Origin of the sequence: Mucilaginibacter sp. MD40 (genome assembly GCF_002288635.1) — a bacterium.
GTDB lineage: Bacteria > Bacteroidota > Bacteroidia > Sphingobacteriales > Sphingobacteriaceae > Mucilaginibacter.
The window spans coordinates 2561852-2619522 of the sequence record NZ_NRSW01000001.1; the positions used below are offsets into that span (position 1 = coordinate 2561852).

Annotated in this window: 49 protein-coding genes (1 of these 49 cut by a window edge); 18 read left to right on the forward strand and 31 right to left on the reverse strand. The window is 42.4% G+C overall.

Features of this window, described 5'->3' with window-relative positions; genetic code table 11:
- Positions 1 to 49: 49 nt before the first annotated feature.
- From CKK33_RS11565 to CKK33_RS11580, 4 genes are read right to left on the reverse strand one after another with little or no spacing between them, the layout of a single operon-like run.
- Positions 50 to 550: a pyridoxamine 5'-phosphate oxidase family protein gene (locus tag CKK33_RS11565; protein ID WP_095704258.1), complete on the reverse strand. Its 501-nt coding sequence runs from the start codon at positions 548 to 550 to the stop codon at positions 50 to 52.
- Positions 551 to 592: 42 nt separating this feature from the next.
- On the reverse strand, positions 593 to 1195 hold the full coding sequence (locus CKK33_RS11570; RefSeq protein ID WP_095704259.1) for a DNA-3-methyladenine glycosylase: 603 nt from the start codon (positions 1193 to 1195) through the stop codon (positions 593 to 595).
- Complete coding sequence (locus tag CKK33_RS11575) at positions 1192 to 1842, reverse strand: alpha/beta hydrolase (RefSeq protein WP_095704260.1); 651 nt, start codon at positions 1840 to 1842, stop codon at positions 1192 to 1194. Before CKK33_RS11575 ends, CKK33_RS11570 begins: the two co-directional genes overlap by 4 nt.
- On the reverse strand, positions 1835 to 2317 hold the full coding sequence (locus tag CKK33_RS11580; protein WP_095704261.1) for a GAF domain-containing protein: 483 nt from the start codon (positions 2315 to 2317) through the stop codon (positions 1835 to 1837). Before CKK33_RS11580 ends, CKK33_RS11575 begins: the two co-directional genes overlap by 8 nt.
- Positions 2318 to 2391: 74 nt before the next feature.
- Between CKK33_RS11580 and CKK33_RS11585 the strand changes: the two genes are divergently transcribed.
- The gene (locus CKK33_RS11585) at positions 2392 to 3087 is read left to right on the forward strand and encodes a DUF3291 domain-containing protein (protein ID WP_095704262.1); all 696 of its coding nucleotides are present in this window, start codon (positions 2392 to 2394) and stop codon (positions 3085 to 3087) included.
- Position 3088: 1 nt separating this feature from the next.
- Here CKK33_RS11585 and CKK33_RS11590 read toward each other — a convergent pair whose 3' ends face one another.
- Positions 3089 to 4123 carry a glycosyltransferase family 2 protein gene (locus CKK33_RS11590; protein WP_095704263.1) on the reverse strand — a complete coding sequence of 345 codons (1035 nt, stop codon included), beginning with the start codon at positions 4121 to 4123 and terminating at the stop codon, positions 3089 to 3091.
- Positions 4124 to 4259: 136 nt separating this feature from the next.
- Here CKK33_RS11590 and CKK33_RS11595 point away from each other — a divergent pair, with 136 nt between their 5' ends.
- A complete protein-coding gene (locus CKK33_RS11595; RefSeq protein WP_233138197.1) occupies positions 4260 to 4844 on the forward strand; it encodes a WbqC family protein in 585 nt (194 codons plus the stop codon).
- 7 nt (positions 4845 to 4851) lie between these two features.
- Entirely contained in the window at positions 4852 to 5973 is a 1122-nt protein-coding gene (gene corA / locus CKK33_RS11600; RefSeq protein WP_095704265.1) for a magnesium/cobalt transporter CorA, read from the forward strand.
- Here corA and CKK33_RS11605 read toward each other — a convergent pair.
- The 10 genes from CKK33_RS11605 to CKK33_RS11650 form a co-directional block, all read right to left on the reverse strand.
- Positions 5968 to 6222, reverse strand: coding sequence for a DUF3820 family protein (locus CKK33_RS11605; protein ID WP_095704266.1), 255 nt, complete (start codon positions 6220 to 6222; stop codon positions 5968 to 5970). The two genes, corA and CKK33_RS11605, sit on opposite strands and share 6 nt — an antisense overlap.
- 25 nt (positions 6223 to 6247) lie before the next feature.
- On the reverse strand, positions 6248 to 7168 hold the full coding sequence (locus tag CKK33_RS11610; RefSeq protein ID WP_095704267.1) for an MBL fold metallo-hydrolase: 921 nt from the start codon (positions 7166 to 7168) through the stop codon (positions 6248 to 6250).
- A gap of 170 nt (positions 7169 to 7338) precedes the next feature.
- Positions 7339 to 9813, reverse strand: coding sequence for a glutaminase family protein (locus CKK33_RS11615; RefSeq protein WP_095704268.1), 2475 nt, complete (start codon positions 9811 to 9813; stop codon positions 7339 to 7341).
- A gap of 47 nt (positions 9814 to 9860) precedes the next feature.
- Positions 9861 to 11279 carry a glycoside hydrolase family 125 protein gene (locus CKK33_RS11620; RefSeq protein ID WP_095704269.1) on the reverse strand — a complete coding sequence of 473 codons (1419 nt, stop codon included), beginning with the start codon at positions 11277 to 11279 and terminating at the stop codon, positions 9861 to 9863.
- A 214-nt stretch (positions 11280 to 11493) separates the two neighbouring features.
- Positions 11494 to 13899, reverse strand: coding sequence for an ABC transporter permease (locus tag CKK33_RS11625; RefSeq protein WP_095704270.1), 2406 nt, complete (start codon positions 13897 to 13899; stop codon positions 11494 to 11496).
- Positions 13900 to 13948: 49 nt separating this feature from the next.
- A complete protein-coding gene (locus CKK33_RS11630) occupies positions 13949 to 16342 on the reverse strand; it encodes an ABC transporter permease (RefSeq protein ID WP_095704271.1) in 2394 nt (797 codons plus the stop codon).
- Between the two features lie 58 nt (positions 16343 to 16400).
- Complete coding sequence (locus CKK33_RS11635) at positions 16401 to 18758, reverse strand: ABC transporter permease (RefSeq protein ID WP_095704272.1); 2358 nt, start codon at positions 18756 to 18758, stop codon at positions 16401 to 16403.
- Positions 18759 to 18785: 27 nt separating this feature from the next.
- Positions 18786 to 21215, reverse strand: coding sequence for an ABC transporter permease (locus CKK33_RS11640; RefSeq protein WP_095704273.1), 2430 nt, complete (start codon positions 21213 to 21215; stop codon positions 18786 to 18788).
- A gap of 152 nt (positions 21216 to 21367) precedes the next feature.
- A complete protein-coding gene (locus CKK33_RS11645) occupies positions 21368 to 22045 on the reverse strand; it encodes an ABC transporter ATP-binding protein (RefSeq protein ID WP_095704274.1) in 678 nt (225 codons plus the stop codon).
- 127 nt (positions 22046 to 22172) lie between these two features.
- Entirely contained in the window at positions 22173 to 23426 is a 1254-nt protein-coding gene (locus CKK33_RS11650) for an efflux RND transporter periplasmic adaptor subunit (RefSeq protein WP_095705834.1), read from the reverse strand.
- A gap of 293 nt (positions 23427 to 23719) precedes the next feature.
- On the opposite strand from CKK33_RS11650, the gene CKK33_RS11655 reads away from it, so the two are divergent.
- From CKK33_RS11655 to CKK33_RS11675, 5 genes are all read left to right on the forward strand, one after another.
- Positions 23720 to 25075, forward strand: a complete 1356-nt coding sequence (locus CKK33_RS11655; RefSeq protein ID WP_095705835.1) for a sigma-54 dependent transcriptional regulator — start codon at positions 23720 to 23722, stop codon at positions 25073 to 25075.
- Positions 25065 to 26414, forward strand: coding sequence for a PAS domain-containing sensor histidine kinase (locus tag CKK33_RS11660; protein WP_095704275.1), 1350 nt, complete (start codon positions 25065 to 25067; stop codon positions 26412 to 26414). The genes CKK33_RS11655 and CKK33_RS11660 overlap by 11 nt, the downstream gene beginning before the upstream one ends.
- A 103-nt stretch (positions 26415 to 26517) precedes the next feature.
- Positions 26518 to 28401 (forward strand): molecular chaperone HtpG, encoded by a 1884-nt coding sequence (gene htpG / locus CKK33_RS11665; protein ID WP_095704276.1) that lies wholly within the window; start codon positions 26518 to 26520, stop codon positions 28399 to 28401.
- 174 nt (positions 28402 to 28575) lie between these two features.
- Positions 28576 to 29088 (forward strand): DUF4251 domain-containing protein, encoded by a 513-nt coding sequence (locus CKK33_RS11670; protein ID WP_095704277.1) that lies wholly within the window; start codon positions 28576 to 28578, stop codon positions 29086 to 29088.
- 33 nt (positions 29089 to 29121) lie between these two features.
- Positions 29122 to 29397, forward strand: coding sequence for a hypothetical protein (locus CKK33_RS11675; protein WP_095704278.1), 276 nt, complete (start codon positions 29122 to 29124; stop codon positions 29395 to 29397).
- 18 nt (positions 29398 to 29415) lie between these two features.
- Here the strand turns inward: CKK33_RS11675 and CKK33_RS11680 are convergent, their stop codons facing one another.
- The 11 genes from CKK33_RS11680 to CKK33_RS11730 form a co-directional block, all read right to left on the reverse strand.
- The gene (locus CKK33_RS11680) at positions 29416 to 30339 is read right to left on the reverse strand and encodes a sugar phosphate isomerase/epimerase (protein ID WP_198952465.1); all 924 of its coding nucleotides are present in this window, start codon (positions 30337 to 30339) and stop codon (positions 29416 to 29418) included.
- A gap of 88 nt (positions 30340 to 30427) precedes the next feature.
- On the reverse strand, positions 30428 to 33028 hold the full coding sequence (locus CKK33_RS11685) for a glucosidase (protein WP_095704280.1): 2601 nt from the start codon (positions 33026 to 33028) through the stop codon (positions 30428 to 30430).
- A gap of 8 nt (positions 33029 to 33036) precedes the next feature.
- Positions 33037 to 34107, reverse strand: coding sequence for a dipeptidase (locus tag CKK33_RS11690; RefSeq protein WP_095704281.1), 1071 nt, complete (start codon positions 34105 to 34107; stop codon positions 33037 to 33039).
- A gap of 20 nt (positions 34108 to 34127) precedes the next feature.
- The gene (locus tag CKK33_RS11695; RefSeq protein ID WP_095704282.1) at positions 34128 to 35240 is read right to left on the reverse strand and encodes a D-TA family PLP-dependent enzyme; all 1113 of its coding nucleotides are present in this window, start codon (positions 35238 to 35240) and stop codon (positions 34128 to 34130) included.
- A gap of 11 nt (positions 35241 to 35251) precedes the next feature.
- Entirely contained in the window at positions 35252 to 35716 is a 465-nt protein-coding gene (locus CKK33_RS11700; RefSeq protein ID WP_095704283.1) for a RidA family protein, read from the reverse strand.
- A gap of 93 nt (positions 35717 to 35809) precedes the next feature.
- Positions 35810 to 36913 carry a hypothetical protein gene (locus tag CKK33_RS11705; protein WP_095704284.1) on the reverse strand — a complete coding sequence of 368 codons (1104 nt, stop codon included), beginning with the start codon at positions 36911 to 36913 and terminating at the stop codon, positions 35810 to 35812.
- A 93-nt stretch (positions 36914 to 37006) separates the two neighbouring features.
- Positions 37007 to 37795, reverse strand: a complete 789-nt coding sequence (locus CKK33_RS11710; protein ID WP_143822952.1) for a DoxX-like family protein — start codon at positions 37793 to 37795, stop codon at positions 37007 to 37009.
- A gap of 16 nt (positions 37796 to 37811) precedes the next feature.
- A complete protein-coding gene (locus CKK33_RS11715; RefSeq protein WP_095705836.1) occupies positions 37812 to 39362 on the reverse strand; it encodes a phosphatase PAP2 family protein in 1551 nt (516 codons plus the stop codon).
- A gap of 11 nt (positions 39363 to 39373) precedes the next feature.
- Entirely contained in the window at positions 39374 to 40309 is a 936-nt protein-coding gene (locus CKK33_RS11720; RefSeq protein WP_095704286.1) for a hypothetical protein, read from the reverse strand.
- A gap of 164 nt (positions 40310 to 40473) precedes the next feature.
- Positions 40474 to 41034 (reverse strand): hypothetical protein, encoded by a 561-nt coding sequence (locus CKK33_RS11725; protein ID WP_233138198.1) that lies wholly within the window; start codon positions 41032 to 41034, stop codon positions 40474 to 40476.
- 107 nt (positions 41035 to 41141) lie between these two features.
- Positions 41142 to 41831 carry a bifunctional 2-polyprenyl-6-hydroxyphenol methylase/3-demethylubiquinol 3-O-methyltransferase UbiG gene (locus tag CKK33_RS11730; protein WP_095704288.1) on the reverse strand — a complete coding sequence of 230 codons (690 nt, stop codon included), beginning with the start codon at positions 41829 to 41831 and terminating at the stop codon, positions 41142 to 41144.
- A gap of 90 nt (positions 41832 to 41921) precedes the next feature.
- On the opposite strand from CKK33_RS11730, the gene CKK33_RS11735 reads away from it, so the two are divergent.
- The 6 genes from CKK33_RS11735 to smc all read left to right on the forward strand — a co-directional run bounded on the left by CKK33_RS11735 (position 41922) and on the right by smc (position 49982).
- On the forward strand, positions 41922 to 42761 hold the full coding sequence (locus tag CKK33_RS11735; RefSeq protein WP_095705837.1) for an MBL fold metallo-hydrolase: 840 nt from the start codon (positions 41922 to 41924) through the stop codon (positions 42759 to 42761).
- A 193-nt stretch (positions 42762 to 42954) separates the two neighbouring features.
- Positions 42955 to 43815, forward strand: a complete 861-nt coding sequence (locus tag CKK33_RS11740) for an RNA polymerase sigma factor RpoD/SigA (RefSeq protein WP_090466905.1) — start codon at positions 42955 to 42957, stop codon at positions 43813 to 43815.
- Positions 43816 to 43869: 54 nt separating this feature from the next.
- The gene (gene nfi / locus CKK33_RS11745) at positions 43870 to 44577 is read left to right on the forward strand and encodes a deoxyribonuclease V (protein ID WP_095704289.1); all 708 of its coding nucleotides are present in this window, start codon (positions 43870 to 43872) and stop codon (positions 44575 to 44577) included.
- 316 nt (positions 44578 to 44893) lie between these two features.
- Positions 44894 to 45562 carry an ATP-binding cassette domain-containing protein gene (locus tag CKK33_RS11755; RefSeq protein ID WP_095704291.1) on the forward strand — a complete coding sequence of 223 codons (669 nt, stop codon included), beginning with the start codon at positions 44894 to 44896 and terminating at the stop codon, positions 45560 to 45562.
- A gap of 5 nt (positions 45563 to 45567) precedes the next feature.
- The gene (locus tag CKK33_RS11760) at positions 45568 to 46353 is read left to right on the forward strand and encodes a PhzF family phenazine biosynthesis protein (protein WP_095704292.1); all 786 of its coding nucleotides are present in this window, start codon (positions 45568 to 45570) and stop codon (positions 46351 to 46353) included.
- Between the two features lie 83 nt (positions 46354 to 46436).
- Positions 46437 to 49982, forward strand: coding sequence for a chromosome segregation protein SMC (smc, locus tag CKK33_RS11765; RefSeq protein WP_095704293.1), 3546 nt, complete (start codon positions 46437 to 46439; stop codon positions 49980 to 49982).
- Between the two features lie 160 nt (positions 49983 to 50142).
- Here smc and CKK33_RS11770 read toward each other — a convergent pair whose 3' ends face one another.
- From CKK33_RS11770 to CKK33_RS11785, 4 genes are read right to left on the reverse strand one after another with little or no spacing between them, the layout of a single operon-like run.
- Complete coding sequence (locus tag CKK33_RS11770; RefSeq protein ID WP_095704294.1) at positions 50143 to 51729, reverse strand: S41 family peptidase; 1587 nt, start codon at positions 51727 to 51729, stop codon at positions 50143 to 50145.
- Between the two features lie 53 nt (positions 51730 to 51782).
- Positions 51783 to 52400, reverse strand: a complete 618-nt coding sequence (locus CKK33_RS11775) for an HAD family hydrolase (RefSeq protein ID WP_095704295.1) — start codon at positions 52398 to 52400, stop codon at positions 51783 to 51785.
- Entirely contained in the window at positions 52384 to 52677 is a 294-nt protein-coding gene (locus CKK33_RS11780; protein WP_095704296.1) for a hypothetical protein, read from the reverse strand. The genes CKK33_RS11775 and CKK33_RS11780 overlap by 17 nt, the downstream gene beginning before the upstream one ends.
- Positions 52677 to 53333 carry an ABC transporter ATP-binding protein gene (locus CKK33_RS11785; RefSeq protein ID WP_095704297.1) on the reverse strand — a complete coding sequence of 219 codons (657 nt, stop codon included), beginning with the start codon at positions 53331 to 53333 and terminating at the stop codon, positions 52677 to 52679. Before CKK33_RS11785 ends, CKK33_RS11780 begins: the two co-directional genes overlap by 1 nt.
- Positions 53334 to 53510: 177 nt before the next feature.
- Here CKK33_RS11785 and sucC point away from each other — a divergent pair, with 177 nt between their 5' ends.
- The 3 genes from sucC (at position 53511) to CKK33_RS11800 (ending at position 56185) form a co-directional block, all read left to right on the forward strand.
- A complete protein-coding gene (sucC, locus tag CKK33_RS11790) occupies positions 53511 to 54704 on the forward strand; it encodes an ADP-forming succinate--CoA ligase subunit beta (protein WP_095704298.1) in 1194 nt (397 codons plus the stop codon).
- A gap of 211 nt (positions 54705 to 54915) precedes the next feature.
- Positions 54916 to 55446: a YceI family protein gene (locus tag CKK33_RS11795; RefSeq protein ID WP_095704299.1), complete on the forward strand. Its 531-nt coding sequence runs from the start codon at positions 54916 to 54918 to the stop codon at positions 55444 to 55446.
- A gap of 118 nt (positions 55447 to 55564) precedes the next feature.
- Positions 55565 to 56185 (forward strand): L-threonylcarbamoyladenylate synthase, encoded by a 621-nt coding sequence (locus CKK33_RS11800; protein ID WP_095705838.1) that lies wholly within the window; start codon positions 55565 to 55567, stop codon positions 56183 to 56185.
- Here the strand turns inward: CKK33_RS11800 and trpA are convergent.
- Positions 56180 to 56956: a tryptophan synthase subunit alpha gene (trpA, locus tag CKK33_RS11805; protein ID WP_095704300.1), complete on the reverse strand. Its 777-nt coding sequence runs from the start codon at positions 56954 to 56956 to the stop codon at positions 56180 to 56182. The genes CKK33_RS11800 and trpA overlap by 6 nt on opposite strands.
- Positions 56957 to 57080: 124 nt before the next feature.
- Between trpA and CKK33_RS11810 the strand changes: the two genes are divergently transcribed.
- Positions 57081 to 57671, forward strand: partial view of a sodium:solute symporter gene (locus CKK33_RS11810; RefSeq protein WP_095704301.1) — the start only. It continues 906 nt past the right edge of the window; the window shows 591 of its 1497 coding nt (coding positions 1-591); the start codon lies at positions 57081 to 57083; its stop codon lies beyond the right edge, outside the window.

Below are 57671 nucleotides of genomic sequence, written 5' to 3' on the forward strand. Positions count from 1 at the left end.
GACTCCCTCATTGGTTGATGAGGGGCTCGCTTTTTTATACGAATATATTTTAAAGTGCAACTTTGCCGTGTTTGCCTTCGTCGTATTGTTTGCCGGTTAGCGTAGCCTTTAGCATATTAAATAGCACTACCATCCGGCTGCTGCTGCTATCCCAATATTCGGCATCGTTAGGGATAACCTTTAGCAAGGTAAGTTTCGGATCATCTAATCCTTGCGGGAAAAAAGCCTGGATAAACGGATTCCATAATTCTTTCATCTTTTCCCTGTCTTCAACCACTTGCGCGGTAGCGACAATACTTAAATAGGTATGGTTTTTTACGTCTGAATACGTGAGCGAAACCGTGTTCTCCATGGATATCTCACTTACTTTTGGCGAGTACTCATTAGTAAAGAACCAAATATTACCCTCACTATCAATATCCGCGGTGCCCATTGGGCGGCTATGAAAACCCTTTTCTTCCGTATAAGTGGTTAGCATAGCTGTTTTAATTTCCTTAACCTTGTCCTTTAAATATTCAAGGCCTTCTGTTCTTGACCAATCGCTGCTCATATTGTTTTCTATATATAATCATGAAAACAACCATGTAAACAATTATTTGTTGGGTTTACTTACATAAATATTTTCACGTACATAAAAACGATAAGGCAATAACGCGTCATCGCCGGCGTAATCAACACCTATACGTGGTACAGCGGCTATTTGCTCATCTGCAAACGTTAATCCCCTGTCTTCTATCCAAATCGTTTTACTTTGCAGGCTTTCGGCGTTTATTTTGCGCGAAATGCCGAGTGCTTTAGCTACGGATCCCGGGCCACGCGTAAGGTTAGGCTTTATTGAATCCACGTTTCGCCTGCGCAACATAACTTCCAATCCATCAGTAGGTTGTATAGCTCTAATTAAAATAGCATGCGGTACATCCTTTGCAGAAACCACTACATTAAGCATTTCATGTATACCGTAACAAAGGTAAACATAAATGATACCGCCCTGCATATACATGGTTTGTGTACGGGGTGTAAAACACCCCCCAAAAGCATGTGAGGCTTTGTCAATAATACCGGCGTAAGCTTCTGTTTCAACTATGTAACCTCCGGTAAGCTCACCATCAATGCGGGTAAAAAGATATTTACCCAAAAGGTCGCGACTAAGCGCTACCACATCCTGGCTTTCATAATACTCTTCAGGTAGTTTCATTTTAATATTTGATGGATGATCTTATTGATCTCATCGGCGTGGTCAAACACCATCATATGCGTCCCCCCTTTAATGACAGCAGTGGGTGCTTTTATGTTTTTGTAAGGAAAAACCAGGTCATGGTCGCCAATTATGTGATAAACATTTTTTGGTACGGTTTGATTACGCCAGGCAAGCACCGCGCCCATAGCCCATTTTAAAAAATTAGGCGAAGAACCTGTAAGCATATTTTTAAATAACATCTTATCCTGCATAGGCATAGCGCCAAAAATATACTCTACCAAAAAGCTCATTCTGTTAAACACCTTACCCGGGATAATTTTGTATAGGGGCAATTTGCGAAAGACCTTAAAATATATGGGAGCTTCCGCATCTGTTTTTATGCTGGAGATTAGGATTGCGCAACGGAGACAAATAGATTTTGCTATTTCGGTAGATATAATACCGCCAAGCGACACACCTATCACCACATCACCAGTTAATATATTATATTGGCTTATAAGACTTTGAGCATAACTAACTAAAGTATCATCCTCATTTGGAAGCAGCCAGTCTGCATATACCACTTCATATCCATCGGGAATAAGAATATGTTTATAAAGCCGTTTATCGGCACCTAAGCCGGATATAAGTATGGCCTTAGGCATTAAATTTAATTAGCTGAGTTACTTGTTTCAGATATCGGGCATCCACTTCGTCAAAGGTGTCCAGTTCTTCACTGTCTACATCTAATACGCCTATTACCTCTCCATGTGAAAATAGCGGCAGTACAATTTCTGACTTTGACAGCGAACTACAGGCTATATGCCCCGGAAAAGCTTCCACGTCAGGCACAATTAAAGTTTCGGCTTTATCCCAGGCTGTACCACAAACACCCCTGCCCTTCGCTATACGCGTACATGCCACAGGCCCCTGGAAAGGCCCTAAAACCAGCTCATTGTTTTTAACCAGATAAAAACCTACCCAAAACCATTTAAATTGCTCCTTTAAAGCAGCTGCAATATTAGCCAGGTTAGCGACCAGATCGGTCTCGCCATCAAGCAGTCCTTGTATTTGCGGTAACAATGACTGGTATTGCTCTTCCTTATTGGTTGAATGGGTTATTTTGAGATCTTCTGCCATGCAGCAAAAGTAATTACACTATCCTGAAAGTAAATAAGCTAAATATCATATTTAATATTTTAATTCGCATTTAAATGATTGTTAGCCTCACCATTGTACGTTACCCAAAAGCGATGATACCTTTTGCGCTTATTTCTATGGCTTTACACCGGCTGCCTTTAATGCTGCAGAGTGGTTGCAGTTTCTGGAAATTGTTGGGCACAGGCCGCAATGGCACGTTTGATCTGCAGCCCGATTGGCAACAATGGGGTTTACTTGCAGTTTGGAATACGACGGATGATTATGAGCAATTCGCGCAAAGATCATTTGTGAGTAAATGGTGGAAAGTATTTGCTAAAGAACAATGGACTATTATTTGCCGCCCCCTACAAAGCCACGGAAAATGGGATGGCAAAGAACCCTTTGGCAAATCTGATACTAAAGAAACCGATGGCCCTATAGCCGTACTTACCCGCGCTACCATAAAAATGAGCCGATTGAAGAACTTCTGGTCGCATGTGGATGAAGTGGCTGATATTATGTCCAAAGCTCCCGGATATATTACTTCTGTTGGTGTAGGCGAAGCGCCTGTTTACAGGCAGGCTACTTTCTCTATATGGCAAAGCTTTGATCAAATGAAGGCTTTTGCTTACAAGAGTAAGGAGCATGCCGAGGTGATCAAAAAAACACGTAGCGAAGGCTGGTATAGTGAGGAGCTTTTTGCAAGGTTCCAAATATTAGAGAGCAATGGCACCATTAACGGACATGATCCATTAAACGGATTATTGTAACCTATCTTAACTTCAGGGGATTTAGCTTATCGAACGTATGCGTTTTGTTTACAAAAAACTCCCATACCATACTACCGTTGTACATACCGGTAAGCAGCGAGCCATTTTTAATTTTAGTGGTTTTACCTTTTTTGCTGCTAAATAACCTTCGTACAAAATTCTGATGGGCACGGCTAACGGCCCAGGCATCCTTACGTTTGCCTTCCATTAGGAAACGGAATAAAGCCAACAGATCCATCCAGAAACGCAGCCCGATTATCCAGAATGCACGCCATACAGGCAGGTTATTCTTTAACAGCAACAGGTTGTTGCGAAAGTTAAGGTAGGTTTTAAACGGGTTTTCGGAATTGAGCGTGCCACCCCCAACGTGGTAAACGGTTGATTCGGCACAATACATTACTTTATACCCCATGTTTTTTAGCCGCCAGCAAAGATCAATTTCTTCCATATGGGCAAAAAAACTCTCATCAAACCCACCTGCTTCGTCCCAGTATTTCTTTTTTACAAACATGGCGGCGCCTGTAGCCCAAAATACCTCTCCGGTAATGTCATACTGGCCCCTGTCCTCTTCTATTTCGTAAAATATACGACCACGGCAAAACGGATAACCAAACTTATCTATAAAGCCCCCGGCTGCGCCGGCATGTTCAAAATGTGTTTTTTGATGATAAGCCTTAACCTTCGGCGCGGCAGCGGCTATAGTAGCATCGCTTTCCATCAATGCGATAACAGGTTCGATCCATCCTGGTTGTACTTCCACATCCGAATTGAGCAGTATGTAATAATCGGCGTCCACCTGCGCGAGCACGCGATTATAGCCACCGGTAAAACCGTAGTTAGCTTTATTTTCTATGATCCTGATTTGGGGATAGGCACTTTTTAAAAATTCTACCGATCCATCAGTAGAACCGTTATCGCCCACTACAATATCCAGGCCCGGCCAGGTGGAGGCAACAACGTAGGGTAAAAAATCGCGTAGGTATTTGATGCCATTCCAGTTCAGTATCACCACGGCAACCCTTGGTGTGTTCGTCATAATTTACTCAAATGGACCATAGCATAACCCGGCATAAAAAATATACCGGCGCCCCAAGCCGCTTTTCTTGACATTTTTCCCAATTTTGCCACAAACATAAAAAATATATATGATTGCTAACGGTGCTGTTTTACCTATGTTTTACTTGCCCCCTGTTGAATACTTTACCCAACTGATGGCTTTTAAGCCTAATGTGGTGTTTGAAGCGCAGGAACACTTCCCTAAACAAACCTACCGCAACCGGGCTAATGTTTATTCGCCCGATGGTTTGCTGAATCTGGTTGTGCCGGTTATAAAAGGTTCTAAAAACCACACCAAAACCTGTGATGTAAAGATAAGCTACGATTTTAGGTGGCAGCGTTTACACTGGATGAGCCTGCAGGCCTGCTACCGCAGATCAGCATATTTTGAATATTATGAGAATGACTTTGCCCCGTTTTATGAAAAGCGATATGAATACCTGCTGGATTATAACCGGGAATTATTTGAGCTGATACTTCGACTAATGAAAATAAAGCTCGAAGTAAAATTTACGGAGGACTACGAGCCCACTTACAACGGATTAACAGACCTGCGCGGCGCCTTTAACGCCAAAAGCCAAAAAGTAACAGAACAAAAGCCGTATTTTCAAGTTTTTGAGGAACGAAAGGGCTTCTTGCCCAATCTGAGTATTGTGGACCTGTTATTTAACCAGGGCCCTCAGGCTATAAACTATTTATAGGATTTAAATGAGCTACAACGGCAGGGTAAAATATAAACATAAACGCGGGAAGTATGAGGTTGGCTCACAACCGGGCACCATAAACATCCCTGAGGATGCATTAAAGCCCCGCATACATGTTTACTCATTTAATGAGCATGAATTGCTGAGCAGCAAAGGTTCGGATATGGAAACCATAACCCGCCAAATTGATAAGTGCAAAGAGCATACCCATTGGATCAAGATCAATGGCCTTGGTGATGCTGCTTTAATAGAAGACATTGGTACGTTTTTAGGCATTAACAGGCTGGTACTTGAAGATATTGTGAACACGCATCAAAGGGCTAAGTTTGACGAGTACGATGGTTATGTTTTTGGCACCAGCAGGATATTGTATTTTAATGATGAACAGGAGCTTGTAAACTGCCAGTTTAGCAGCATAGTAAAAGATAACATCATTATTAGTTTTGAACAAGATTACAGTGACTACTTCGAGGCTGTAAAAACGCGTTTAAAAGCAGGAAAAGGTGTTATTCGCACAGCTGGTGCAGGTTATATATTTTACGCTCTCACAGATACTATCCTTGATAATTATTTTGTTTTGCTGGCCCAGATCGGTGACCGTGTAGATACCACTGAAGACCGATTATACAAATCGGCCGATAAGAGCATCATGTTTGATGCCCAGCAACTGAAACGCACTTTGATTATTATACGCAGGGCATGCTGGCCCGAACGCGATAAGATCAATGATATGATCCGCAGCGAAAGCCCCGAAATAAGCAAGGAAATTAAAATTTACCTGCGCGACGCGTATGACCACTGCATACAGGCTATGGATATGGTTGAAAGCTATAAGGAGGTAACCAGCAGCATTATTGATCTGTATCTGAGCATGGTAAGTAACCGTATGAACGAGATCATGAAGGTGCTCACCATTATCTCGGTTATATTTATCCCTCTAACTTTTATTGCAGGAGTATACGGTATGAACTTTAGCCGCCAGGATGCGAAAGGCCGGCTTATACCCGATAATATGCCCGAACTTTACGCGCACCATGGCTACGTGTATACACTAATTGGGATGTTTGTGCTGGCGGTAATACAGTTGGTTGTATTCTGGAAAAAAGGCTGGTTCAACAAATTATAAGCGGGGAGTATTTCGCCCGTATTTTGTTTTTATTTCCACCAAAAGTTTATCAACACCATTAGTTTTTATCTCAAAAACGGTGCTCAACATCATACCCAGCTTACCTGGTTGGAAGCCTCCCCTGCTATGCATCCACTCCAGGTAATACACCGGAAGGTCGCACAACAAGGTATTCTTATATTTACCAAAAGGCATGCGCGTGTTTACAATATCAATTAAAATGCGGGGATCGGGCGTAATACTTTCCACGCCGTAAACATACAACAATTAAGGCTTACCACAGGCTGCGGACTAACAGAAACGCAGCTACAGACGCTGCAGCCGCAAAGCCTATGGTTTGCTTGGCCCCGACTTTTACCGGTGGCACATAGCGTACACCACGCTCATCGGCTATAGCAGCACGCTTTACGTACCGGCCGTTTTCCGGTAATGCCAAAGTTTTAAAATCTTCTGATAGTTGGTTTAATGCCGTTGTAAGCTCCCTGCCACGCATTACAGGGCCATGGCCTGTAGCTGCGATACGTGGCTGTAATTCGGCAAGTTCACGAACCGAGTGCTCTGCAGCCTTCCAATCTGTAGTAATGTATTTAGGCGGGCCGCTGATATGCTTGATATTACCCAATAAATAAGTTGCTGATTCAGTAACCGTTGTTGTAAATGCATCACCTGCTATAAGCGTAGTGTTCAAAGGTAAAAAAAGCGAGATATGCCCTGGCGTATGCCCCGGCGTATGGATCACTTTCCATTCCGGTAATTCGGGGATACCCTCATACATATCTATCTCACGCAGGTTTCGGCTAATATTAATAGGCTTCACCGGCCAAATCCATGACAACATGGTCATTAGCCCTCCTCCAACACCGGGATCAGCAGGTGGATAAGATGAAAGCCCTGTTAAATAAGGTATTTCGAGTTTATGAGCATAAACAGGCACATTCCAATGTTTCAACAACTCTTTTATAGAACCCGAATGATCTGCATGGCCATGGGTAAGTACTATGGCAGCAGGCCTTGTGCCGGGGCCAAAAAGTTTTTCGGCCGCTGCTATAATATCTTTTTCAGAACCCTTTATCCCCGTATCTACCAGTACCCAGCCCTTTCCCGCGCTTCTGCGGTTAGCTATCATGTACACATTTACAAAATACTGTTTCAACCCCCACACGCCTTGCGCCACCTGAAAATACTTAGCACTCATTACCTGATATTAATCTAAATTGGTTATTAAATTAACATGTAGCTAATAACAAAAGTTTTGGGATTGGCTTGAGTTGTTAGTAAGATAAGGAATGTTAATAATTGAAATGCAAGGTATTATTTATGAAAAAAGGCAATCAATAGATCGCCTTTTTAGTGTTTATTCATTGGTTACTTTTTTAGCCATTTGTCTTCAAGCACCTTCATGAAATATCCGCCGACAACACTTCGGGCCTGAAACCCCACCTGTTTTCCATCGGTAGTTTCGTGCCAGTCGCTGAGCGGTACCCTTGTAGGGGTTTCTGTAGCGTATTTGTAGATAGGATTTATCAGCGCTTTAAAATCATCCTGGTTATTGGTTAATGAAGCTGTCCAGATGATCCAGTCTGATTTTGTATAAGTTCTACGGCTGTCTAACGGTAAGCCAAAGTCGTTCTGTTTAGACAAGTAATACTTGATCTCCTTGTTATAGATCTCCTGCGGAAAAATATGTATGTTGAGCAGCTTATCCCAAACCAGGTTATACTTCTGGCTCCAGGTATCCGGCTTGCCAAAAACCAATGAATAGTGGTCGCCTGCATCAGCCATTTGCATCCACCGGCCTACATAATCTTTAGCAGTTGCATGATATTTTTGATAAGTCGCGTTATCTCCAAGCATCTGCGCCATCATAGCGTATGCGGATATACCATTTATGGCCTTTAAGGATAAATTGGCGTTACGTGCAAGGTGGCCCGCAAAGTCATCGGTACAAAGTTGGTTAGTTGGGTCGAGGCCATCTTTTACCAAAAAGTTTACCCATTGTGTAAGCGTTTTCCAATGCTTTTTAGCATAGGCGGCGTTGCCTTCTGCCCGTGCAATAGCCGCGGTCAACAGCACCATATTACCCGATTCTTCCACAGGCATGTCCTCGCCATAAGTCTGCCCGTTGGCTATGGGATAAGTACCCAGGTCATGAGCTGCCCAGGGCTTTTTAAATTTACCGCTCTCGCTGTAATAGAATATGCCATTTAACATCCCCTTCAATAAGTCGGGGTTATATACCAGGTACAATGGAGCGGATGGATAGGTAACGTCTACTGTGTTAATGGAACCATTGCTAAAGTTTTCTTTTGACAGGAACAATATCTCACCCTGAGGGCTTTTTACCAGCGCGTGCGCGGAGATAGATTGCCTGTACGCCATGGCGCATAGTTTAGCGTAGTCATCCCCACCTGCCGCTAATGCCTTTGCATAAAGCTGTTTATCAAAAGCCACACATTTGGCCATAATAGCTTTATAGTTTGCAGCGGCCTGCGTTAGTTCACCTGTAATAGTTTTATTATTATTCCTGTTCCACCATGGGCGCAGGTTTTTACCAAAATATTGCACGGAATAAATATCATCGTAGCCTATCTCAATAAATTTTTCTACCGATGCCGCGCCAACTTTATCAAACGGAATAACAGTATTCAGTACGATATCCGTACCTTTTGAAATACCGGTAATCGGCTTATTATTGATGAATGATGGAACAGATTGTTCGGTGTTACTAACGTATTGCGCTACACGACCCTGGGCAACTGGTGCTGCTATGTATACATACCCCCAATCAATACGCAGGTCATCCCCTCGCTTTTTAAGTATAGGTTGTTCCGTTGTGCCGGCTTTAAGCATCTGTAAGCCATTATTGCTATTAACTTGAGCAACCACCTGTTGTACAGGTGCAGTGCGGGCCAGATCTGCCGATGCACCTAAATAAACCTTTAGCTTGTGATTTTTACCATCAGTAGCGGAAACTTTGAAATGCACATAGGTAACCGGCCGTGACAACAGATCGAGATTGTCCATTAACAATGGCGAAGTAAAAGTAAGTTCAAGGTTAGCTTTACCAGCCTTGAACTTATAAATGGTACGAGTTGCTGTTAGGATACGCTCTGTCTGTTCGGCTATTTTAATATCCTGGCCTTCCTGGGGTTTTTGCTCATCCGCTAAACCGGCATCAAGCCAGGCACCCCCACCTGTGTTGGTGCAATGGAGGGCCAGCACATTTTCACCATCCTTTAATTTATCCAGCACATTTTTGCTGAGTAGAATCGGTTGTAATTCGCCGTTTGCACCATCGCTAATATTTATCTTTTCGCCATTAAGGTATACCTCGGCCTGGTCGTCATGGCGCAAACGCAAGATCAGTTTATTAACATCCGTTTTACGATATTTAAAAGTACGCCTTACCCACAAGTCCCGGCTTTTCCATACGGTTTTTACCTGGGCGGGATCATCTCCTAAGGGCGCCATTCCGCTTTTCCAGCCACTGGCATTAAAACCCGGCTCCTCCCAGCCCGCAGCCGGTGCTGTTTCGGTATATTTAACTGCATAAGGAGCCTCTTCACCAGAAGACAATAGCGTACGATAAGTAACCGGCTGCTTCCCCATAAAACGATAAACCTCACCATCCACTTTTATCAGGCCGATCATCGACTGGTTCTTACCGGTCCAGTGGCGCGTGGTTGACTCGTTCAGCTTGTCGGTAAAAGACCATACACTAAAATATGGGTTATGCGTAATTAATGGATAGGCCGGCGCCTTGGTTGCCTGGGCATATACCATTTCATTACCCAGCAGACCTATAATGGCCGTGCAAAATAACTTAATAGATTTTCTCATAGAAACGCATTTATTCAATTGGTAGATAACTATTTATCAATTATCAATTAAGCTAATAATTGAGGTTTTTGTGTGTAAGTTTCCCACAGGAGCTCGCCAAACAATGTATTGGCCCATGCAAACCACTTACGCGTGAATTTGGTAGGATCATTCTTATGGAACGACTCATGCATAAAGCCTGTACCACCGTGCGTTTTACGCAGCATCTCTATACATTCTTTTATTTCCGCGTCGTTGTTACTGGTAAGCGCCCTGATGATGATACTGATTGGCCATATCATATCCTTACCAATGTGCGGGCCGCCGATACCTTCGCCAGCTGTTCCTTTAAAGAAGAAAGGGTTATTTAATGACAGCAGCATTTTACGGGTATTAAGGTAAACAGGATCGGTATTTTTAACAGCATCCAGATATGGCAGGCCCAGTAAGCTCGGTACATTTGCATCGTCCATAAGGTTAAAGCTGCCAAACCCGTTTACTTCATAAGCATATATTTTACCATAATCAGGATGATCAATAACGGCATGTTTTTGCAGAGCGGCATCAACCTCGGCAGCCAGCGCGTTTAGTTGCGCGGCAAGGTCTGTATCTTTAGTAATTGCCGTTACCATTTCTGCCGCTTGTTTAAGGCTTATTACCGCGAAAAAGTTAGATGGTATTAAAAATGAATAAATGGTAGCATCATCGCTCGGGCGGAAAGCCGAACAAATAAGGCCTACCGGTTTAACCGGGTACCCAAAACCATTCATAGGTACACCGTCTGTAGCCCAAGAGGTTTTGCGCTGGAAAGAGTATGGGCCGTCATTTTCTTTGCGCTGCTGCTCACGGAATGTTTTTAATATATTTTCAATAGCCGATTTCCAGCGGGCATCGAACGGCGTGGTATCGCCCGTTAGTTTCCAGTATTTATAGGCCAGGCGTATAGGATAACATAAAGAATCTATCTCCCATTTACGCTCATGAAGACCTGGTTTCATGTCTGTAACATCGTCCTTCCACTCACCTACCTTGTTGGGGTCATCGTAAAAGGCATTTGCATAAGGGTCACGCAAAATACAGGTGACCTGACGGTTAATTACACCGGCCACCAGCTTTTTCAATTCAGCATCCTTATTAATAAAAGCGATATAAGGCCAAACTTGAGCACTACTGTCGCGCAACCACATAGCATCAATATCACCTGTAATTACGTAAGTATCGGGCTTGCCGTCGATTAGTTTATAGGTAACGGTAGTATCCAGCGTGTTAGGGAAACAGTTTTCAAAAAGCCAGCCCAGTTCAGGGTTTTTTACTTTTGACTTAAACTCGCTTATAGCCTTTTCAACGGATGTACTTTTAAACCTGCGTTGAGCCGGTGCAATCCTTACTACCGGGAAAGCAGCATTTGGTGACGCAAGTGAAATCTTGTTTAAAAAAACACCCGCCCCCAGCAAGGTGGTGCTGCCGATAAATTGCCTTCTCTTCATTTTTATTTAGGTGTGATTATTAGAAAAACCTGTATTGATTTGGTTTCCCGCATAATTACAAATTAAATTTAATATGGAAAAGTTATTATATTATGTTTTTACATTAAACTATAAGTTTGTACATAAACAAAAAATCATTTTGTTCACGTACTTAATTCATAAAAAAAGCTCCTCATGTTTTCACACGGGAGCTTTTTAACATACGTACTTTACCTTATTCGCTACGTAAACTTTTAACCGGGTTTGCCATAGCTGCTTTTATAGTTTGTAAACCAACCGTTGCAAACGCTATCAGTACGGCAACAAAACCGGCGGCTATAAATATCCACCATTGTAGTGATATGCGGTAGGCGAAATTTTGCAACCACAGATTCATTAGCCAATACGCTAATGGCGCAGCAATAATTAAAGCAATTATTACCAATACAACAAACTCAACGGAAAGCAACGATACAAGACCCGCGATTGAAGCACCCAACACTTTGCGTATTCCTATTTCTTTACCTCTTTGCTCGGCCGTAAATGCTGCCAAACCGAATAGCCCAAGGCAAGATATAATGATGGCAACTATTGCAAAGCCAGACATCAGCGTTGAAGCCTTCGCATCCTCACGGTAAATCTTATCAAACTCCTGATCTAAAAACTGGTAAGAGAATGGTTGGCCAGGAAAGTTTTGCTTCCAGATACTTTCTATCCTGGCGATAGCCTGTGCCTGTTTATGCGGCGCGACTTTAACAAGGTAATTTGAGTTCCATTGCTGATTTAATTTAAACACAACCGGCGTTATCTTAGCATGCATAGATTGGAAGTTGAAATCCTTTACTACACCTATCACAACTCCGGTATCGCCCTGAGCTACAAAACGCTGGCCAACATAAGGTTTATGAATATTAAATTGCCTGGCAGCGGTCTCGTTAATAATTACGTTACGCTTATCAGCACTGCCCGGCAAAAACCACCGTCCTGAAGCAAATTTAATGTTTACCAGTTTGGTATAATCGCCATCTACGTTAAAGTAAGTGATACTTGGGTTAAAATCTTTAGGCCGGCCTTCCCAATCGGCACTGCCTGATGAAAAGCTACCGTTTGATTGTATAGATTCCATACCAACCAACGAAGCAGCATTTACAGTTGGTTCCTGCAAGATCGCTTGCTTTAAGGTTGATTTAATAGCAGCCTTTTGCTGGTCATTCATACCCTTTAGTAACTTCCATGAAAGATTGAAAGACATGACCTGAGAACGATCATACCCCGGATTTTGAGATTGCACAAAAGACAATTGCTTGTAAATGGTAATAACCCCGATGATAAGGAAGATAGAGAACGTGAATTGCACTATTACTAATCCTTTCCTCAGTGATGTATCTTTTATCTTCATCACGCTTCCGCCCCTGAATGCACTTAGGGGCTTAAAAGACGATAGCAGCATTGCCGGATATATACTGTTGAGCACGATAGTAATCATCAAAGTACCTGTTATGATCAACCATAGATAACCTGAACCTGTTGTTAAGGAGAAGTTACGATCAGTAAAGCTATTGAAAGAAGGCAAAGCCGCACTTATAATAATTATTGTTAGAATAAGGGCTAACAAACTGATTACTGCCGACTCTGTCACAAATTGTTTAAACAAATGCCCCCTGCCTGCTCCAACGATCTTCTTAACGCTTACCTCTTTTGACCTGAGGCTTGCCCGGGCAGTAGTTAGATTTACGTAATTGATACAGGCTATAATTAGCAGCAATGCACCTAAAATAACAAATATGTAAACCACTTTTTTATCGGCATGCACTAAGCCCGAACCCTGAAGGTCGTCTTCAAAATGCATCTCCTTTAAATTTCTCAGAGTGAGGCTGAGATTATCATTCTTATCCCGGTGTGGCTTAATAATGCCTTTTAGATTTTCAAGAGCGTGTTTTAAATTAGTTCCGGGTTTAAATTTGACGAACGTGATATAAGAAAAATTTCCCCATCCCATATCGTTCTTTTTTTCCTGCGGTACAGTTTGCCTTGCTGCAATGGGAATGAACAAATCAAATTTAAAGCTCGAGTTTGCAGGAGCGTCTTTTACCACTGCCTGCACCTGGTAATTAGCAGAATCGATACGTATAGTTTTACCTATTGGATCCTGGTTGGCGAAATACTTTTTAGCCGTACTTTCTGAAAGGATAATGCTGAATGGATTTTTATTGAACGCTATAGCATTCCCAATTACAAAATTAGCGTTAAAAACATCAAACCAGGATTGATCAACGTAAGCAGCATTTTCTTCTTTGAAAAACTCACTGTTGATATCAAGGTATAACGGCACGCCCTTCATTGGAAGCACTCTGGTAACTGCAGTAACTTCGGGCATGGTCTTTTTTGCTTCTAATCCCAACTGGTATGGAGAGCTTTCCCATACCCAAGTTTCGTTCTTGTCAATAGCAAGGTGACTGGTTATCCGGTAAATGTTTTCAGCGTTGGGTTGGTCGTTGTCAAACGTAAACTCGTTGTGTACCCAAATAAATATGAGTACGGCAGCGGCCATGCCAACAGATAAACCTGCAATATTGATAAAGCCTGTTGAGCGGTGTTTCCAAAAAGTTCTCCAGGCGGTTTTAAAGTAGTTTTTTAACATCTCTCAAGCAATAAAATTATATTAAATAAAGCCGTTTGCTAAACGGCCCCTAATCGTTATTCTTTAAGCTTTTAACAGGATTTGCGAGTGCGGCCTTTACCGATTGAACACTAATAGTGGCCAAAGCTATGGCAGTAGCAGCAAACGCCGAGAACACAAATACCGACCAACCAATGCTGGTTTTGTAAGCAAAGTCCTGCAGCCATCTGTTCATGGCATACCAGGCCACAGGTAACCCGATAGCGGTAGATACAGCAATTAGTATCATAAATTCGCTTGCTAACAGCGTTATAATTCGGGCTACACTTGCGCCTAAAACCTTGCGAATACCAATTTCGCGCGTTTTAACCTGCGCTGAGTAGGTAGCCAGGCCGAACAACCCCAGGCACGAGATGACAATGGCTATTACAGAAAATATATTGAAGAGTTGGCCCTGCCTGCTATCGTCACTATAAATTTTACGATAGCTTTCGTCCAAAAATGCATAGTTGAATGGCACATCGTTATTGTACTGTTTCCACACAGCTGTACTAACGGCAATGGCTCTTTGGGCATTGGCATTGGTAGTTTTAAGGTAAACACGCCAACTGTTCGCCGGACTATACTGGAAAACAACGGGCTCAATTTTCCTATGAAGATTTTGGAAGTGGAAATCTTTAACCACCCCAATTATGGTTCCGTTAATGGTTTGTATCCTGAGGCGTTTACCTATCACATTGCCGGTAAGGCCCATTTCCTTAACGGCTGTTTCATTGATAATGAAGTGCGAACTATCCGCAACGGCGCCGGTAAAATTGCTGCCTTGTATGAGCTTTATTTTAAAGAAATCAATAATATTCTTATCGCCATGTATTTGATTGAACCATAGGTTGGATGATTTTGGTTTGCCATCCCAATCGTTATTACCGGTTGAGGGGCCTCCAACAACCATGTTGCGACTGGATACGGTGGCCGATAAAATAGAGGGATCCTTCCGGAGCTCATTCATCACCGCATCAGCATGCTTGTGCATATCACTGCGCATAGTGAAGGTGAGTATATTTTCTTTATCGTAACCAAGGTCTTTTGTGAGGATGTATTTTAGCTGCTTGCCTATGATGAGCGTGCTTACAATAAGCACTACCGATACACTGAATTGCAACACTACTAAAATCCTGCGGAATGCAGCGGTACCTATACCGGCGGTGATCTTGCCTTTTAAGGCCTTCAATGGCTCAAACGAAGAAAGTAGCAAAGCCGGGTAAATGCTCGATGCCGTTAGGGTACCAATTAGCGTTATAGCTATACAAGCCCAAACGTTAAAACTGGTTAAACTTAACGTGATCTGCTTGCCGGAGAATTGATTATAATACGGCAACAAAACGAACATCAATGTAATGGCCAATACCGCGGCTAAAGCAAATAACAGCATTGTTTCTACCATAAACTGCATAAACAATTGAAATTTCCCCGCGCCGATGATCTTGCGCATACTCACTTCCTTAGCCCTAAGCATTGCCCTTGCGGTTGAGAGATTGACATAGTTGATACATGCTATAACCAGTATCATGATTGCCACAATACCAAATGTGCGAACGGTTGACATACCGCCATCGGCACCATCAGCCTGGTAGAGGTGCATTTTAGGTAAAGCCTGTGTAAGATATGGCACTGGGGCATCTTCCGGTTTTTGCCGCTCATGTATCGCTTGCAGCTTTTTTTCCAACTTAGCGGCGTTAGTATTTGGCTTTGTAAGTAAATACGTTTGGAAAGAAAAACTTGACCAGTCTGCATCCATCGACGGCACCGTTGTTTTACCATCGTAGCTGGTTTTGCTTTTAACGTAGGCGAGGTAATTAAACCTTGATAAAGGCAACATCACATGGTACTGAAAACTGGAGTTTTTAGGATAATCAGCAATTACGCCGGTAACGGCAACAGGCTCATTCTGTCCGATAACAACGGTTTTACCTATCGGATCTTCATTGCCAAAATATTTTTTGGCGGTACTTTCTGTAATTACAACTGAATTGTTATCGGGAAATGGATCTCGTTTATCGCCCCTGATCAACGGGAAATCAAAAACTGAAAAATAAGATGGATCAGTGAAGCAAAAATTATCTTCGTAAAAAATCTTGTCTTTATACTTAAATGGAGCTTCCCCTACGGACATGATACGTACCCCATCTTTAACTTCCGGTATCTCTTTTTTGGCAAAGGTTGCTACCGGGGCTATAATGCTGCTAAAGATCTGTTTGCTTAAACCGGTGCCGCCAACAATTCCGACCTTGTAAATATTATCGGCTTTGGTGTTGAAACGGTCATAGCTCAATTCGTCCTGCACCCAAAGCAACATAAAAATCCCCACCACCAAACCAACAGTTAGTCCGGTTATATTTATGGCAGCATAAAACTTATTGGCTAAAACGTTGCGCCAGGCAGTTTTAAAGTAGTTTTTAAGCATCTTTTTTAAATTAGAAATTCATAAAATGCAGCCTGTTGTAAAGGCTAACTTCTGATTCTTATTCGCTACGTAAACTTTTAACCGGATTAGTTAAAGCGGCTTTTACAGCTTGCGAACTAACTGTTAAAATAGAGATGACTGTAGTAATGATAGCTGCAACGATAAACACCCATACGCTAATTTCAACATGGTAGGAATACTTGGTTAACCATTGATCCATAAAGTACCAGGCCAAAGGAACTGATATGGCAAAAGCTACGCCAACCAACTTTAGAAAGTCTTTTGAAAGCATAGATGCTACACCAATAACCGAAGCACCAAGCACCTTACGTACCCCTATCTCTTTAATGCGGTTTTGGGCCATATAAGTAGCCAGGCCAAACAAACCAAGGCACGATATAAATATGGTTAGCCCTGCAAATAACGACGCAAGCGTACCCATCCGTTGTTCATCCTGAAATTTAAGGCCGTATTCCTCGTCAACAAAGTGGTATTCAAAAGGATATTCTGAATTATACTTTTTAAATACAGATTCGGCCAGTTTCAGGCTTTGAGCAGTACTCAGTTTATCATTTAATTTAAAATGTATCACATTGAACCAGGATGATGGCCCCTGAATGATCATTTGTTTTACCGGCTCGTAGGGTGATTGTAGTATGAAATCTTTCACCACTCCCACTACAATGTACTTGGAGTTACCATTACGTACCACCTGTCCTACTGGGTGTTTAAAGCCCATTACCTTCACCGCTGCTTCATTCAGCATAATTGCGCTTGAATCGCTTGGGTATTTAGTGATATCAATATCGCGGCCATCAATGATCTTCAAGCCCATTGTTTTGGTAAAACTGCCGTCGGTATTAAAAATATTAAAATCAATTTTCGACGTTTCCTGCTTTCCATCCCAGCTAAAACCCCAGGTATCGCTCCACCCCTCTGTTATTGGTGCGCTGGTCTTAGTTACTGCGGTGGCCGCGCCGCTGCTAAGTAGTTCGTTGCGGATGAGTCGATAATTCTTACTCATATCACCAGACATTGTGGTATAGACCAGATTATTGCGGGCGTACCCGGTATCGCGATTCTGTGCGTAATCAAGCTGCTCTTTAACAATAATAGTACAGATAATAAGTACTATTGCAAAGGTGAACTGAGTTACCACCAATACTTTACGAGGCGAAATAGCGGCATTTGCGGCCTTAAACGTTCCCTTTAAAACTTTTACCGGTGCAAAAGACGATAAGTATAATGCCGGATAGCTACCCGCCACCAAGCCGGTAAATACAATGAAGCCTAATACAATTAACCAAAATGATACAGATGAATAAGGTACAAATAACTGTTTCTGCGTAAGGTTATTAAATGCCGGTAATGAAAGAATAATAATTATCAGTGCTATTATGCCGGCAAACAATGCGATAAGCAGCGATTCGCCCATAAATTGCGCTATAAGGCTTGATTTACCCGCGCCAACAACTTTGCGGATACCCACCTCTTTAGCACGCTTTTCACTACGGGCCGTGCTTAGATTCATGAAATTGATACAGGCGATCAATAAAATAAATCCTGCTATGATGCTAAACAGTTTAACCGTTTCAATTTTACCGCCTACTTGTTTGCCTTCTTCGAATTTTGAGTATAAGCGCCATTTACTCGCAGGGTGTACAAATACATCAATATCCTTAATATCCGAATGCGAACGGGTAATATCTTTTACCCTTGCATTAAAAAATGCCTCTGTTATCCCGGGCTTAAGCGTTATGTACGTTTGCACCGAATTATTGCCCCAGTTCTTTTCCTCGCCACCATTGGTTTTTTCCCAATATTTCCAGGGCATCAGATAGCCAAATTTAAAACGGGTGTTATTGGGCAGGTCCTTCATTATACCGGTTACGGTAAAATAATCTACACTGTCAATCTTAATAGTTTTTCCGTACGCCTCCTCGTTACCAAAAAGCGCTTTTGCCGTTTTTTCGGTGAGTACAATATTTTTCATATCGTTCAGCGCGGTATGGCTATCACCTTTCAGCAGCGGAAAGCTAAACATGGTCAGAAAGTCAGGGTCAACAAAATTCCCTTGCAGGTTGAGGCGCTTATCACCAACGCTAAACAAAAAGCTGCCCGCGGTATTACGTGAGGCTTCATCAACCTGCGGATAATCCTGCTTCAGGGCTTTCATCATTGGTTTTGGTGTAGTATTCCATGACCATAATTTTCCATCGAATTTAGATTGGTTATACATGGTATATAACCTATACTTCTTTTCGTGAAAACGATCGTAGCTTACCTCGTTTTGTACCCAAAACAATATAAGGGCCGCGCTGGCCATACCTATGGCCAGGCCTGCGATATTGATGGCTGTAAAGCTTTTATTTTTAACAAGATTACGCCAGGTGATCTTTAAGTAGTTCTTAAACATGATGGTCCGGTTTATTTAATTCTTAAATTACTCGTCCTTTAGGCTGTTAACAGGGTTTAGCATAGCAGCCTTAACCGATTGAAAGCTGATGGTAACAAAGGCTATCAGCAGCGCCGTAAAACCCGCCACGGCTATTACCCACCATTGTATATGTATGCGGTAAGCAAAATCCTGCAGCCATTTATTCATAAGATACCAGCCAAGTGGCGCGGCCACTAAAACTGCCAGCAATACCAGCTTCACAAAATCTTTTGATAACATAGCCACTATTGAAGTAATATCGGCACCTAAAACCTTACGGATACCAATTTCTTTGGTGCGTTGTTCTGCAGCGTAAGCAGCCAGACCAAACAGGCCCATACATGCTACGATGATAGCCAGCACTGTGAATATGACAAAGATTTTTCCGATACGTTGCTCGCTACGGTAAATGGCATCAAAATCCTGATCCATGAATGAATAGTTTATCTGCAGGCTTGGTGAAAATTTTGACCATACGTTTTTTACCTGGCTCATTAGAGCAGGCAGGTTAGCCGTATTTACCTTTACGCTCACAGCTCCGTTGTTTTTACCGAGTTTTAGCACCATAGGTTCAACCTTTTCTCGCAGCGACCTGAAGTTGAAATCTTTTACTATCCCTATTACATGATATTTTATGGTATTGGCTAACTCTGTTTTACCACCTAATGATTGGTATAGCGTTTGATCGCCTGCATCTTTAAATCCAAGGAATTTCGCGGCTGACTCGTTAATGATCACAGCTGATGAATCTGTTTGCATTTCTCTTGAAAAGTTACGACCGGCAGCCATCTTCATTCCGAGGGTTGGTATCCAATCCGCATCTACCTCCCAGGTTTGAGGAAATAATGATTCACGTTGGTTCAGGGTAGCATCCTTAAAAAATATGCGTGTATTGCCCCATCCGGAGGTAGGTAAAAAGCCTGTCATGGTTGAATTGACCACACCGGGTAAACGGGATAACTCCTGCTTAAATGTCCTGGCCTCACCATTCAGCTCAAAAGCATTTTGTATAACCAATACCTGGTTACGGTTATAACCCAGGTTTTTGGTTTGTATAAAATTAAGCTGATTGTATATAACCAGCGTACCGATGATCAGGAAAATAGATATAGAAAATTGAAAAACAACCAGGAAATTGCGCAGCACACTGCTTTTAAACCCGGCAGAAAGCTTGCCCTTTAATACCGCTATGGGTTGGAAAGCCGATAAATAAAATGCAGGATAAGAACCAGCCAGGGCCCCTACCATAATTACTACAACAAACAAAATCGGTATTAACCACAGAAGGGTTGGCACAGTTAGAACGATATCTTTCCCCGCCAACTGGTTAAACCAGGGCAGTAAAATAATGGCTGCAACAAAGGCCGCAGCGGTTGCAAGCAAGGTAACCAGCATGGACTCGGAAAGGAACTGAAAGATCAAGTGCTTGCGGGAAGATCCTAAAACTTTGCGTACCCCTACTTCCCGCGCCCTATTGGCCGAGCGGGCGGTGCTTAAATTCATGAAGTTTACACATGCTATCAGCAAAATAAAAATAGCGATGGCCGAAAATATATAAACATATTGAGCAGAACCATTAGGTGACAGTTCGCCAATACGGGCTGATCTAAGATGTATATCGTCGAGCGGTGATAGGTTTAGTCTGAAATAGCTGCCACTTTTTTCAAACTGATCATAACTCATACCCAGGTCAGCTTGCATTTCCTGACCGCTAAACTTCCTTAAGAATGTTGGTAAACTTGCCTGCAGGGTCTTCGCGTCTTTTTTATCTTTTAGTAAAACGTACGTGTTGTAATTATTTTCCAACCATTTATTTGCACGGCTCTCAGGCAATGATTCCATTGACACAAAAAAGTCAAAGTTAAAATGCGATTGCTGTGGGATGTCTTTTATTACACCGGTTACCTTAAAGTTATCCTTATCGTTAAAAACGATGGTTTTGCCTACGGCATCGGTTGTATTGAAGTATTTTTTTGCGGTTGATTCAGTTAATACGACTGTTTGAGGGTCTTTTAACGCCGTTTGAATATCGCCGCTAATGGCAGGCAATGTGAATATGGGAAACACCCCCGGGTCTGCAAAGGCAATACGGTTTTCTACTATGGTTAGGTTTCCCTTTTTAACATGAGTGGTACCAGCGGGTTTAATTCTGGCTGATTGGGTAATAAAAGGATACTCTGCCTTCAAAGTTTTTGCCAGCGGCGGCATACAAACCGCATATGAAGCCTGGTTGTCGCCCAATTTAAGCTCTGCATTAACCCGAAAAATGCGTTCGTGGTTTACGTTGTACTTATCATAGCTAAGCTCATCAACCACGTAAAGAACGATCATGAGGCAGGATGTTAAACCCAGCGTAAGACCTAAAAGGTTTATTGTGGTGAAACCCTTGTTTTTATTGAGGCTCCTGATGGCGGTTTTTAGGTAGTTTTTAAGCATGACTGTGATGTTTTGTATAGGTGAAAATAGGATCGGGTTTAAGTTAGAAAGGTAAACCAACCCAGCGCCTCCGTCATCAGCGGGGGGAAAAGATAACGGAGGTTTTGGGCGGGAGGCACACTTAACTATAATAAACTAAAGGAATGGCTGGTTTAAACCATAATGTTTTCCATTACGGTTTGTCCGTCTAATAAACGGATAATACGGTGGCTGTAACGGGCATCATGTTCCGAGTGCGTTACCATGATAATGGTAGTACCCTGCTCGTTAAGGTCTGTTAAAAGTTCCATTACATCGTTACCGTTACTGCTGTCCAGGTTACCGGTGGGCTCATCCGCAAGGATGAGTTTTGGTTTATTTACAACCGCGCGCGCAATGGCCACACGTTGTTGCTGACCACCCGATAACTGCTGTGGGTAGTGGTTACGGCGGTGCATGATCTGCATTTTATCCAACACCTCTTCTACCCTTTTCACGCGTTCTGAGGCGCTTACACCAGTATATATCAAAGGAAGTTCAACGTTTTCAAATACAGTTAACTCATCAATAAGGTTAAAGCTCTGGAATACAAAACCTATGTTATGTTTACGCAGATCGGCACGCTTGCGCTCATTAAAATGCGCTACCTCTATTCCATTGAATACATAGCTGCCCTCATCCGGGTCGTCCAGCATACCCAATATATTCAGCAAGGTTGATTTACCACAGCCCGATGGGCCCATGATGGCTACAAACTCGCCGGTATCAACATGCATAGAGAGTTTGTTTAAGGCGATGGTTTCTACCTCTTCGGTGCGATAGAATTTTTCAAGATTAGTAATTTTTATCATTTGGCCTCCTTAAACCCTCCTGCTTTTACGCGAGGAGGGCTTGTTGTTAATTGTGATTTATGTTTTTTACTTTTTAGTTTCTAATTATATAGACGCGGTTAACCGCCTATGTGTTGCAAGTCTGTTGCTATTGTTTTAATACGAGTTCCTGTATATCCCCATAACTTTCGTAGCTTGAGGTAATTACCTTATCGCCTGGTTTTAATCCTTGCAGCACCTCATAATAATCCGGGTTTTGACGGCCTATTTGTATGTCGGTTTTATAAGCCGTTTTACCATCTTCGCTTACTTTAAATATCCAGTTACCACCTGTTTGCTGGTAAAAGCCACCTTTTGGAACCAGTAATGCGGTAGTTTCGTCACTAAGCGCAAGGCGTATCTGTAAAGTCTGGCCTTTACGTATTCCTTTAGGAACGGCGCCTACAAATTGCATATCTACCTGGAAACGGCCGTTGGTAACCTGCGTATAAACCTTCTTTATGGTTAATTTATAAGTTTTATCAGCAAACACGAAATCGCCCATCAAACCATTATATATCCGTGAGAGATAGTGCTCCTCAATATCAACCCGTACTTTAAATCCGTTTTGCGCGTCTATTTGGCCAAGGTGTTCACCCTTATTCTTGTTCTGCCCAACTTCGGCATCCATTGAGGTTAACTGGCCATCAATAGGTGCACGCAAGGTTAAACTGCCTACCTTTTTACGCATCAGGGTTAGCGCGTTTTTCATTTGAGCGTAATGCTCTTGCGCCTGTTGCTCCTGCTGCCTGGTCAACGCGGTATCCTGCTTGAGAATCTGTGTGGTTAAACGTTTGCGGCGTACCTGGTAATCATAGTTATTTTTAGCCGCCTGGTATTCCTGCAGGCCTATGGCCTTTTGTTCATAAAGGCTTTTATCCAGCAGGTAAACACGTTCAGCTTCTTTAAAAGCGTTATCAACATCAGCCATTTGGTTAAGCTTGCTTACGGTATTCTGCTGCGCGTTGTTATGCGCTATCTGCATTTGTGTTTGCTCGCCAAATACTGCCGACTCCTGCGAAGCAAGGCTCAGTTCCTCATCAATGTTGGAAAGTTTGAGTATTGGGTCACCCTTTTTGAGCATCGCACCGTCTTCAACATATTTTTCTTCCACCTGTCCGCCTTCTACGGCATCAAGATATATGGTTGTTAACGGCATTACCACGCCATTAACCGGTATAAATTCCTGAAACGGGCCCTTCTTTATTTCACTTACGGTAATACGCTCTGTATCAACATTTAATTTGCTTTTACCTGATGTAAAAAATATGCTTCCGGCAACTAAAACCACCACTCCTGTTACACCGGCTATGGTCATCAGGCGTTTATTGCTCCATTTCTTTTTTTGTATAACTCTGTCCACGTTATTAGTATATGTTTGGCATACAGATACAAAAACATATGCCACAAATTAAATACCTGTTTAACAGTAAGTTGCGAGTATTTTTTTATTATTTACCGTACGCTTCTGTTACAGGGAGTGTTCGGTTATGATACAGTGAATTTTCGGCCTTATTTTTATTAAAACCGTTTGCTTGTTGATTATCAGCATAATTAATCAATATAAGCTGAATGGTACGATATTTTGTGTTAAAAAGCTAAATTGCAAGGGTGTATTTTAATACGCTGCACCCAAAAACTATCACCTGCGCTTATATGATATTAAAAAAAGCCAACGTACTTATTGTTGACGACGACCCGGATGTGCTTACCGCGGTTAAGCTGCTGCTAAAACCGCTTACCCAGGAGATCATCACCGAGAAAAATCCCGAAAACCTGAACTGGTTATTGCAGAAGAACAATATTGACCTGGTGCTGCTTGACATGAACTTCAACAGCGCCATAAATACCGGTAACGAGGGCATATATTGGCTGCGCAAGATAAAAGAATGGAAGCCGAATGTATGCGTGATCATGATCACCGCGTATGGGGATATTGACCTGGCTGTACGGTCACTTAAGGAAGGCGCTAACGATTTTGTAGTGAAACCGTGGCACAACGAAAAACTGATAGATACTATTACCGACCTGCTGGATAAAAAAGAATGTGGGCCAAAAGCATCTAAATCTGCCAAAAGCAACACCGGCCAAACTTCTATCCTTGGCGAATCGGAGGTGATGGAAGACATTTTTCATAAGGTAAATAAAATAGCCCCTACTGATGCCAATATCCTTATCCTTGGTGAAAATGGTACCGGTAAAGACCTTATGGCAAAAGCTATACACGAGCGCTCTTTAAGGGCCAACAAACCCTTTGTAAAGGTGGACGTTGGCGCCTTAACAGACTCGCTTTTCGAGAGTGAGTTGTTTGGCCACAAAAAGGGCGCTTTTACTGATGCGCGGGAAGACCGTATAGGCCGGTTTGAGGAAGCCGAAGGCGGAACGCTTTTTTTAGATGAAATTGGTAACATCAGCCTGCAGCAGCAGGCGAAGTTGCTTACCGTATTACAAAACCGTCAGGTAACCAGGCTGGGTACCAATAAGCCCATTGATATTAATATACGGTTAATATGTGCTACCAACGTGCCCTTGCAAGAACTGGCAAATGAAAATAAGTTCAGAAAAGATTTGATATATCGTATCAATACGGTTGAAATTAATATGCCGCCGCTGCGCAAGCGCGCCGAGGATATAGTGGTTTTGGCAAGGCACTTTGCTAAAATGTACAGCACTAAGTATATGAAACCTGCGGTAGATTTTGACAATTATGCGCTCAATAAACTACGCAGCTATAGCTATCCAGGGAACGTGCGCGAACTGCAATATACCATTGAGAGAGCTGTAATTATGGCCGACGATCACCTGTTAAAACCAGACGACCTTATATTCTCTGTACTGGAAGCGCCTGCTGAAAATATGATCGATGAGGACAATATCCAGTTAAGCACGCTGGAAAAAAACGCCATATTACGTGTGATTGATAAGCATAACGGCAATATAACGCGTGCAGCCAAAGAGCTTGGTTTAACCCGCACCGCCCTTTACCGCAGATTAAGCAAGTATGATATTTAACCGTTATGAGTGGCGGCTTGTGCTGCGTGTGTTATTATTATTTGCGGCGGTAACAGCTACTGTCTTAGTGATATTTGTGTTGCGGCAGTATTTGTTCCTGGTAATTACCGTACCCATGCTCACCTATTCGTTGCTTGACCTGATACGCTTTAATAAAAAGGCGCAGGACGAAGTAAACCAGTTTGTAGAGTCAATACATTATCGTGATTTTTCGCGGCATTTTGATGTGCGTAAAGCACCGAATGAGCTTAAGCCCTTGCGTAAAGGTTTTAATGACATTAACAGCACCTTTAAAGTAATCAGCCGCGAACGCGAAACACAATATCATTATCTCCAAAAAATACTGGAACTGGTTGATACCGGCATTATCAGTTATGAGCAGGAAACTGGCGAAATTGGCTGGATTAATGAATCATTCAAGAACCTGGTAGGCATACCCTATTTAAAATCTATCCATTCACTGGAGAAGCGCGAACCGATTTTATATGCTGATGTGATTAACCTGAAACCCGGCGAAGCCAAAGTAATGACCATTACACGCGAGCAGCAGCAGGTAAAAATGCTGGTGACCGCCAGTATCATGCGCAGCGAAGATAAACTGAACAAGCTCATTGCCTTTCAGAATGTAAGCGAAGCTCTGGATGAAACTGAATCAAAAGCCTGGTCGAAATTGTTGAATGTGATGACGCATGAGATCATGAATTCTGTTGCACCCATATCATCACTTGCCGATACACTTAAAAACCGCCTGCAGGCGCCGGATATTACCGATAATTTGCAAAACGTAGATCTGGAAGACATAGAATTGGGTATTGATACCATTAAACGGCGCAGCGAGGGATTGCTCAAATTCACAGAAAGCTATCGCAGCCTTAATAAGATCACCAAGCTTGATCTTAACCGGGTTATGGTGCGGGATATGTTTGAGAACCTCAACAGCCTCATGACGCCCACACTGGAAAAAAAGAACATTGAACTGGACATCATTCTCCGAGACCCGGCATTAACCATTGAGGCCGACATTAACCTGCTTGACCAGGTGTTGATCAATCTGCTGGTAAACGCTATTGAAGCGGTAAAAGACCGGGAAGAACCACAGATAATTCTTCAGGCTGAACAACAAAGTGGTAAGTTACTGCTTAAAGTGGTTGATAACGGCGTAGGTATGCCACCCGAGTTATTGGATAAGATATTTATTCCCTTTTTTAGTACCCGCAAAACCGGAAGCGGTATTGGTTTAAGCTTATGCAAGCAGATTATGCTGTTGCATAAAGGCAATATCCAGGTACAATCAACCGAAGGTAAAGGTTCGGCGTTTATTATGACTTTCCCGGTGTAATTAAATAATTTCCTATCTGCCAATTTGGCAATTATAATCCTTTGGAACAAGCATTGATATTGGGTTGATGTAAACGTTAATCAAACTAAAATCACTCAATACAATGCAAGAAAAAGGAACCATCTCGATACACACCGAGAACATTTTTCCCATCATTAAAAAATTCTTATATTCTGATACCGAGATATTTCTGCGCGAACTGGTATCAAACGCTGTTGATGCAACACAAAAAATAAAACGCCTGGCTTCATTAGGCCAATACAACGGCGAGCTTGGCGATCTGTGCGTTGAGGTTGCTTTTGATGCCGACAAAAAGACCATTACCATATCTGATAACGGTATTGGTATGACGGCCGAAGAGATCAAAAAATACATTAACCAGATCGCATTCTCGGGCGCTACTGAGTTTATGGAGAAATTTAAAGAAGCCAAGGATGCCAATGAGATCATTGGTCGTTTTGGTTTGGGCTTCTACTCGGCATTTATGGTGGCAGACAAGGTGGAGATCGAAACCTTAAGCTACCAGGATGGCGCCACTCCTGCCCATTGGGTATGCGATGGCAGCACCGAGTTTGAAATAAGCGAAGGCAGCCTGGCCGAACGTGGTACCGAGATCACCCTGCATATTAATGCTGAGTCTGAAGAGTTTTTAAGCAAGTATAAATTGCAGGAGATATTGGATAAGTACTGCAAGTTTTTACCTGTACCTATTAAGTTTGGCACTAAAGAAGATAGCATTGAGGACGGTGTTGACGAGGAGGGTAAAACTAAGTACAAAACCGTTGAGGAAGACAATATCATTAATGATACCAATCCTATCTGGACAAAATCTCCCAACGAATTAAAGGATGAAGATTACCTTAAGTTCTACAAAGAGCTTTATCCATTCAGCGAAGACCCATTATTCTGGATACACTTAAATGTAGACTATCCGTTTAACCTCACTGGTGTGCTATACTTCCCAAAAGTGAAAAACGATTTCGAATTCCAGAAGAATAAGATCAAATTGTTCTCACGCCAGGTGTTCATCACTGAAGAAGTAAAAGACATTGTTCCTGAATTCCTGATGTTGCTGCATGGTGTTATCGATTCACCGGATATTCCGCTGAACGTATCCCGTAGCTTCTTGCAGGCCGATAGCAACGTGAAAAAGATCAACAGTTACATCACCAAAAAAGTAGCTGATAAACTGGGCGACCTTTTCAAAAATGATCGCAAAGCTTACGAAGATAAATGGAGCGATATCGGCCTGTTTGTAAAATACGGCGCTATTAGCGACGAAAAGTTTTATGACAAGGCAAAAGATTTTGTCCTGCTAACCAACACAGCCAAAGAGAACTTTACGCTTACTGAATACAAGGAAAAGGTTGAAGGCACACAGACTGACAAAGATGGCCAGTTAATATATTTGTACACCAACGATGCTGATAAGCAGGATTCGTTCATACAATCAGCCAATAAAAAAGGCTATGATGTATTGCTGATGAACTCTCCTATCGACAACCACTTCATTAGTCAGTTGGAGCATAAATTGGAGAAAACTTCACTTAAACGTGTTGATGCCGATGTTGCTGATAAGCTCATTAAAAAAGATGACGCACCTGAACACGTGCTGACTGAAGAGCAGACCAAACAAGTAAAAGAAATTTTTGATAAGGCTATTAACAAACCGGCTTACCGTGTTGAACTGGAGAGCCTGCATCCTGATGAATTACCGGTTACCGTTACCATGGATGAGTTTATGCGCCGCATGAAAGATATGGCAGCCATGGGTGGCGGCATGGGCTTCTACGGCAGCATGCCCGATAACTATAAGGTTATTGTAAATGGTAACCACAAACTAATCAGCCGTATACTAAATAACGAAAATGCTGACGAACAAGCACAATTGGCTAAACAAGCATTTGATTTGGCCTTGCTATCTCAGGGCTTGCTAACCGGTGCGGAACTGACCGAGTTTGTAAACCGCAGCGTTAACCTTATATAAATTTTTATTACTCAATATTATAGCCACCTAACAAGGGTGGCTTTTTTTTTAATAAATTTATGGAATATCATTTCGGCCTGCATCTTGTTATAAAAGATAAGCTCATTATTTAAACCTGCCATGTGCAATTTTGTCAATAGAATAACCTGTTTACAAACCCATAAATAATTAAAAATGAAAAGCTTAATAAGAACACTCATGGTAATACTTATTACATCCGTAATAGCATTACCCGGCCGGGCACAAACCACCAAACAACAAAAACAAGATGAAAAAGCCGAGAAATTAAGACAACTAATAGAGTCGCGAAATTTCGTATTCCAGGCTACGTACATGTCCCCAATGGGTGGCGGGCAGATCTACCTTACCTCGCCGTATGATGTAACTATTACACGTGATACGGTTACCTCTTTTTTGCCTTATTTTGGTGTAGCCTATATGAGTACCGGCTACAGCAGCAGCGATAACGGTATTAAATTTACCTCTACAAAATTTGATTACCAGGTACAGAATCTTAAAAAAGGCGGTTACCGTATCATTATTAAACCAAAAGACGTTACCAATTTAACGCAAATGTTTCTGGAGGCATATCCTGGTGGTTATGCAAGTTTATCGGTCATCAGCGTGAACAGGCAGCAGATAAGTTTTCAGGGAAATGTTAAAGAGCGGGCGAAAACTAAAAGTTAAAGGCCCTGTTGTTATCTATATAAATTAAAGATTATGTTGAGGATTGATATACCACAAAATGGCGAACCTGCTTTTACCTATGCAGCCTTTGAACAATACAATATCCCCCTTCCGGCTAATGGCACCGATACAGAAGTAAATGGTGACGTGATATTACTTTTTGAAGATGAACAGGAAGCCGTTGAGTACTTAGATATACTGGAAGATTATGCTACCGGTTTAGATAACAACGCTACCCAGAAACCATTAGTTAACGCCCTTGTAAGCGCTATAAGTAATGATGAATTTGTACAGGCTTACCTGCGTTAAACCTGTACAAATTTCGTATTAAATATTAATATTTTTCTTTAGGTATTGCATACTGTTATTGATGCTTGCAAAAGGATCCTGAGGCATATCGTGCTCTACAAAAAAGCTTTTCATCCCTGCTATAGACGCAGCCGCGAAAACTGGTTTAAAGTCAAGCGTGCCACTGCCTACCGGTATAATATTCTCTCTGCTGGCATCCAGATCTTTTACGTGCCAAAGCGGGAAACGGCTAGGGTGAGCTTTAAACATTTCAACCGGGTCTTTGCCAGCCTTCATTGCCCAGGCAAGATCCAGTTCCATTTTTACCTTTTTCGGGTCAGTCTCTGATAACAATAGATCATACGGTACCTTATCACCAACGGGCTTAAACTCCATGTCATGGTTATGGTAGGCGAAAGTGAGCCCAGCCTTAGCTGCCGCCTCTCCGGTCTTGTTTAACACGATTATGGCCTGGTTAACCTCTTCTATAGTACCTGTAGGGATGTTGGCACATACCAGGTATTTTACCCCGCCTTCGGCCGCTTCATCAACCAGTCGCTGCATATTATCGGTAAGATTGGCCATTTTAGGTATTACCATTGGCTTACCATCGGGAGTAGTTGGCATTTTGGCTCCGGCGGGTAATTTAAACGGGGCACCCAACACATGATGCGATTTCCAAACCAGGCCCAGATCATTCGCCATAACCTTAAATTCTTTGGGCTTCATGCCATAGTAACCGCCCTTTTTGCTGAATGCTGATTCCAGTTCGCTGTAACCTGCCGACTTAATTTTGGTAAGTGTGCCCTTAACGTCGGCGTCAATCACGTTAAAGAAAGTAAATAGCTGTACACCAACAGGGTGCTTTAGTAAGTATGCTGCCGCCTTTCCGGATAATATGGCACTGCTAAGCGCAAGTGTACCCGCGCTTTGTAAAAAACTGCGTCTGTTTAAACTCATCATTTATGGTATTTAGTTTATATTGGTTATATAAAGCTAAATCAATAAAATGAGAGTAAAAAATTAATTGTGTCTGCTTAACACAATTAATTTAATGATATAAGCAATCGGCGATCAAACCTGTCCAGCCGGTTTGGTGCGATGCCCCTAAGCCCCGACCGGTATCACCATCGAAAAATTCATAAAAAAGGATGTGGTTTTTGAAATTCGGATCAGTCTGCACCTTCTGGTCGGTTCCGTTAGCGGGCCTGTATCCACGCTCATCAACTAAAAATAATTTAGATATACGGGCATAAATCTCATTGGCTACTTCTTTAAGGTTCATCATCTTACCCGACCCAATGGGGCATTCTACCTGGAGATCATTACCATAATACTCATAATAATCGTTCAGGCTTTGGATAATGAGGTAATTAAGCGGTATCCAAACCGGTCCCCGCCAATTGCTGTTCCCCCCAAACATAGGTCCGTCGCTATCACCGGGCGTATATCTTATACTCGAAGTATTGCCATCGAGAGTTACAGAAAACGGATGCTCCAAATGATACTTGGAAAGCGACCGAATACCGTACGGACTCAAAAACTCTTTTTCATCAAGCATGTAGCTTAACAAACCCTTCATACGGTGCCCCCGAAGTAAACTAATTAAGTGCTTACCGTTAGGGCTACGCTCATCCCAGCGGGACACCAGCGCGGCAAGATCGGGCCGGTTGTTCTTGAACCAGTCAAGTCTGTTACGAAATATGGGGTTTTCGTCGATGTCAATATCATTAAGTATTTCGGTAGCGAACAAGGGTATAAGGCCCACCATACTGCGGATACGCATTTTTATAGCGGTATGATCGGGCATGCGCAGCTGGTCGTAAAAAAAGTTATCACCTTCATCCCATAAGCCTTCCTGCCCGCCCTCGCCCATGCTGGACATGGCTTCGGCAATGTAGATGAAATGCTCAAAGTATTTAGAAGCTATGTCACGATAAGCTTTATTGGCTTGCGCCAGTTCTGCGGCCATCCCCATCAGGTTAAGCGAATACATGGCCATCCAACTGGTGCCATCAACTTGCTCCAGATGTGCTCCGTTGGCAAATTTAGTGTTGCGGTCAAACACGCCAATATTGTCCATGCCCAAAAAGCCGCCTTCAAAAATATTATTGCCAGCCTCGTCTTTACGGTTAACCCACCAGGTAAAGTTGAGCATCAGTTTATGAAAAATACGCTCCAGGAAAAAGGTATCACCCACTCCATTGTTAGCTTGTTTATCCTGCTGATATATTTTCCATGCGGCCATGGCATGTACTGGTGGGTTAGCATCGCTAAAATCCCATTCATAAGCAGGTAATTGGCCGTTAGGATGCATATACCAATCACGTATCAATAAATTGAGTTGATTTTTGGCAAAAGCCATATCAATGCCTGCCAGAGCTATACAATGGAATGCCAGGTCCCAGGCGGCAAACCAGGGGTATTCCCATTTATCGGGCATAGAAATAATATCGCCACGGTTATTAAAGTGCTGCCATTTACTGTTACGCGCATGCAAACGACTTGACGGGGGCGCAGGCTCTCCCGGGTCGCCCTTTAGCCATTGGTGAACATCATAGTAATAAAATTGCTTGTTCCAAAGCAGGCCGGCGTAAGCCTGCCGCCTGATCATCGCTTTTTCGGGCGCGTTATTGGCAGGCAGTAAATCGTTATAAAATTCATCAGCTTCAGCCTGGCGTGCAGCAAAAATGTTGTCAAAATCTGTAAAGTTAGCGCCTGCGTCCTCCGTTAACCTTAGTCTTATCACTTTGCTTTCCCCAGCGGCGACTTCAATATCGTAATTACAAGCCGCGCGGGTTCCTGTTTTTGATATGTTGACAGTGCCTGCCTGATTAACTATATAATCGTTTATACCATCTTTATAATAGGCTTGTTCGCCTGCTGTCCCACCAAAACGTATAGAGTTGGTTTCATTCTCGCAAAAAAGCGTTTCTGGGCCTCCTTCGGCTAAAAGATATTTAACATCAAGGTCTTGATGCTCAATATGTATGTTGCCGTTGTTATCACTCAGTTGTGGCTTGTAATTACTGTATCCCCAATCCCATGTGTTGCGGAACCAAATAGTTGGCAGTACGTTTAGCTTTGCCGCTTGTTCTGCCCGGTTAGTAACGGTTATTTTTATCAGGATGTCATCAGTCCCCCCTTTTGCATATTCTATCTGGAGATCGAAGTATTCATCGTTATTGAAAACGCCCGTATCCATCAGCTCGTATTCAGGTTGATTACGATCTCGTTTACGGTTCTCTGCCACCAGTTGATCATAAGGAAAAGGCTGCTGTGGGTATTTATACAGCATTTTCATATATGAATGCGTAGGCGCATTATCCAGGTAATAATAAAGCTCCTTTACATCCTCACCGTGGTTACCTTCGGCGTTGCTCAATCCAAAAAAACGTTCTTTAATAATATGATCCTGCTTGTTCCAGAACGCTACTGAAAAGCAAAGTAACTGCTTTATATCACATATACCGGCTATACCTTCTTCTCCCCAGCGGAATGCTTTGCTACGGGCCATATCATGGGTAATATAGTTCCATGCATCGCCATTAGCGCTGTAATCTTCACGTACGGTGCCCCATTGGCGATCGCTTACATAAGGTCCCCAACGTTTCCATCCTGTTGTTTTTAATCTGTCGGCTTCTGCACCCATATGGATAATTATTTCCAGGCATTACGTAAAAAACGCAGCCAGTTACCATTCATCATATTTTCAATATCGGTTTGGCTGTATCCTCTTTTTAATAAAATATTGGGCACTTTTTGCAGGTCTGCTATGGTTTCCAGATCATAGGGGCATTGTTCCCTGCCAAAGGCTCCGTCCAGATCGGTACCCATGCCTACATGCAAAGCGTTACCGGCCAGCTGACAAATATGGTCTATATGGTTGGCCATCACTTCTAAATTGCAATTCATTTGTTTGGGGTCTGATTGTCCCCTAATCCACCCAGGTACCATCATCCAGGCATCTAAAGCGGCACCTATTACAGCGCCTCGATTTATCAATGCCTTTATCATCTCATCGCTATACTGGCGGTTATGGTTAACCAGCGCACGGCAATTGTTGTGACTCGCCCAAACATGTCCGCCAAAATTGTCCAGTGCCTGCCAAAAGGCATCATCACATAAATGAGTAGCATCCAGGATAATGTTTAGCCGTTCCATTTCTTTTAGTAGTTGCAGGCCGTTTTTGTTCATCTTACCTGTTGCATCGGTACCATTAGCATACCGGCCCGGGCCATAATGGGCAGGACCTAATGCCCGTAGACCATAATCGTAAGCGATTTGCAGGTAAGAAATATCAATAAGCGAATCCGCCCCTTCTAAACTTAAGATATAACCTATAGGTTTGTCAACGTTGTTATGATCATTCTGCCACAGCGACACATGAGATTCTAATGAAGTTAGATTTTTTATCTGTGCCATTTCGCCAGCGTCTTCCATGGCTTTGTACCATGCCAGTTGCCCCTGCGTTTGCGCCCATGCCTGTTGGGGCGAGTGCCATCCGGGCAAATGATTATCTGGTGCCACGTATCTACCAATTTGTGTTGCTACCACCAAACCGATATTACCTTTTCTCAGTTCGGGCAAAGCAACAACGGCTTTAGCCCGGTCGGGCTTATCGGTTAAACCTTCCTCACGGGCATTAATAGCGGCGACCGGCTGCGTTAGATCCCTGTTCCATTCCAGGGCATTCATGCTGAGGTCTAAATGGGCATCTATCGTGAACATGTTCTGGATTTTAGCACCTGTTAAATGGTTATCTTTCTATCTCTCGCAATCGTTTTCCATTCACCCGAAATAAGATTGTTTTCGATGGTAATAGCTCGTTCATAAAGCGCTACCGACGGGCAAACATGGTACGGTAAGCCATATAAAACATCACCAACATTATGCTTATGGTTTACGCCCGCATCAGCCACCAGATGCTCTTCGCTGTGACTTACAAACTTCAGTTCCGGTGCATTCAGGAAAAATACGCGTTCATGCAAAGGGCGTTCCGCAGATACCGATTTATGACCAAGATCGATACAGATTTTACCATCTTCAGGCAATGATATAACCCTTGCAATCAGCAAAGCAGCTGGTTTAAATGGCTGCTCCGGATAGGCGTCGCCATATCCCTTATCCCAATACACGAATGTACCGGGACTAAGTTCCGCACCTTCAATTTCTTTCACTACCGGCATGGTTGGCGAGCCGCCCGCTATTAACAAGGGTTTTTCAAAACCCTGTTTTTGTAGTTCATCAATTAATTGATGAACAGGCTGCATGGTATTTTCTGAACGCTTTCTCCTTACTTCAAAATCACTATCATGAATGTGGCCATCATATGCATGCAAACCTTTTAAAGACAAGCCGGCTAAAGTATTACAAAATGGATATAATCTTAAGGCACCTGCGGGCTTAATACCAGTGCGGTTCATCCCAACATTCAGATCAATAAAAACCGGGACGATAATCCGATTAGCTATCGCCTGAAGAGATATTTCACTTGCAGAACGCTCATTATCTATCAAACAAGAATATCTGGTGCCCGGATAAGCTTTTATCAATTCGATAAAACGATGTAGCTTTGGCCCGGTTGGTTGATAGGCCAATAGTACATCTTCAGCACCAGCCATTCCCAGCATTTCCGCTTCGGAGATGGTTGCGCATTTGAATTTGTTAATTCCGCTGCGGATCATTAAACCTACAGCATCGGCACTTTTGTGGGTTTTAGCATGCGGGCGCAAACGCTCCTCATTATCAACCAGGCTTTTCAATAGCTCAATGTTATATTTTATCCTATCAGGATACACAACAAGCGCAGGCGTATCCAGTTCATCAACGTTATTGATGGTGTACCATTCGGCTTCTTTCACATGCAGCAGGTTTAAACCAGTTCAAATAATGCTTCAATCTCCACCGGGATATTATCGGGCAGCGATCCCATACCTACTGCACTGCGTACGCCTATGCCATTATCTTCGCCCCAAACCTTAGCAAACAACTCGCTGGCGCCGTTGATAATATAAGGGTGGCGCTCAAAATCGGGCGTGCAGTTTACCATACCCAGTACTTTTATTACACGTTTCACCCTATCCAGGCTGCCTAAGTTTTCTCGTATAGTTGCAAGCATAGCCAAACCTACTTGTCGTGCGGCAAGCTTACCATTTTCTATATCAATAGTATCACCAATACGGCCGATGATCAAACTGCCATCGTCCTGCACTGTACCGTGTCCTGATAGATAAAGATATTTACCATCAATTAAACAGGGTTTATATACACCAAGCGGTTTTGGAGCCGGCGGAAGGCTCAAACCGAGTTCCTTAAAGTTTTTTTCAGCAGAGTTCATTTGGTAAATCTATTATTTTTACCATCAAAAGCACGTCATAAACAAAAAAAGCCGGGAACCACCCCGGCTTTTACTTTATATGACCATTATTAATTAGAACTTCACAGAAACGCCGAAATTGATAGAATAGTCGGCAAAGGCAGCATCGCCATTTACGTAGGTGCCGGTTTTGGCCGAATTTTCTTTATCGGTAACACTTTGTAACCTGTTTCTTTTTAATGCTACAGGCACACTGGCGAAAATGTTAACTCTTTTGAAACTGTAATTTAAAGAAGGCTCGGCAGATAAAATATATCCCGGGCGGCGGAAACCGTCACTTTTACCAATCAGGTCGTATACAGGTATACCCTCCAAACGTGCACCAGCGGCTACGGTTAACGCGCTAAGTGCTCCGCTTAAAGTATAACTGGCACCCAGCCGGGCCAGGTACTGGTCTGGCACACTCATAATAGCCTCATTAGCCAGCGTTGGGCTTAAGGTCTCGCGGAAGGTACGGGTACCATTTATATTACGTGGGTTGGCCATGTAATACAAATTAGTATAACCATTAAAACGACCACCTAAATGTAAAAAGCCATTTAACTCTGCAATGATGCCCACACCACCATCACCCAGTTGTATCGACTGATCAACCGGGCGGCTGGATGGTGTAACATTATAAAAATAACTTCTGTAGCCATAGTCGCCGGTTGGGAGCTTAACGCCTAACCCGAGCTGCAAATTGCCGCTATGTACCTTACGGCTATCAAATAACCAACGGCTTGCCACCACACGCGCGTCACCAAAACCATGAGAATAAGAACTGTGGCGCTCTTTACCACCATGTTCATAAAGTGACGAGCGGGTATTGATAAGATAAGGTATACCTACTGTTACCGACCAAAAACGATTGAAATTACGGGTAAGGCTTAAGTCAATAGTGTTTTGCCAGTTGATTACCTCGTTATGCAGCACCTGGCGTTGCTTTTGTTCTTCGGTACCTTTAAAGTGCCTGAAAGAACGGAAATAGCGGTAAGACGATGTAAAAATCCAGCTTTTTTCTGAACCTGCAGATAAGTTTGTATCCAGCATGGGGTGTTCCATTATTGAAAATGAACCTTTGCCGCTTATAGCCACACAGCCCTGTGCGTTTACCCTACCCGACGTAAAAATTAAAGTGATAATTGCTAAGCTTAATATGCTAAATATATATTTCATTTATTGTGATTTTAAGGTGATAAATACTTAAGCTACTCCACATTGAGTAGCATGAATTTGATAAGTTTGGTTGAAAGTCCCCTTTTTAGATGATTAATGTTTTTTTGAAAAAAAACGTATTGTGAGATTTGAAGAAACACTCTGTAATGAAAGCCATAAGGCCAGCAATGTACCATAGCTACCACCCCGTTCTACCCATTCAAATATTTCATATTTAGGATAAAATAGTTCGGTTGCCGCTTTCCAGACAATAAAAACAAGCACCATACTTCTGACTGGTTTTACCAATACCAGTAATGCGGCTGCTATTTCAAACACGCCGGCAAACTGTGCCACTTTGCCCGGTTCGGAAAAACCAAGAGAGGCATATTGGCTTAATAAACCTTTCTTTTGCAAAAGGTTAAGCCAACCATGCCCGGCCAAAAGTAAAAAGCCAACTATCTTAAGGCAAGTATAAACCTTGCTGATAGTACCCGGATTTACCTCTGTTTCGGGATTGATAGGTTCAAATAAATTTTTGAAGCTTTTTATGCCTCCCGATAGGATAAGCATGTCCAGTGGTGCTCCGAAATTTCCGGCGCGCTCAATAAATTCGGCAAAAGGTTCGCCTGATGCCGGCCTCAGGAAAGCTGTAACACTTCCCCATATCACCAGCCACAAAGCAATAGCGCGCATTGGTCTAAAAAGCATTAATATACCAAGGCTGATATCCGCTACGCCTACCCATGGCATAAGCGCATAGGCGCTTTTAGCATCTATACCAAACACCGCGAAGTAGTTACACCATATTTGCTTGGTAACAATTCCGAAAGCACCATGGCCTATAAAGCACATGGATATAGCTAATCGTAGTACGTAGTGTATCTTTTGTTCTGTTCTCATGGCATGTACAATCCCGTTAGTTTGCACCGTCAGCTTTGGCTCGGGCCACTGCATATTCCCCTACTTTAACACCGGTTTGTAAGCCCACCTCGCAATCGCTACGGTAATGGATAGCTCCATATAACCTTGACATGGCCGCTTCATTTGCCATATCCATAAAGGCCTGCTTTTTCTCCGGAACCAGGTAGCCTAAAATGGTAGCCGCCGCGCCGCTAAAATTGGAGTGCCCCGAGGTATAAGAAGGGAAATTAGGTATACCTGTAAGCGTTTTTATGTTAAACATAAATTGGGTAGGCCTTGGGTTAAAATAGTAATACTTGGCATCCCAGCAAACAATGGCGGCATCCATTTCGGCCATGTTGAGCAATGCCAGGTTACGCGCCCAGCGCACTTCGCTGTAATTGTGTTTTACAAATTCATCAGCAGCAATAGCGTTCCAGTGTCCTGGAGGCGTTACGGTACCCACACCATCGGCCCAGAAAGCTACTATGCGTTCATGTTCGCGGCTGCGATTCATGCTCATTTGCAATACCTCATCTGCTTCTTTCTGAAACTCTGGAGAACTGGTTGAATATGGTGCCGCAGGGCGTAAAGCCACAACAGTTTCCGGCGAGAACAAGAACGGTGTCACCTTGGTAAAAAGCGGCAGCATTGGCGGGCGTTTAGGCAATTCAAGGCTCATCCATGGTATTTGCCCGGTAGCACGCTTGTCTGATTCCAGCTTATCCCAAAGATCTTTATTACCTATCGCGGCACCTGCTTTATCTGTACGGGCACGAGCCAAAAATACATCCGCAACCTGTTTACCTAAAGACTCACCTGCATCCAAATCAGACCGTGTGTTGGCACCGGCCATTATGCGATAGAGCTTTTCTTCCGCTGCTTTTTGGCGAATATAATCCAGGTCGCCTGGGAACAGTAATTCCATCATCTTAGCTGTTACGCCGTAAACTACAGCATCTTCGCTGGGGTAAGATGGCAGGTCAGACTTTGGAACCAACGCCTGTATAGCTACATCGTTTTTATAAGGTGCGGGCCTGTTAAACTGCTTTTTATACTTCCATGCCTGTACCAGCGCGTCATACTGGGCTGCGCTTACATAAGCGTAAGCCCTTGCCGCATATGGCGGGTTGGAGAACGGAAATAATGGATAAGCCAAAGGATTAGCTGCGCTTGGCGCAGGATAGGTGCCATCATCATTCTGGTATGGCGGTAAATTATGCTTGGCAACCAGTTCACGCAATATCTCATTCCAGCGTAATACTGAGCCAGCACTCCAGTAGGTAATAATGTCGCGTTGTTGCCTGGTTAAATTACGCTGGTAGCTTTTGATTTCGTTAAGGTCTGCCAGATAGTTTGGCGAGGTGATCGCGTCAGGCGTGGCCACGCTAAAGGTGGATGACGCTGTTAAAACCGGCTGCCATGTATCAGCATTAAGATCCTGACTGGCTGGCGCCAAAGCGGGGTACTCCTGGTTTCGCTCAATAATATCTTTTTTACATGACGAGGTGAGTACAACAGTTGCCCCCAAGCCAATCATCAATATGTGTAATATGTTTTTTCTCATTGTTTGGGTCATTATTCTGATTTATCCTTTTTCACTGCAAACACGTAATATACGCCACCAAAAGCCGATAGATTTTGGCCATAATTGCGCCCCTTTAACACATAGTTACCACCAGCTGTAAATTCAAGACCGGGGATTGACTGAAACATATATTTAAATATCGCCCCGGCTGCAGTAGCCTCCATATTGTTACTTGGAAAAGGCATATTGTTTTTGGTGATATCAAAACCACCAATAGTATTCATCCGCGTTAGCGTGGCTTCTGCATTAAATTTTAAACTGCGGTAACCGGTACTGAATAAAAAGTTAGTCATGTTAGGCATCGCCACCTGATTGGTGTAATGCATCCCTGTAGTGTAATATGAGTCGCGGTCTATGGTGATATTGTCACGACGGACATACTGGCCGGCACCTGCAACGAAAAAACGACCAACCTGGTAATTTAAAAGTCCTCTTAAGGCTATGCTTTTACTGCTCATGCCTATTGCCAACGGCAGATAATCGGCCTGGTAGTTACCAACAGGGATATTACCCGATACTATGGCATGTAAACTTAGTAAGCCTGTACCTACTTCTTCTTTAACAGCCATCCACTTAAATGCCAGGCTAATATCCTGGAAGCCCTGCTGCCCTCGTAATGTACCTGCCGATACATTGGTTTTTACATAAGGCACCATAAATAGTAAATTGATACGATTGCTTAAACCGTAGTTACCTCCAAGGGCAAAAACATTACTGCTTACTGTACCCAGGTTAAGGTTTTCGCGTTTAAAAGTACCTTCCCAGTAATGGTCCCAACTATTATGGGTGTATATACCGGCAGCACAAAAGTAATTTTTGGGTATCATCAGCGCATCCGATTCCGTCTGTGCTTTAACCGATTGGCCGGCAAGCAACAAAACCAATGCACCAATACAATACCTTATGTATTGTAAAGTTGTATTCATGAAGTTTTAATTAAATAGGATAAACAGTTTAAACATAAACCATCAGGAAATCTCACAAACCTGACGGCTTATGTTTAAATACTGTAATGTGAACACAAGCACAACTATGTTCTAAGACACTGTTAGCTTGATACATAAATGCAATAAATCTCAAATGATATTAATCAGCCGATGAGGTAATTGGGTGGCTTTCCCGGAGATTCAATGTAAGGATTGGTTAATATAGAAGATATAAGATTTGCTCTTTTTAAACAATGATCGTCGAAGCTCAAAAAACTATAATTAGTTACCGGAATATTGTATTCAGTAACAGGCGAGTTTAATTTTTTAGCAGGCGCTTCTTGTCCTTTTTTACTTAGCGGCGCGTCGCTCACGTTTTTTGCCATAATGGTATTGGCATTAAAAAGCTTGCTTTTTACCTCATTGGCTACACACACCAGATAAATGGTATCGTGAGTCATTTTCATTCCCACGTAATTATAAAAACCATTCTTTAACTGAACCTGTCCCTGTACCCGCTCATAGTCGGGCCAGTCTTTTATGCCGGGAGTATGTACTGGTACTTTTATCTGCACCAATTGGGTAGCGTCTACCTTGTTTTCGTAAATCTGTTTGGTAATTTGCTGCTCGGAGCGGTGCATAAAATAGGCGAAAATAATAGCATAACCACCTGCTGTATACAGATGGAAACTTAGCAGTAGTAATGCCAGTATTTTTTTCACCAAGAGCTAAATTAGGACTATAATTTTAGTAAATATATTTTGCCTTATTGAAAATTCCAAATCTTACTAAAAATAAGTTTATATAATTCAGTTACAGCACATATAATTACTTATAAATAGTTAAGTTTAATTAGGTATTGATCCATATCATCTTCAAATAATACCTGGCAACTCCACCCTTCGCTTACAGCTATGTCCTGCAAAGTATCTTTATCAATATACAACCATTTAAACCAGTCTCCTTTTTTGCCTTTATATTGGTATTGGTACCATAATTCGCCGTAATAGTCGCCGGTTAAAGGCGGATGCCCATTATACAAGTAAGAAATGTCTGACGAGTCAAAAATCAGCTGGCCGCCAGGTTTTAATAATTGACTCGCATGTTGCAGAAAAGCACGCAGCTTTTTAAGCGTACCACAAAGCCCTATGCCGTTCATCATCAGCAATAGTGTATCATATTGCTTCCCGTTGAAATCGAAAATATCACTTACTAATACATCCTCAACGCCTCTTTGCCGCATAATGGTTGCTGCCATAGGCGAGATATCCATAGCTGTAACGCTTAACCCACGTTTTTGCAAAGCCAGGGCGTGGCTGCCTACTCCCGCCCCTATATCCAGCACATTGCCGATGCAATTTGCCAGAGCATGCAATTCAAGTTCCGGCATATCTTCTTCATCACGAAAATAAACATCAACAGGCATCTCCTCTTTGGGGCCATATTTGTTATTGATCCATAATTTATGTTTGCCGTTTTGCTCGTAATGATCAAAAAGTGCCTGGCCAAATATGTCAGTCAAAATAAAAGTGTTTAATAAGTAAAGCGCTACATCCGAAATTCTGGGGAGATGTTGCTGCGCAAAAATAATAATTCACTATACTTGGTTACCATGAAACTACATACTATAGATACTGGCTTTTTTAAATTGGATGGCGGGGCAATGTTTGGCGTTGTACCGAAAGCCATCTGGCAGAAAACCAACCCTGCCGATGATAAGAATCTTTGTACCTGGGCCATGCGCTGTTTGTTAATTGAAGATGGCGAAAGACTAATACTGATAGATACCGGTATAGGCAACAAACAGGATGAGAAATTTTTCAGTCACTATTACCTGCATGGCGATGCTTCTATAGACAGTTCTTTAGCATCCAAAGGTTTTAACCGCGATGATGTAACCGATGTTTTTTTGACCCACCTGCATTTTGACCACGTAGGCGGTGCAGTGGAACGCCTTAACGGTAACCTTGCTCCTACTTTTAAAAACGCCACTTATTGGAGTAACAAACAACATTGGCAATGGGCCGTTAATCCGAATGATCGTGAAAAGGCGTCCTTTCTCAAAGAAAACATTTTACCCATCCAGGAAAGTGGGCAACTCAAATTTATTGAAGCCCAGGACGGCGTGTCATTTACCGAAGATATTAAGATACGTTTTGCTTATGGACATACTGATGCTATGATGTTGCCACAGATAAGCTACAAGGGAAAACAAATTTTATATATGGCAGATCTGCTCCCATCAGTAGGTCATATCCCGTTACCGTATGTAATGGCTTATGATATGTTCCCGATGAAAACGCTTCATGAAAGAAAGTTATATTGGAATGAAGCCGTAGAGAAAGAATACATCTTATTTTTAGAACATGACCCGGTTAATGAATGCTGCACTTTACAACAAACCGAGAAAGGAATTAGAGTAAAAGATATTTTAATGCTAAAAGATTTGTAACTTGGAATTTATAAACCAAATCATAGTCCTGAATTATAAACCACAAAAATTATTCCAATTTCTACCCCTTAAAATACTTTCTTATTTTAGGGTAAATAACTGGTTTTCTTACAGTAAAACTGGTTTTTTAGGAAACAAATACGTACTTTTGCACGTTCAATTCTAAATCAAAGAATCGAGGCTAATAAAATAGATGAGACAACTCAAAATAACTCAATCAATTACCAATCGTGAGTCGCAATCCCTCGACAAATACTTACACGAAATTGGTAAAGTTGACCTGATAACTGCCGAAGAAGAAGTAATCTTAGCACAGAAAATTAGAGAAGGCGACCAGGCCGCATTGGAGCGTTTAACCAAAACGAACCTTCGCTTTGTGGTATCGGTAGCTAAACAATATCAAAACCAGGGCCTTACACTGGGCGACCTTATTAACGAAGGTAACTTAGGTTTGATTAAAGCTGCAAAACGCTTTGACGAAACCAAAGGTTTCAAATTCATTTCATACGCGGTTTGGTGGATCCGCCAATCGATACTACAAGCTATTGCTGAGCAAAGCCGTATCGTACGTTTACCACTGAACCAGGTGGGTTCATTAAGCAAGATCAGCAAAGCCTTCTCCAAATTAGAGCAAGAATACGAGCGTGAACCTTCACCGGAAGAGCTTGCCGACATACTGGAGACTACCGTTGACAAGATATCTGATACGCTAAGCAACAGCGGCCGCCATGTATCTATGGATGCTCCGTTTGTACAGGGTGAAGAAAACACTTTGTTAGATGTACTGGAAAACCAGGAGCCGAACACCGACTCTATCCTGATCAACGAATCTCTTTCAGAAGAGATCAAACGTTCATTATCTACTTTGACTGAGCGCGAGCGCGAGATCATCGTACTGTTCTTCGGTTTAGGTACTAATCATCCGCTATCACTTGAGGAGATCGGCGAGAAGTTTAACCTTACCCGCGAACGTGTTCGCCAGATAAAGGATAAGGCGCTGCAACGCTTACGTCACACTTCGCGAAGCAAAATATTAAAATCATACTTAGGTTAATCCTTATAAAAAGCCTCCCTTAAACAAGCGGAGGCTTTTTTATGTTAAAAAGAAATGGAAGACCCAAGCGGTTACGAACATTTCACCCCTGCGCAGGCGATTGCTCATCAACACGAACTGCGTAAGCAGATCAGTATAAAAGAACTCACCTCTCCTGTCCGCACCATTGCAGGCGCCGATATATCTTTTAATAAAAACTCCGAAGTATTGTATGCCGGTATTGTGGTTTTTACCTATCCCGAATTAAAAGTTATCACTACGGCTACTGCAATAGCCACCACTAAATTCCCTTACATTCCCGGGCTGTTAGCCTTTAGAGAAGTACCCGCACTGCTAAAAGCATGGGATACCCTCATAACAAAACCCAACTTGCTGGTATTAGACGGCCAGGGCATAGCACACGAACGCCACATGGGTATTGCCACACATTTCGGGTTGATAACTAATGTGCCTACCATTGGGAGTGCCAAAAGCCGGCTGGCCGGCAAGTTTGATGAACCTGAAGATAAGCCCTTCGCAGAAAGCTCAATATACCATAATGGCGAACAGGTTGGTGTAGCATTAAGAAGCAAGGTACGCTGTAACCCTATTTATATTTCACCAGGGCATCATATCAATATACAGCAAAGCGTTGAGGTGATAAAAAATTGCATTCGCTGTTATCGCATACCTGAGCCAACCAGGCAGGCGCACTTGTTGGTGAATAAGATACGGATAGAGCACAGCATTAAAACAAACCCGCAATACAATTTATTTGATTGATTTACGTATTGTAAGCAATCAACATGAAACGCCTTGTCACACTCACGCTGCAATTCTATTGTACACTGGTTGTTTATAACATAACATTTACTCTTCTCTGTTTTTTATTAGTTGGCGGCAGCACTGGAAATAATATAATTTCTCTGTACTTTTCAAAGCTTATTGGTTTTGCAGGCGCTGTAAGTTTGCATTATCATTCATCAGCCAAAACGTACTTTTATTACCGTAACGCGGGCTTATCCATTAGGCGGTTATATGGCTATGCTTATTTGATAGATCTCGCTGTATTTACCGTAATCACCTTAATACTTTCTATATGCCGCCACTTGTTTTAAAAGTTGACAGTGTACAGCTGGCATATAACGGGCGCAAGACATTGCAGGATGTATACCTGGAATGTACTCAGGGCCAGGTAATTGGTTTGTTAGGCAGGAACGGCTGTGGTAAATCATCGTTATTAAAAGTGATATTTGGTACGTTGCAGGCATCTTACAAATATGTAAGCATCAATGGCGTTTTCATTCATAAAGGCTACCATAACAACCGTATAGCTTATTTGCCACAGCATAGCTATTTGCCCAATAATATTAAAATAAGCAGACTTGCGCGGATGTTGGTAGATGAGAACGTTTGGAATGATTTTACTGGTCTTGACGTATACAAACTGCATGCTCATAAAACACCGGCACAGCTCTCGGGCGGCGAGTTGCGGCAACTGGAGATGCTAATGATTGTCTACAGCAAGGCTGACTTTATTTTACTGGACGAGCCGTTTACGCATATTTCACCTGTACAAGCAGATGAATTTAAACCCATAATACGCACATGCGCCAAATGTAAAGGAATTATCATCACCGATCATCAGTATAATAATATTTTGGATGTGAGTGATAAGGTGATACTATTAAATAACGGCTGCACAAAACACATCACCAATAACGAAGAATTAGTTACTTACGGCTATCTTAGCGGTATAAACCGTTAAACGCTATGACGATCCCAATATACCAGGCCGATGCATTTACCGACAAGCTTTTTGGTGGCAACCCCGCTGCTGTTTGTCCACTTGAGGGATGGTTACCCGATGAAGTAATGCAGAAGATAGCCATGGAAAACAATCTGGCAGAAACCGCTTTCTTTGTAAAAAACGAGAATGGTTACTTGCTGCGCTGGTTTACTCCTGAGTTGGAGATTGATCTATGCGGACATGCTACACTTGCTGCCGCCCATATTTTATTTACCGAATTAGGCTACGCGGGCGATACCATCAACTTTGATACGGTTAAGGCGGGCACATTGGTGGTTACACGCGATGGTAATAAATATACTATGAATTTCCCTTCACGCCTTCCATTTGCAGCTGATATACCCGAGGGTTTGATGGCGGCTTTAGGCAGCGCTACACCTAAAGAAGTTCTACGCTCCCGCGATTACTTCCTGGTTTATGAAACCGAGGACGAAATTAGGAATATGGTACCCGATCATTCGTTGCTGGCTAAGATAGATACGTTAGGCATAATTGTTACGGCACCAGGTAAAGATGTCGACTTTGTATCACGCTTTTTTGCTCCCGCTGCAGGTGTTCCGGAAGACCCGGTTACGGGTTCGGCGCACTGCAATTTAATTCCGTACTGGGCAAATAAATTAGGTAAAGATAGGCTACATGCCTACCAGGTATCGCCACGGAAAGGCGAATTATGGTGCGAATTTAAAGGTGACCGCGTGGTAATGGCCGGGAATGCAGTCACTTATCTAAGTGGAAGCATAGTGGTTTAAATAAGATAAGCCTTTTTAGTTTCAGCTTTAACCGTAAATAGCTATCTTAAGCTTTTGTTTTTTAGCAGCACTTGTCCTGATTAATGCAACTTACTCAATTAGAAATCAAGGGTTTTAAGAGTTTCGGCGATAAGATCACCATTAATTTTAATGAGGGTGTTACGGCTATTGCAGGCCCTAATGGCTGCGGCAAAAGCAACGTTGTAGATGCTATCCGCTGGGTTCTGGGAGAGCAAAGCACGCGTATGCTACGGTCTGAAAAGATGGACAACGTTATTTTTAACGGTACCAAAACCCGCAAGGCGGCCAACCTGGCCGAGGTGTCGTTAACGTTTGATAATACTAAGAATATTCTTCCTACTGATTTTTCGCAGGTTACACTTACCCGCAGGTTATATCGCAGCGGTGAGAGCGAGTACCGCCTAAACGACGTACAATGTCGTTTAAAGGATATCACCGATCTTTTTATGGATACCGGCGTTGGTGCCGACTCCTACTCTATCATCGAACTACGAATGATAGACGAGATCATCAACAACAAAGAAGGATCGCGACGTAACTTGTTTGAGGAAGCATCGGGTATCTCCAAATACAAGCTCCGCAAAAAGCAAACCTTTAGTAAGTTAAAGGATACAGAAGCCGACCTTGAACGTGTTGAGGACCTGTTATTTGAGATTGAGAAAAACCTGAAGACACTTGAAAACCAGGCAAAAAAAACCGAACGCTATTACCGCTTAAAAGAACAATATAAAACGCTTAGCATCTCGCTGGCCTCATTCCGTATTGCCAATTTTAGTCGCTCGCTGGCGATGATCGAGGAAAAAGAACAGGTTCAAAAAGTTGAAAAAGCCGGTATCGTATCACAGATAGATACACTTGAAGCCGAACTTCAAAAAAGCAAGGTTGAAAGCATCACCAAAGAGAAAAACCTGGCCGCCCAACAAAAAGCCAGTAATGAGTATACGGCTAAGATACGTGCATACGAGAGCGAGAAACGTATTAAGAACGAGCAGCTCAAACATCAGCAGGATAAAGAATCTCGCCTGAAAGATGAGTTAGAACGAGATAATACACAATATAAGCACGTACAATACAATATTAAGCGCCTTAATGAGGAAAAATTGCAGGAGGACGAAAACCTGCAAACCATTACGGCGCGCGTACAGGAGCTTAAAGAAGCTGTAGATGAACTACGGGCGCAACAGGCCGAAGCCAGAAATGAGCTGAATGAACTGAATGCGGTGAACAACCGTTTGCAAAGCCAGGTTTACAAAGCCGAAAAGGACATTGACATCCTGAACATTCAGCAACAGGCGCTTGAGCAGGAAAGCCAGCGTAACATGGAGGACACCACTAATAAAGAAGCGGAGCTCTCCCACTTTAATACCGTTGTTGCTGAACTGCAGAACCGCGTTGAAACCCTGAAAGGCGAGTACGAACTCGCTGTAGATGCAGAGAACAAACTACAGGAGCAAATTGCAGAAGCAGAAGCATCGCTAAAAACAGTAACGGAAAGTATAGCTACCGATAGTCGCTGTTTAGATGCCCGGCAAAACGAATACAACCTTACAAAAAGTTTGGTTGATAATTTGGAAGGTTTCCCCGAGTCTATCCGTTTTTTGAAGAAGACCACAGGTTGGGCTAAAACCATCACACTTTTTAGCGATATACTTTTTTGCAAGGAAGAGTTCAGGGTAGCGATTGAGAATTACCTGGAGCCGTTCATGAACCACTATGTGGTAAATAGTTACGATGAAGCCATTGCCGCCATCAACCTGTTAAGCAATGCTGCGAAGGGCCGCGCACAGTTTTTTATACTCGATAATTACAAGAACGAAGAAAAAGCAACTGATACCAGCCTGATCGACTCTGCCGCTATTCCCGCACTATCAGTTATTGAAGTTGATGAGCGCTACACGCCGCTGTGTACGCATTTGTTAAAACATGTTTACCTGGTGAATGATCAGGGTGAGCAGGATATTAACTCGTTACCATTGCCGGAGGGTGTAGTGCTGATAGGTAAAACCGGCAAATTTAACAAATCGCGCCATACTATGGCCGGCGGTTCGGTTGGTTTGTTTGAAGGCAAGCGTATTGGGAGGGCGAAAAACCTGGATAATCTGCTTAAGGAAATTAAACAGGCTGAAACACGTATACAAAAGTTAAAAAGTGAATCAGAGGAACTAAACAGCAGGCTTGCAGCTTTAAAAGCCTCAGGCAAGGCTAACGAGGTACGCCAAAAACAGTTTGAACTGAATCAACTTAATACAGAATTAGTTACGGTTAAAACGAAGCAGGAACAGTACCAGGCCTTTATAGAGAACAGCCTGAACCGTAAGCAAGCCATCGCCGATAAAATAGCCGGAATCAAAGATGAGATATTTAACCTTGGCCCTACTCTGTTAGACCTTAAAGAACAAAAGCAAACACAAAACGAGCTGATGCTGGCAAAGCAGGCCTTGTTTAATGAGTTGAACGAGATTGTAACCGTTCGTTCCAATGCATACAACCAGGAAAATATCCGCTTTCATCAGCAGCAAAATAAGGTGTCGGGGTTGGCAAAAGATCTTGACTACCGCGAAACACAGTTAGAGCACTTGGATACACGCATAAGGCAAAACAGTGCTGAGCTGGAAAAAGTAAAGGCGGCGATATTAGAGAACCTGCAACAGACCGGCGACAGCGACGAAAACCTGCTGGAAATGTATGAGCAGAAAGAAGCGCTTGAAAAAGGAACCGCGGAAGCTGAACAGGAATACTACGCTTGGCGAAATGCGATCACCGATCGCGAAGCAGAAGTTACAAAACTCCGCCAGCAAAAAGACCGCACCGAGGCTATTGAAAACGAGTTGAAAGACGAACGTAATAACCTCAAGCTTGAACTTAATGCCTTACGCGAACGTTTGTCGGTAGAGTTCAACATTGATATTAATGACCTGTTAGAAGTTGAGGTGAACGAAGCGGACAACGAAGAAGACATCCGCGAGAAGACCGATAAGATGAAACGCCAGTTGGATGACTTTGGTGCAATCAACCCAATGGCGGTTGAGGCTTACAATGAGATGAACGAGCGCCATACCTTCATCCAAACGCAGAAAAAAGACTTGGCAGAAGCTAAAGCGTCACTACTGGCCACCATTCAGGAGATTGATGATACCGCCAAAGAGAAGTTCATGAACGCATTTGTGCTGGTACGTGAAAACTTCATTAAGGTATTCCGCTCATTGTTTAATGAAGAAGACTCCTGCGACCTTACACTTACTAATCCCGACAATCCGCTGGAATCTGACATAGATATCATCGCCCGGCCTAAAGGTAAGCGGCCGTTATCTATCAACCAGTTATCAGGCGGTGAAAAAACGCTTACAGCCACAGCTATACTATTTTCGCTTTACCTGCTTAAGCCCGCGCCATTCTGTATTTTCGATGAGGTAGATGCCCCGCTTGACGATACTAATATTGATAAGTTTAATAACATCATACGCAAGTTCTCGGCCGAATCGCAGTTTATCATCATATCACACAACAAACGTACAATTGCCTGCACCGATGTTGTTTATGGGGTTACCATGGTAGAGCAAGGTATATCAAGAGTGGTACCTGTAGACTTACGCGAATTTGCTGAGTAAGTTAAAACTCGTACGCAATGCCTACACTTGTGCTAGAAAAGGTGCCTCCATCAGGGGATCTCCATCATAAGCTACTGTATTGATCCAGGAAGCGCTTTCTCCCCGGACCGATACTTTACAAATAGCAGGTATATAACTTGCGATTTGAATTTAAAATTGATTATTTCAATTTTTTATGACCAGCCGGATCAGCTACCATGCCATTAAATTTGTTGCCTTCTAATTTCAAACCTACTTCACGAGATTGGTCAACCGAAAAAGTGGCTACTTTATTTAAGCTTTGCACCTGTAGGTTATTGGTAGCAAAAGAACCCAGTTTAACATAGCTAAGCGCGGTAGCAAGCATGCCTTCTGTTGGGTCGCCAAAATCTTTAGTTACATCATCAGATACAGGCTTACCCGCATAATCTGTAGATGCGGATGGATTTGTAGCAGGCCTCATGCCTGTATAATAACCACCTTTACCTGCGGAATTTTTGGTTTCAAATTCCGGCATATATAATTGATATTTATTAATATCCCAGGCGAAGAAACCAACGGGTTTACCATAAGTAGTGGTGCCTATAAGCTTAACATTCAATGAAGTTATAGGCAATAAATTGTTAATTGTTAATTCACTGGCTGATGCTGTAGAACCTGTAACCAGGAAGAACACATTTTTCAGGCCCAGATCAGGTTTACCACTTTTATCAAATTTCTCTGTCCAGGCCGAAGGTGAATAGTCATAATCAAACATGGAATAAATTTGACCATTGTATTTGAATTTTTGGTTTTGCAGAATGGTGGCCTGTTTGTTTACCATAGTTTGGTTAAAATAATAAGTAAACATGGTTTGGCCATTTACGCTTGTTGGTGCAATAAGATTGGATAAGTACTCTGCTGTTGCAACCGATCCACCTCCGTTATACCTTAAATCAACCACCAAGTTTTGTACCCCTTGTGCTGCAAAATCACTGAATACAGCATCGAGCTTGCTTTGCGAGTTGTCTAATGTGGTAAAGCTGTTAAATACAACGTAGCCTACTTTTTGCCCGTTACCCGGGTCAATCACTTTTGAAGCAAGAACCGGGTTAACGGTATAAGTACCGGTGGTTAAGTTTACATCAAAGGTAGTAGCATCAGGGCGTTTAAGCGTCATGGTTATGGTGCTGCTATTGCTGTATGCATTGATCAGGAAACGTACGTTATTGCCACTGCCGTCGCCATCATAACTTAAGTCGCTACCGCTCTTACCGTTTATTTTGATGATCTGGTATCCGCGTTTAATTCCCTGCTGATCTGCAGGTGAACCGGGATAAACATACTTTATCCTGAGATCATTAGTGGTATTCCAAAGAGGCGCAAAACCAAAGTCGCCTTTTACTCCTCCCAGTTCCGCAGACACCGTACCATCATCTACAAAAGAATACTTTGAATACCCGGAAGCCGTGTATTCATATGATTTCCCTGTTTCCGGATTGATGGCATATTGTGTAAGCCTGTCTACTTCATTTGACAGCGCGTCAATATCATTACTACCACTTATGGACCTTGGATTAAATGCAGCGTATGTTGGCAACTGCGTGTTCCAATAATAGGTTTGCTGCGCGTATAAATAAACCGAATCTTTTATCAGATCGAGTGTTGATCCTGTCTTTGAGGGGGCAATGGTACCACCGTCGCTGCCGCCGCCATTGTTAACTTTGTCTTTTTTACAGGCTGTAAATGCTACAACGGTAAAACCAAGTAAGTAAAAAATTTTCCGCATATGATATTCTTTTCAGATGATGTAACGAGTTTGTAATAAGTATATTATCAGTATCAATATAAAATTCCGCTTGCAGGCAAATGGTCAAGTCCACAGGCTTCAGCGCATAAAATATCTGTTTCGCTGCCTGTAATCATGAGCAGGTCGCGCCGTTCCAAGCTATGTTCCTTCATCAGCAGGTGCAATACGTCCGGTTCAGGCTTAGGCCGCGTTTCTTCTGCAAAATAACAAGTGAGATAAGGTTGTAATCCATGCCACTCAACCTGCCTTATTTTATTTAATTGCATCTGCGGCGCGCCGTTAGTTACAATAAATATCTTTTTACGATCGGTAACCGCTTCCTGTATAAATGTAAGCATATTACTGTATAACAACAATTTTAAAGGCAGCCTGGCAGTAAGCAGCATAATTTCCAGTTTACTGCGATATTTTTCGTCTACGTTTAACCGGGCTACCAATTCGTCATACACAGCACCCCCCCCTTTGTTATTATACGTATCAATCATCAGTTCGGTTGTCTTTGCCGCGCTGTTTAATTCCGTATATTCTAAAAGGTTGGCAAACAGGTAGTATATCTGGTAATAATAATCTTTGGCAGGGAACAGCACATTATCCAGCTCAAATATATAAGCCTTTTTACGCGGGTCGGTATCGCTATAGGTTACGGCCATCTATAAGTTCAATATTATATTCTGTAAACAATTGTCCGGATGGCAATAAGGCATCAGCTTCAGCTTCTTCCATCAAGTAAACCTGCTCGGCGCCAATATCCAGGCACAGGGTGAGCATCTCGTGCGCATAGGTATCAACTTTAGGATCTGGCAGCTTCACCACATTCATAAATGCAGGTAATTCATGATAATCGCCCATTTGCACTACATGGCCATCAAATTGCTTTTTAAGTTTATGTGAATCGGCTGATGTAGCGGCTGTAATCAATATCTTCATTAACTGTTCACAATTAAGCCATCTTTCATCACTATCTTACGGTCGGCCATAGCGGCCAGGTCTTCATTGTGTGTAACGATCACAAAGGTTTGGTTAAATTCCTTCCTAAGCCTGATGAATAATTCATGTAGTTCCAAGGCGTTCTTTGAATCGAGATTACCCGAAGGTTCATCGGCAAATATCAATGCAGGGTTATTGATCAGGGCCCTCGCAACCGCCACACGCTGCTGCTCGCCGCCTGATAGCTCTGCCGGCTTATGATCGGTACGGTGCCCGAGTCCCAGCATATCCAATAATTCCTTCGCCCTCTTTTCGGCTACGGCCTTTTGCGTGCCTGCTATAAATGCCGGTATACATACATTTTCAAGCGCGCTGAATTCTACCAGCAAATGATGGAACTGAAAAATGAAACCTATACGCTTGTTACGGAAGATACTGAGATTTTTGTTATTGTATTTACTTACCTCTTCCCCATCTATAAATATCTGGCCGCTATCTGGTGTATCCAGCGTGCCCAGTATATTGAGTAACGAGCTCTTACCTGCGCCTGAGGCACCTACAATAGTTACGATCTCGCCTTGCTGTACTTCAAGGTCTACACCTTTTAGTATATGCAGTTTTCCGTATGATTTATGGATGGATTGTGCTTTAAGCATGGGCGAATTTAGCAATAACAGCGAAGTAAATAAGTGATGTGATGGATAATTTACCAGAACTTAAACAGCCGTACCTAATGTTATTGCAAAATAATTGCCATAAATCACAAATCTCTAATATTGGGGCGCTAATCTCTAAAAACAAAATTGTAGTTTTACCGCAAATACTTCGACAATATGAATATTCATGAATATCAGGGCAAGGCTATTTTAAAAAGCTTTGGCGTAAGAGTACAGGAAGGCATTGTTGCAGACACTCCGGAAGAGGCGGTTGCAGCAGCGCAAAAAATGAAAGAGGATTTTAACTCTGACTGGGTTGTTGTTAAAGCTCAGATACATGCCGGTGGCCGTGGTAAAGGCGGAGGCGTAAAATTAGCTAAAAATCACGATCAGGTTAAGGAATTGGCCGGCCAGATCATTGGCATGCAGCTGGTTACCCCCCAAACAGGTCCCGAAGGTAAGCTGGTTAAAAAGGTTTTAATTGCACAAGATGTTTATTACCCGGGCGAAAGCGATGTAAAAGAATTTTACATGAGCGTTTTGCTTGACCGCGCCAAAGGCCGTAACATTATCATGTACAGCACTGAAGGTGGTATGGACATTGAAGAAGTGGCACACTCTACCCCTGAAAAGATATTTAAAGAAGAAATAGATCCTAAAGTTGGTTTACAACCCTTCCAGGCACGTAAAATTGCCTTTAACCTGGGTGTAAGCGGTGATGCTTTTAAGGATATGGTGAAGTTTATCACTGCTCTTTATAAGGCTTATGATGCAACAGATTCTTCGCAGTTTGAAATTAACCCGGTATTAAAAACATCTGATAATAAAATTTTAGCTGTTGATGCTAAAGTTAACCTGGATGATAATGCACTTTACCGCCATGCGGATTACGCTGCCATGCGCGATACGGACGAGGAAGACCCTACAGAAGTTGAGGCCAGCAAAAGCAACCTAAACTACGTTAAGCTTGATGGTAACGTAGGCTGTATGGTTAACGGTGCCGGTTTGGCCATGGCTACCATGGATATTATTAAACTTGCCGGTGGCGAACCTGCTAACTTCCTTGATGTTGGTGGTACTGCTAATGCGCAAACTGTAAAGGCTGGTTTTAACATTATCCTTTCAGATCCTAACGTTAAAGCCATCCTGATCAACATATTTGGTGGTATAGTACGTTGCGACCGTGTGGCACAAGGTGTTATTGATGCCTATAACGAAATAGGAAATATTCCAGTTCCAATCATTGTTCGCTTACAAGGCACTAACGCTAAAGAAGCTAAAGAACTGATTGATAATTCTGGTTTGCAGGTTTACTCGGCTATCCTGCTTAAGGAGGCTGCTGAACGTGTAAAAGAAGTATTAGCTAAATAGTATTCAAATAATCACATAACAAAAAAGGGGGAGCAACGCTTCCCCTTTTTTGTTATCTCAACATTAAGTTATTAATAAACTCAAACCGCTTCAATATCATAATGTTATAGTTAAAATGGCCTTTGTCGTAAACAGGTCATAAAAACGAGATATAAATACATGTTTAAACATTTATTTATACATTTGTATCACAAAACAAAACTACATTACCATGGCAACAACAAAATGGGTATTAGACCCAATGCACTCAGAGGTTCAGTTTAAAGTTAAACACCTGGTTATATCAACCGTAACAGGTTCATTTAAAACTTTTGAAGGCTCATTAGAAACAGAAAATGACGATTTTACTGATGCGAAAGTGGAATTTTCTTTAAACGTTGATAGCATTGATACCAATCAATCTCAACGCGACGAGCATTTAAAAGGTGCCGACTTTTTTGATGCGGCTTCTCATCCGAAGATCAGTTTTAAATCAACTTCTTTTACTAAAGACGGTGATGATTACCAATTAAAAGGCGACTTGACCATTAAAGGTGTTACCAAACCGGTTACCCTTGATGTAGAACACGGTGGTGTTGCTACCGATTTTTACGGCAACAACAAAGCCGGTTTTGATGTTAGCGGTAAAATAAACCGTAAAGAGTTTGGCCTTACCTGGGATGGCGTTACTGAAGCAGGTTCAATTGTTGTTGGCGAAGATATTAAGTTGATCGCCAGCATCCAGTTTGCTAAACAAGCGTAATTAGGATCAAAGATTGGTTGATTAGAGATTAATTGACCTGTTCATAATAAAAAGCCATTCGTAAAAACGGATGGCTTTCCTTTTTAAAACCTTTGGTGGTTATATTTGCTTTATTAATATGCTTTTAAAAATCTATCCTGAAAACCCAAATGAGCGGGCCATTGAACAAGTAGCAGATGTGCTACGCAAAGGTGGCATTATCATTTATCCTACCGATACTGTTTATGGTTTGGGTTGCGATATTACCAACCAAAAAGCTATCGAAAAAATTGCGCGCATCAGGAATATTAAACCGGAGAAAGCAAACTTCTCATTTATCTGCTATGATCTTAGCCACATTTCGGATTATATAAAGCCGATAGATAATACCACGTTTCGTTTACTAAAGAAAGCCCTGCCCGGCCCATTCACATTTATCTTTAATGCAAGCCATGCTGTACCTAAATTGCTTAGCTCTAATAAGAAAACAGTTGGTATACGCGTGCCTGACAATAATGTTGCCCGGTGCATTGTGAAAGTGTTGGGCAACCCCATCCTATCTACCTCAATTCACGATGATGACGATATCATCGAATACTCTACTGATCCTGAATTGATACACGAGAAATACCAGGACCTTGTAGATATTGTAATAGATGGCGGTTATGGCGAAAACATACCATCAACTATAGTTGACTGCACATCCGGCGACTTTGAGATTATCCGAGAGGGAAAAGGTGTATTGGAAGATTATTTATAAGCTATCCTTTATTGCCTTGATAAATTCAGGAATCTTTTCCATGTAGTTCTCCTCTGCCAAAAGTTTTACAAAAGCACTGCCTACTATAGCACCATTGGCATACTCGCAAGCTTTACTAAAAGATCTGTTATCCGAAATCCCAAAACCAATAATGGCCGGGTTGTTCAAGTGCATATCTTTAATACGCTGATAATAAGCCTCAATGCTATCACTTAGTTGTAAACTACCACCGGTAATTGACGATGACGACAGCAAATAAATAAAGCTGTTGCTAAAACCGTCTATCTTACGGATCCGCTCCTCCGAAGTTTGCGGAGTAACCAGAAATATATTGCTTAGGTTGTTATCTTCGAAATGCTTACGATAGATCATCTCATACTCATACATCGGCAGGTCGGGCACTATCACGCCATCTACGCCAGCAGCTGAGGCATCTTTACAAAAACGTTCTACGCCGTATTGTACAATGGGGTTAATGTAACCCATTAAAAGCACCGGTATGCTAACGCGGTTGCGCAGTTCTTTCAATTGCTGAAATAAAAGGTTCAAAGTCATGCCGTTATCTAAGGCAGTTTGCGAACTATGTTGGATAGTCGGCCCATCAGCAACGGGGTCAGAGTATGGAAAACCGATCTCTAAAAAATCGGCACCGGCTTTTTCAAGCGCTTCGGCAATATCAAGCGTGGTATCTAACCGCGGATAACCGGCTGTGTAATAAATAGAAAGCAGGTTTTTATTTTTCGAAGCAAAAAGCTGGTTAAGTCGGTTCATGTCTGTAGTATCATTAAAGCTAAACAACTGCATGCAAAAGTATCTTTTTTACTATACTGTACACATATTATTTTGCATTGCCAATCTTAAACCCCTACTTTAGGGCGTAACGTAAAACTAAATTATGTCACCCGGAATATTACTGTCATTCATTATCGGCTACTTTTTGGTGCTGATGGTCATTTCATATCTCACTTCTCGTAAATCGTCAGATAATGATACCTTTTTTGTGGCTAACCGTAATTCAAAATGGTACCTGGTTGCTTTTGGTATGATCGGTACCGCCCTAAGCGGTGTAACCTTTATATCGGTACCGGGCAAAGTTGGTGCGCCATCCGGAGATCAGTTTGCTTATTTTCAATTTGTATTGGGTAACGCTGCTGGCTTTATTATTATAGCTACTGTGTTGCTACCCCTGTATTATCGCATGAAGCTGACGTCCATTTACAGTTACATTGAACACGCTTTAGGCACATGGAGCTACAAAACGGCTGCCGCTATATTCTTACTGAGCCGCACAATTGGTTCGTCTTTTAGGCTGTACCTGGTGGTTATTGTATTACAAAAATTCATATTTGATAGCTATGGCGTTCCCTTTGGTGTAACGGTGCTTATCTGTTTAGTACTAATATGGTCATACACGTTTAAAGGCGGGTTAAAAACAATTATTATTACCGATAGCTTGCAGACGCTGTTCCTGGTTTCGTCAGTTTTT

Coding starts and splice junctions, on each gene's coding strand:
- CKK33_RS11565 (WP_095704258.1), bottom strand. CDS start 550: ATGAGCAGCGATTGGTCAAGAACAGAAGGCCTTGAATATTTAAAGGAC.
- CKK33_RS11570 (WP_095704259.1), bottom strand. CDS start 1,195: ATGAAACTACCTGAAGAGTATTATGAAAGCCAGGATGTGGTAGCGCTT.
- CKK33_RS11575 (WP_095704260.1), bottom strand. CDS start 1,842: ATGCCTAAGGCCATACTTATATCCGGCTTAGGTGCCGATAAACGGCTT.
- CKK33_RS11580 (WP_095704261.1), bottom strand. CDS start 2,317: ATGGCAGAAGATCTCAAAATAACCCATTCAACCAATAAGGAAGAGCAA.
- CKK33_RS11585 (WP_095704262.1), top strand. CDS start 2,392: ATGATTGTTAGCCTCACCATTGTACGTTACCCAAAAGCGATGATACCT.
- CKK33_RS11590 (WP_095704263.1), bottom strand. CDS start 4,123: ATGACGAACACACCAAGGGTTGCCGTGGTGATACTGAACTGGAATGGC.
- CKK33_RS11595 (WP_233138197.1), top strand. CDS start 4,260: ATGTTTTACTTGCCCCCTGTTGAATACTTTACCCAACTGATGGCTTTT.
- corA (WP_095704265.1), top strand. CDS start 4,852: ATGAGCTACAACGGCAGGGTAAAATATAAACATAAACGCGGGAAGTAT.
- CKK33_RS11610 (WP_095704267.1), bottom strand. CDS start 7,168: ATGAGTGCTAAGTATTTTCAGGTGGCGCAAGGCGTGTGGGGGTTGAAA.
- CKK33_RS11615 (WP_095704268.1), bottom strand. CDS start 9,813: ATGAGAAAATCTATTAAGTTATTTTGCACGGCCATTATAGGTCTGCTG.
- CKK33_RS11620 (WP_095704269.1), bottom strand. CDS start 11,279: ATGAAGAGAAGGCAATTTATCGGCAGCACCACCTTGCTGGGGGCGGGT.
- CKK33_RS11625 (WP_095704270.1), bottom strand. CDS start 13,899: ATGTTAAAAAACTACTTTAAAACCGCCTGGAGAACTTTTTGGAAACAC.
- CKK33_RS11630 (WP_095704271.1), bottom strand. CDS start 16,342: ATGCTTAAAAACTACTTTAAAACTGCCTGGCGCAACGTTTTAGCCAAT.
- CKK33_RS11635 (WP_095704272.1), bottom strand. CDS start 18,758: ATGTTTAAGAACTACTTAAAGATCACCTGGCGTAATCTTGTTAAAAAT.
- CKK33_RS11640 (WP_095704273.1), bottom strand. CDS start 21,215: ATGCTTAAAAACTACCTAAAAACCGCCATCAGGAGCCTCAATAAAAAC.
- CKK33_RS11645 (WP_095704274.1), bottom strand. CDS start 22,045: ATGATAAAAATTACTAATCTTGAAAAATTCTATCGCACCGAAGAGGTA.
- CKK33_RS11655 (WP_095705835.1), top strand. CDS start 23,720: ATGATATTAAAAAAAGCCAACGTACTTATTGTTGACGACGACCCGGAT.
- CKK33_RS11660 (WP_095704275.1), top strand. CDS start 25,065: ATGATATTTAACCGTTATGAGTGGCGGCTTGTGCTGCGTGTGTTATTA.
- htpG (WP_095704276.1), top strand. CDS start 26,518: ATGCAAGAAAAAGGAACCATCTCGATACACACCGAGAACATTTTTCCC.
- CKK33_RS11670 (WP_095704277.1), top strand. CDS start 28,576: ATGAAAAGCTTAATAAGAACACTCATGGTAATACTTATTACATCCGTA.
- CKK33_RS11675 (WP_095704278.1), top strand. CDS start 29,122: ATGTTGAGGATTGATATACCACAAAATGGCGAACCTGCTTTTACCTAT.
- CKK33_RS11680 (WP_198952465.1), bottom strand. CDS start 30,339: ATGATGAGTTTAAACAGACGCAGTTTTTTACAAAGCGCGGGTACACTT.
- CKK33_RS11685 (WP_095704280.1), bottom strand. CDS start 33,028: ATGGGTGCAGAAGCCGACAGATTAAAAACAACAGGATGGAAACGTTGG.
- CKK33_RS11690 (WP_095704281.1), bottom strand. CDS start 34,107: ATGTTCACGATAGATGCCCATTTAGACCTCAGCATGAATGCCCTGGAA.
- CKK33_RS11700 (WP_095704283.1), bottom strand. CDS start 35,716: ATGAACTCTGCTGAAAAAAACTTTAAGGAACTCGGTTTGAGCCTTCCG.
- CKK33_RS11705 (WP_095704284.1), bottom strand. CDS start 36,913: ATGAAATATATATTTAGCATATTAAGCTTAGCAATTATCACTTTAATT.
- CKK33_RS11710 (WP_143822952.1), bottom strand. CDS start 37,795: ATGAGAACAGAACAAAAGATACACTACGTACTACGATTAGCTATATCC.
- CKK33_RS11715 (WP_095705836.1), bottom strand. CDS start 39,362: ATGAGAAAAAACATATTACACATATTGATGATTGGCTTGGGGGCAACT.
- CKK33_RS11720 (WP_095704286.1), bottom strand. CDS start 40,309: ATGAATACAACTTTACAATACATAAGGTATTGTATTGGTGCATTGGTT.
- CKK33_RS11735 (WP_095705837.1), top strand. CDS start 41,922: ATGAAACTACATACTATAGATACTGGCTTTTTTAAATTGGATGGCGGG.
- CKK33_RS11740 (WP_090466905.1), top strand. CDS start 42,955: ATGAGACAACTCAAAATAACTCAATCAATTACCAATCGTGAGTCGCAA.
- nfi (WP_095704289.1), top strand. CDS start 43,870: ATGGAAGACCCAAGCGGTTACGAACATTTCACCCCTGCGCAGGCGATT.
- CKK33_RS11755 (WP_095704291.1), top strand. CDS start 44,894: ATGCCGCCACTTGTTTTAAAAGTTGACAGTGTACAGCTGGCATATAAC.
- CKK33_RS11760 (WP_095704292.1), top strand. CDS start 45,568: ATGACGATCCCAATATACCAGGCCGATGCATTTACCGACAAGCTTTTT.
- smc (WP_095704293.1), top strand. CDS start 46,437: ATGCAACTTACTCAATTAGAAATCAAGGGTTTTAAGAGTTTCGGCGAT.
- CKK33_RS11770 (WP_095704294.1), bottom strand. CDS start 51,729: ATGCGGAAAATTTTTTACTTACTTGGTTTTACCGTTGTAGCATTTACA.
- CKK33_RS11775 (WP_095704295.1), bottom strand. CDS start 52,400: ATGGCCGTAACCTATAGCGATACCGACCCGCGTAAAAAGGCTTATATA.
- CKK33_RS11780 (WP_095704296.1), bottom strand. CDS start 52,677: ATGAAGATATTGATTACAGCCGCTACATCAGCCGATTCACATAAACTT.
- CKK33_RS11785 (WP_095704297.1), bottom strand. CDS start 53,333: ATGCTTAAAGCACAATCCATCCATAAATCATACGGAAAACTGCATATA.
- sucC (WP_095704298.1), top strand. CDS start 53,511: ATGAATATTCATGAATATCAGGGCAAGGCTATTTTAAAAAGCTTTGGC.
- CKK33_RS11795 (WP_095704299.1), top strand. CDS start 54,916: ATGGCAACAACAAAATGGGTATTAGACCCAATGCACTCAGAGGTTCAG.
- CKK33_RS11800 (WP_095705838.1), top strand. CDS start 55,565: ATGCTTTTAAAAATCTATCCTGAAAACCCAAATGAGCGGGCCATTGAA.
- trpA (WP_095704300.1), bottom strand. CDS start 56,956: ATGAACCGACTTAACCAGCTTTTTGCTTCGAAAAATAAAAACCTGCTT.